At 71.1% G+C, this 57,671-nt stretch carries 43 protein-coding genes (2 of these 43 running past the window's edge); 13 read left to right on the top strand and 30 right to left on the bottom strand.

Annotated features, from left to right (window positions below; genetic code table 11):
- Positions 1-351, top strand: partial view of an SWF or SNF family helicase gene (locus ACFVYF_RS13100; RefSeq protein WP_389455122.1) — the 3' portion only. Its footprint begins 909 nt before the window's first position; 351 of the gene's 1,260 nt are visible here — the last part of the coding sequence; its start codon lies beyond the left edge, outside the window; its stop codon occupies positions 349-351.
- A gap of 513 nt (positions 352-864) precedes the next feature.
- Positions 865-2,208, top strand: a complete 1,344-nt coding sequence (locus ACFVYF_RS13095) for an esterase-like activity of phytase family protein (protein WP_389455120.1) — start codon at positions 865-867, stop codon at positions 2,206-2,208.
- A 57-nt stretch (positions 2,209-2,265) separates the two neighbouring features.
- Here the strand turns inward: ACFVYF_RS13095 and ACFVYF_RS13090 are convergent, their stop codons facing one another.
- The gene (locus ACFVYF_RS13090) at positions 2,266-2,901 is read right to left on the bottom strand and encodes a hypothetical protein (protein WP_389455118.1); all 636 of its coding nucleotides are present in this window, start codon (positions 2,899-2,901) and stop codon (positions 2,266-2,268) included.
- A gap of 567 nt (positions 2,902-3,468) precedes the next feature.
- Positions 3,469-4,635, bottom strand: coding sequence for a xylose isomerase (xylA, locus tag ACFVYF_RS13085; protein WP_389455116.1), 1,167 nt, complete (start codon positions 4,633-4,635; stop codon positions 3,469-3,471).
- Positions 4,636-4,801: 166 nt separating this feature from the next.
- Between xylA and xylB the strand changes: the two genes are divergently transcribed.
- Together xylB and ACFVYF_RS13075 are read left to right on the top strand one after the other, a co-directional pair.
- The gene (gene xylB / locus ACFVYF_RS13080; protein WP_389455114.1) at positions 4,802-6,262 is read left to right on the top strand and encodes a xylulokinase; all 1,461 of its coding nucleotides are present in this window, start codon (positions 4,802-4,804) and stop codon (positions 6,260-6,262) included.
- Positions 6,263-6,307: 45 nt separating this feature from the next.
- Positions 6,308-7,516 carry an ROK family protein gene (locus ACFVYF_RS13075; RefSeq protein WP_389455112.1) on the top strand — a complete coding sequence of 403 codons (1,209 nt, stop codon included), beginning with the start codon at positions 6,308-6,310 and terminating at the stop codon, positions 7,514-7,516.
- A gap of 257 nt (positions 7,517-7,773) precedes the next feature.
- On the opposite strand, the gene ACFVYF_RS13070 is transcribed toward ACFVYF_RS13075, so the two are convergent.
- Positions 7,774-7,953, bottom strand: a complete 180-nt coding sequence (locus ACFVYF_RS13070) for a hypothetical protein (RefSeq protein WP_389455110.1) — start codon at positions 7,951-7,953, stop codon at positions 7,774-7,776.
- Positions 7,954-8,123: 170 nt separating this feature from the next.
- Here ACFVYF_RS13070 and ACFVYF_RS13065 point away from each other — a divergent pair, with 170 nt between their 5' ends.
- The 4 genes from ACFVYF_RS13065 (at position 8,124) to ACFVYF_RS13050 (ending at position 13,099) form a co-directional block, all read left to right on the top strand.
- Entirely contained in the window at positions 8,124-9,137 is a 1,014-nt protein-coding gene (locus tag ACFVYF_RS13065) for an acetamidase/formamidase family protein (RefSeq protein ID WP_389455108.1), read from the top strand.
- A gap of 252 nt (positions 9,138-9,389) precedes the next feature.
- Positions 9,390-9,989, top strand: a complete 600-nt coding sequence (locus tag ACFVYF_RS13060) for an N-acetylmuramoyl-L-alanine amidase (protein WP_389455106.1) — start codon at positions 9,390-9,392, stop codon at positions 9,987-9,989.
- 195 nt (positions 9,990-10,184) lie between these two features.
- Positions 10,185-11,519 carry a GAF domain-containing protein gene (locus ACFVYF_RS13055; protein WP_389455104.1) on the top strand — a complete coding sequence of 445 codons (1,335 nt, stop codon included), beginning with the start codon at positions 10,185-10,187 and terminating at the stop codon, positions 11,517-11,519.
- Positions 11,520-11,575: 56 nt separating this feature from the next.
- On the top strand, positions 11,576-13,099 hold the full coding sequence (locus ACFVYF_RS13050; RefSeq protein WP_389455102.1) for an aldehyde dehydrogenase family protein: 1,524 nt from the start codon (positions 11,576-11,578) through the stop codon (positions 13,097-13,099).
- A gap of 282 nt (positions 13,100-13,381) precedes the next feature.
- Here ACFVYF_RS13050 and ACFVYF_RS13045 read toward each other — a convergent pair whose 3' ends face one another.
- Entirely contained in the window at positions 13,382-13,684 is a 303-nt protein-coding gene (locus ACFVYF_RS13045) for a hypothetical protein (protein ID WP_389455100.1), read from the bottom strand.
- Between the two features lie 65 nt (positions 13,685-13,749).
- On the opposite strand from ACFVYF_RS13045, the gene ACFVYF_RS13040 reads away from it, so the two are divergent.
- A complete protein-coding gene (locus tag ACFVYF_RS13040) occupies positions 13,750-14,424 on the top strand; it encodes a phosphatase PAP2 family protein (RefSeq protein WP_389455098.1) in 675 nt (224 codons plus the stop codon).
- A 7-nt stretch (positions 14,425-14,431) separates the two neighbouring features.
- Here ACFVYF_RS13040 and ACFVYF_RS13035 read toward each other — a convergent pair whose 3' ends face one another.
- From ACFVYF_RS13035 to ACFVYF_RS12910, 26 genes are all read right to left on the bottom strand, one after another.
- Positions 14,432-15,736 (bottom strand): glutamate-1-semialdehyde 2,1-aminomutase, encoded by a 1,305-nt coding sequence (locus ACFVYF_RS13035; RefSeq protein WP_389455480.1) that lies wholly within the window; start codon positions 15,734-15,736, stop codon positions 14,432-14,434.
- 107 nt (positions 15,737-15,843) lie between these two features.
- Positions 15,844-16,389: a dTDP-4-dehydrorhamnose 3,5-epimerase family protein gene (locus ACFVYF_RS13030; RefSeq protein ID WP_389455096.1), complete on the bottom strand. Its 546-nt coding sequence runs from the start codon at positions 16,387-16,389 to the stop codon at positions 15,844-15,846.
- Positions 16,386-17,624 carry a polysaccharide pyruvyl transferase family protein gene (locus tag ACFVYF_RS13025; RefSeq protein ID WP_389455094.1) on the bottom strand — a complete coding sequence of 413 codons (1,239 nt, stop codon included), beginning with the start codon at positions 17,622-17,624 and terminating at the stop codon, positions 16,386-16,388. The genes ACFVYF_RS13030 and ACFVYF_RS13025 overlap by 4 nt, the downstream gene beginning before the upstream one ends.
- Positions 17,621-18,568, bottom strand: a complete 948-nt coding sequence (locus tag ACFVYF_RS13020) for a glycosyltransferase family 2 protein (RefSeq protein ID WP_389455092.1) — start codon at positions 18,566-18,568, stop codon at positions 17,621-17,623. The genes ACFVYF_RS13025 and ACFVYF_RS13020 overlap by 4 nt, the downstream gene beginning before the upstream one ends.
- The gene (locus ACFVYF_RS13015; RefSeq protein WP_389455090.1) at positions 18,565-19,860 is read right to left on the bottom strand and encodes a hypothetical protein; all 1,296 of its coding nucleotides are present in this window, start codon (positions 19,858-19,860) and stop codon (positions 18,565-18,567) included. The genes ACFVYF_RS13020 and ACFVYF_RS13015 overlap by 4 nt, the downstream gene beginning before the upstream one ends.
- Positions 19,861-19,865: 5 nt before the next feature.
- Entirely contained in the window at positions 19,866-21,155 is a 1,290-nt protein-coding gene (locus ACFVYF_RS13010; protein WP_389455088.1) for a DUF4910 domain-containing protein, read from the bottom strand.
- Positions 21,152-22,177 (bottom strand): NAD-dependent epimerase/dehydratase family protein, encoded by a 1,026-nt coding sequence (locus tag ACFVYF_RS13005; RefSeq protein WP_389455086.1) that lies wholly within the window; start codon positions 22,175-22,177, stop codon positions 21,152-21,154. Before ACFVYF_RS13005 ends, ACFVYF_RS13010 begins: the two co-directional genes overlap by 4 nt.
- A 3-nt stretch (positions 22,178-22,180) precedes the next feature.
- Complete coding sequence (locus ACFVYF_RS13000; RefSeq protein ID WP_389455084.1) at positions 22,181-22,828, bottom strand: PIG-L deacetylase family protein; 648 nt, start codon at positions 22,826-22,828, stop codon at positions 22,181-22,183.
- Positions 22,825-23,634, bottom strand: coding sequence for a glucose-1-phosphate cytidylyltransferase (locus tag ACFVYF_RS12995; RefSeq protein ID WP_389455082.1), 810 nt, complete (start codon positions 23,632-23,634; stop codon positions 22,825-22,827). The genes ACFVYF_RS13000 and ACFVYF_RS12995 overlap by 4 nt, the downstream gene beginning before the upstream one ends.
- Positions 23,631-24,866 (bottom strand): class I SAM-dependent methyltransferase, encoded by a 1,236-nt coding sequence (locus ACFVYF_RS12990; protein WP_389455080.1) that lies wholly within the window; start codon positions 24,864-24,866, stop codon positions 23,631-23,633. Before ACFVYF_RS12990 ends, ACFVYF_RS12995 begins: the two co-directional genes overlap by 4 nt.
- Positions 24,863-26,104 (bottom strand): glycosyltransferase, encoded by a 1,242-nt coding sequence (locus ACFVYF_RS12985; protein ID WP_389455078.1) that lies wholly within the window; start codon positions 26,102-26,104, stop codon positions 24,863-24,865. The genes ACFVYF_RS12990 and ACFVYF_RS12985 overlap by 4 nt, the downstream gene beginning before the upstream one ends.
- A gap of 2 nt (positions 26,105-26,106) precedes the next feature.
- Entirely contained in the window at positions 26,107-27,411 is a 1,305-nt protein-coding gene (locus ACFVYF_RS12980) for an O-antigen ligase domain-containing protein (protein WP_389455076.1), read from the bottom strand.
- Position 27,412: 1 nt separating this feature from the next.
- Positions 27,413-28,954, bottom strand: coding sequence for a right-handed parallel beta-helix repeat-containing protein (locus ACFVYF_RS12975; RefSeq protein ID WP_389455074.1), 1,542 nt, complete (start codon positions 28,952-28,954; stop codon positions 27,413-27,415).
- Entirely contained in the window at positions 28,945-30,948 is a 2,004-nt protein-coding gene (locus ACFVYF_RS12970; protein ID WP_389455072.1) for an alginate lyase family protein, read from the bottom strand. The genes ACFVYF_RS12975 and ACFVYF_RS12970 overlap by 10 nt, the downstream gene beginning before the upstream one ends.
- A complete protein-coding gene (locus ACFVYF_RS12965; protein WP_389455070.1) occupies positions 30,945-33,137 on the bottom strand; it encodes a bi-domain-containing oxidoreductase in 2,193 nt (730 codons plus the stop codon). The genes ACFVYF_RS12970 and ACFVYF_RS12965 overlap by 4 nt, the downstream gene beginning before the upstream one ends.
- Before the next feature lie 25 nt (positions 33,138-33,162).
- A complete protein-coding gene (gene asnB / locus ACFVYF_RS12960) occupies positions 33,163-35,091 on the bottom strand; it encodes an asparagine synthase (glutamine-hydrolyzing) (RefSeq protein ID WP_389455068.1) in 1,929 nt (642 codons plus the stop codon).
- A gap of 3 nt (positions 35,092-35,094) precedes the next feature.
- A complete protein-coding gene (locus tag ACFVYF_RS12955; RefSeq protein ID WP_389455066.1) occupies positions 35,095-36,615 on the bottom strand; it encodes a Wzz/FepE/Etk N-terminal domain-containing protein in 1,521 nt (506 codons plus the stop codon).
- Entirely contained in the window at positions 36,612-37,979 is a 1,368-nt protein-coding gene (locus tag ACFVYF_RS12950; protein ID WP_389455064.1) for a Wzz/FepE/Etk N-terminal domain-containing protein, read from the bottom strand. The genes ACFVYF_RS12955 and ACFVYF_RS12950 overlap by 4 nt, the downstream gene beginning before the upstream one ends.
- Positions 37,976-39,241: a glycosyltransferase family 4 protein gene (locus ACFVYF_RS12945; protein ID WP_389455062.1), complete on the bottom strand. Its 1,266-nt coding sequence runs from the start codon at positions 39,239-39,241 to the stop codon at positions 37,976-37,978. The genes ACFVYF_RS12950 and ACFVYF_RS12945 overlap by 4 nt, the downstream gene beginning before the upstream one ends.
- Positions 39,231-40,547 carry a nucleotide sugar dehydrogenase gene (locus ACFVYF_RS12940; RefSeq protein WP_389455060.1) on the bottom strand — a complete coding sequence of 439 codons (1,317 nt, stop codon included), beginning with the start codon at positions 40,545-40,547 and terminating at the stop codon, positions 39,231-39,233. The genes ACFVYF_RS12945 and ACFVYF_RS12940 overlap by 11 nt, the downstream gene beginning before the upstream one ends.
- A gap of 73 nt (positions 40,548-40,620) precedes the next feature.
- Positions 40,621-42,099: a sugar transferase gene (locus ACFVYF_RS12935; protein ID WP_389455058.1), complete on the bottom strand. Its 1,479-nt coding sequence runs from the start codon at positions 42,097-42,099 to the stop codon at positions 40,621-40,623.
- 971 nt (positions 42,100-43,070) lie between these two features.
- Entirely contained in the window at positions 43,071-46,010 is a 2,940-nt protein-coding gene (locus ACFVYF_RS12930) for a hypothetical protein (RefSeq protein WP_389455056.1), read from the bottom strand.
- Positions 46,011-46,012: 2 nt separating this feature from the next.
- Positions 46,013-47,860, bottom strand: a complete 1,848-nt coding sequence (locus tag ACFVYF_RS12925; protein ID WP_389455054.1) for an HSP90 family protein — start codon at positions 47,858-47,860, stop codon at positions 46,013-46,015.
- A 63-nt stretch (positions 47,861-47,923) separates the two neighbouring features.
- On the bottom strand, positions 47,924-48,910 hold the full coding sequence (locus ACFVYF_RS12920) for a hypothetical protein (RefSeq protein ID WP_389455052.1): 987 nt from the start codon (positions 48,908-48,910) through the stop codon (positions 47,924-47,926).
- 330 nt (positions 48,911-49,240) lie between these two features.
- Complete coding sequence (locus ACFVYF_RS12915) at positions 49,241-50,764, bottom strand: M81 family metallopeptidase (RefSeq protein ID WP_389455050.1); 1,524 nt, start codon at positions 50,762-50,764, stop codon at positions 49,241-49,243.
- Between the two features lie 163 nt (positions 50,765-50,927).
- Positions 50,928-52,163 carry an ROK family protein gene (locus tag ACFVYF_RS12910; RefSeq protein WP_389455048.1) on the bottom strand — a complete coding sequence of 412 codons (1,236 nt, stop codon included), beginning with the start codon at positions 52,161-52,163 and terminating at the stop codon, positions 50,928-50,930.
- A 314-nt stretch (positions 52,164-52,477) separates the two neighbouring features.
- On the opposite strand from ACFVYF_RS12910, the gene ACFVYF_RS12905 reads away from it, so the two are divergent.
- The 4 genes in view from ACFVYF_RS12905 to ACFVYF_RS12890 are tightly spaced (at most 5 nt apart) and all read left to right on the top strand, a layout consistent with a single transcriptional unit that may run on beyond the window.
- Entirely contained in the window at positions 52,478-54,301 is a 1,824-nt protein-coding gene (locus ACFVYF_RS12905) for a peptide ABC transporter substrate-binding protein (protein WP_389455046.1), read from the top strand.
- A 5-nt stretch (positions 54,302-54,306) separates the two neighbouring features.
- The gene (locus ACFVYF_RS12900; protein WP_389455044.1) at positions 54,307-55,266 is read left to right on the top strand and encodes an ABC transporter permease; all 960 of its coding nucleotides are present in this window, start codon (positions 54,307-54,309) and stop codon (positions 55,264-55,266) included.
- Complete coding sequence (locus ACFVYF_RS12895; RefSeq protein WP_389455042.1) at positions 55,263-56,162, top strand: ABC transporter permease; 900 nt, start codon at positions 55,263-55,265, stop codon at positions 56,160-56,162. The genes ACFVYF_RS12900 and ACFVYF_RS12895 overlap by 4 nt, the downstream gene beginning before the upstream one ends.
- On the top strand, positions 56,159-57,671 hold the 5' portion of the coding sequence (locus ACFVYF_RS12890; protein WP_389455040.1) for a dipeptide ABC transporter ATP-binding protein. Its footprint extends 284 nt past the window's final position; only the first 1,513 of its 1,797 coding nucleotides appear in the window; the start codon lies at positions 56,159-56,161; its stop codon lies beyond the right edge, outside the window. The genes ACFVYF_RS12895 and ACFVYF_RS12890 overlap by 4 nt, the downstream gene beginning before the upstream one ends.

Below are 57,671 nucleotides of genomic sequence, written 5' to 3'. Positions count from 1 at the left end.
CGGCTCGCCGACGGTTCGGGCCGAGACCGCGAAGCACTGGCGCTCGCGGTCCTCGCCTGGCGGAACGGGGGCGCGGCCGCGCTGTCCGTCCTGGAGGACGAGTGGACAGTGGAGGCGGAATCACTCGCACGCGCGCGTGCCGCCCTGGAGTCCGCCTGGGACGAGGACGAGCGGCCGCGACTGCACACCGCCGACAACCGCTGGACGGTCGTCGGCACACACGCACAACTGCGCCTGGGACGGGACGGGCGGTGGTGGCCGTATCGCGAGGAGGGCGGGCGATGGACACCCGCGGGCGCCGCGTCCGCGGATCCGGCCACTGCGCTGGCTCCGGTTCTCGGGGGCGAGTGACACGCCCTCCGGACCCGGGGCGGCCCTGAGCGTCCCGGGGCGGCCCTGAGCGTCCCGGGGTGGCCCTGAGCGTCCCGGGGTGGCCCGGGGTGGCTCTGGGCCGGCTGTGGGTGGCCCGGGGCGGCCCGGGGTGGCTCTGGGCCGGCCGTGGGTGGCCTGGGGCGGCCCGGGGTGGCTCTGGGCCGGCCGTGGGTGGCCTGGATTGGTCCCTGGCCGTCCAGGTAGGGCCCGCCGCGGCCATGCCCGGTCGAAGCACTCTGCAGGCCGCTGTGCGAGACCTACCGGCCGGCGCGGAAGCGCCCTGTTCTCGGAGCAGGGCGCTCCGATTGCGGCCGCAGGCGATGGGGTAGCTCCCCCACACGCCCCGTCAACACCGTGCTCACCTGCGCCCTTTCGCCGCCTCACCCGTCAAGTCGATCACTCGTTTCTCTCAGTTCATCCGGCGGACGCACCCCGTTGGGCAGAGCGGCGGAATCTGGCCGCTGTCACCGAATCCGTGCCCCAGGAGGCCCGATGTCCCCGCTCGCCGCCGGCCGGCGCCGCGTCCACCTTTCCGTCGCCGCGGCAGTGCCGCTGGTCGTCCTGGCCGCCCTGGCGGTCTCCGGCACGGCGGACGCGCACGACGCCGCCGCCGGTCCGCGGGTGACGATCACCGCGACGCTCGGCGACATCCCCCTGGGCACGTTCAGCAACACGCTGCTGCCCGGCACGGTGGGCGACGACCGGGGCGTGGACCTCGGGGGCATAGGCAGCGACATCTTTCCGGCAGCCAGCAAGGGCGAGTTCTGGACCGTGACCGACCGGGGCCCGAACGGTCAGATCAAGGTGGACGGCAAGAAACGCCGTACCTTCCCCGTGCCCGGCTTCGACCCGGCGATCGTGAAGATCCGCGTGTCCGGGAACACCGTGCGGGTCCTCGACGCGATTCCGATCACCACCTCCTCGGGCAAACCCGTCACCGGGCTGCCCGACCAGGCGGAACGCGACGAAGCGCCGTACTCCTACGACGCGCAGACGCCACTCTCGTACAACCCGGACGGTGTGGACACCGAGGGCATCGTCCGGGGCGCCGACGGCAGTTTCTGGCTCGTCGACGAGTACGGGCCCTCACTGATCCACGTCTCGGCTCGCGGGAAGGTGCTGACCCGCTACGTCCCCAAGGGGTTGCACCTGACGGGCGCGGACTATCCGGTGGTCGAGGCCCTGCCGGCCGTCCTGCTGCACCGGAAGACCAACCGGGGCTTCGAAGGGCTCGCCCAACTCCCGGGCGGTGACCTCGTGATGGCGTTGCAGAGCCCGCTGTCCCTGCCGGACGGCGACGCGGGTGACGCCTCGCGTACGACCCGTCTGCTGCGTTTCTCACCGAAGAGGCAGGCCGTCACCGCCGAGTACGCCTACCGCTTCGATCCGGTGAACGTGGTCGACCCGAGCGAGGACGACACGTCCGAGCTGAAGATCTCCTCCGTGGTCGCCGTGGGACGGGACCACCTGCTCGTCGAGGAGCGCACCGACAAGGCGGCGCGGCTTCAGCTGGTGAAGCTCACGCGGAGCGCGGACATCCTTGCGGGAGCCTGGGACGACGCGACGACCTCCCCGTCCCTGGAGCAGCTCGACGACCCGTCGGCCTCCGGGGTCCCCGTCCTGCGCAAGCACCTCGTCGTCGACCTCGGCACCGTGGCGGGAGTGCCCGGCAAGATCGAGGGCATCGCACGCGTGGGCCGCGACACGCTCGCCCTGATCAACGACAACGACTTCGGCATGACGGACGGCTCTGGCGCGTTCGACGCGCAGGGCCGTCTCGTGGACAGCGGTGTCGAGACGACGGTGACGTACGTGCGGCTGCCCCACGGGATCTGACGTCAGGGCGGCGCATGGGGTGCAGGAGCCGTGTCATGCGGCACGCGCGCGTGCGGTTCAGGTCAGCGGCCTGGTCAGTTGGTGGCTGCCGAGGTCGGCGGCCAGGCTGCAGACGACGTTGTCGATGCCGATCTTGTACGCCGACGAGTCCGGGTACTGCACCAGGTTCCCCCGCACGGCGCCCGTCGACTGATGGGCCGCCTTGCGCGCCAGGGGTTTCTCGCACAGGGCGGACGCCGCCTTCCGCAAAGCGGCGTCGGTCGTGTACGCGCCGTCGAGTTCGGCGACCTTCACCACCTCGGCGTCGTGCGGCGAACCGCACGCGCGCGGCGCCGCCTGCCCGGGCCGGCCGGCGGTGGTGTCGAAGCAGTCTCCCGACTTCAGCAGGTAGTAGGGCAGTTCATCGCCCGAGGGGTTCGCGAAGAGGGTCGCGAGGTCGCTCGGAACGCTGCTGGGAAGGTCGCTGGGGAAGTCACTCGGAAATCCGCTGGGCAGCCCTGAAGGCAACTTCGAAGGGAGGTTCGAGGGCAGTTCCGTGGGCAGCTGGGACGGGATGCTCAGGGACGGAGTGGGCGACCGGCTGGTCTTCCCGCTGGTCTCCGTCGGCGACTTCTTGTCCGTCGAGTCGTCTCCCCCGCCGGTCACGAGAAGTACGGCGACGATGACTCCCAGGGCCACCACTGCGGCGATCATCAGGAAGAGCGTGTTCCGACGTGGGCCGCGCCCCCGGGGCGGTCCGGGAGGCGGCTGCGGCGGCCATCCCTCGCCGCCGCCCTGTCCGGACGACCAGTTCCCGCCGCCCGGTGGCGGACCGTATCCCCCGGGGACGTAGTCGCCCCCGGAGGCCGGCCCGTAACCCCCGGAGGCGTAATCGTCTCCGGGAGTCTGCCCGGAATCCCCGGGCGGCGGCCCATAGCCTCCAGGAGGCGGCCCGTAGCCCCCGGTCGGCGGGCCGAAACCGCCGTGGTCCGGACGCGGAGTGTCTCCCGGCGGCTGGGGCGGTAAAGGTGGCATGGCCATACCGTCAAGAGTCGCCTCGAACCGGTCATCACGCGAGCCCCGCGCGGAAGTTGATACGGACTCATGCTCTGGACGGCATGATTCCGGACCGTCCCGCACGAGACCGGCCGGCGACCGGGAGCCGCCGGCCGAGGCGGGAGGCATCGACCGGGTTACGGCTGCCTCCTGTCCGGCGCCCCTTGTGCGACTCCAGCGCCCGCGCGCATCGACGGCACCCGTACTCCCTCCTCGTAGCCGCGATCAGCCCCGCGCGTTGAGCAGATGATCCATCGCCAACTGGTCCAGCCGTTCGAAGGCCATCCCTCGCCCGGCGGCCGCCTCCACGTCGAACTCCTCGAAGGAGGCCCGGTCGGCGAGCAGCCCGGTCAGCCCGTCCGCCGCGGTGGGCTGGGTGAGCTCGTCCAGCCGCGAGGCGCGCAGCGCTTCCTGGACCTCCGGGTCGGCGCGGAACGCCGCGGCTCGCTCACGGAGGATCAGATAGTTGCGCATGCAGCCCGCCGCGGACGCCCACACGCCGTCGAGGTCCTCGGTCCGCGGCGGCTTGAAATCGAAGTGCCTCGGCCCCTCGTACCCAGCGGTCTCCAGGAGGTCTACCAGCCAGAAGGCCGATCGCAGATCGCCCGCTCCGAAGCGCAGGTCCTGGTCGTACTTGATACCGGTCTGGCCGTTGAGGTCGATGTGGAAGAGCTTGCCCGCCCACAGGGCCTGAGCGATGCCGTGCGGGAAGTTCAGCCCGGCCATCTGCTCGTGCCCCACCTCGGGGTTGACGCCGTACAGCTCCGGTCGCTCGAGCCGCTCGATGAAGGCGAGGGCGTGACCGACCGTGGGCAGCAGGATGTCTCCGCGCGGCTCGTTCGGCTTGGGCTCGATCGCGAAACGCAGGTCGTATCCCTGGGAGGTCACGTACTCGCCCAGGAGGTCGAAGGCCTCCTTCATGCGGTCGAGCGCCACCCGGACGTCCTTGGCGGCGCCGGACTCGGCACCCTCGCGGCCACCCCAGGCGACGTACGTCCGCGCGCCCAGCTCGACCGCGAGATCGACGTTGCGGATCGTCTTGCGCAGGGCGTAGCGGCGCACGTCCCGGTCGTTGGCGGTGAACGCGCCATCCTTGAAGACGGGGTGCGTGAACAGGTTGGTGGTGGCCATCGGCACGGTCAGGCCGGTCGCGTCGAGGGCCTGGCGGAAGCGCTTGATGTGCGACTCGCGCTCGGACTCCGAGGACCCGAAGGGGATCAGGTCGTCGTCGTGGAACGTCACTCCGTAGGCACCGAGCTCCGCCAGGCGCTGTACGGACTCGACCGGGTCGAGGGCCCGCCGGGTGGCATCGCCGAACGGGTCCCTTCCCTGCCAGCCGACGGTCCACAAGCCGAAGGTGAACCTGTCCTCGGGGGTGGGCTGGTAGTTCATACCGCGGCTCCTCGCTCGCTCCGACTATTTCGTCATGGCGCTTAACAAATTAGTATGCGGAGGCAACTCTGGGAAGAGACGAAGTGCGGAACCCGGGCTGTATCCGTTCCGGGGACCCCAATACCTGGCCGCAAGCCCGCGGAGTCGCGGAAAGAGGGAGAGCCCGATGTCAGCAGCCGAGGGTCCGCTCGTCGTCGGCGTGGACACATCCACCCAGTCCACGAAGGTCCTGGTCGTCGACGCATCGTCCGGACAGGTGGTCGCGAGCGGGCAGGCCCCGCACACCGTCTCCTCCGGAGCGGGCCGCGAGAGCGATCCGCGCCAGTGGTGGGACGCGCTCCGGGAGGCACTGCACCAGTGCGGTGACGCCGCGCACGAGGCCGCGGCGGTGTCGATCGGCGGCCAGCAGCACGGCCTGGTCACGCTGGACGCCCAGGGCGAGCCAGTGCGACCGGCCCTCCTGTGGAACGACGTGCGCTCGGCGCCGCAGGCCCGCCGTCTGGTCGAGGACCTGGGTGGCCCGAAGGCCTGGGCCGAGCGCACCGGCAGCGTGCCGGGCCCCTCCTTCACGGTGACGAAATGGGCGTGGCTGGCCGAGCACGAGCCGGATGCGGTCCGCGCGACCGCGGCCGTACGTCTGCCGCACGACTACCTCACCGAGCGCCTCACCGGCCAGGGCACCACGGACCGCGGCGACGTCTCCGGAACGGGCTGGTGGGCGTCCGCGACCGGCTCGTACGACGAGGAGGTCCTCGCCCACATCGGCCTCGACCCGGCTCTGCTCCCCCGCGTGGTCCAGCCCGGTGAGGTGGCCGGAACCGTGCGCGAGCGCGGTGAACTGCCCTTCTCCAAGGGCACACTGGTCGCCGCCGGCACCGGCGACAACGCGGCCGCCGCTCTCGGGCTCGGACTCCGCCCCGGCACCGCTGTGCTGAGCCTCGGCACCTCCGGCACGGTGTACGCCGTGTCGACGCGGCGCCCCACCGACCCGACCGGCACCGTGGCCGGCTTCGCCGACGCGCGGGGCGACTGGCTTCCGCTGGCCTGCACCCTCAACTGCACGCTCGCCGTGGACCGCGTGGCCGCCCTGCTGGGCCTGGACCGCGAGGCCGTCGAGCCCGGTACGGACGTGACCCTGCTGCCCTATCTGGACGGCGAGCGCACCCCCGACCTGCCGCACGCCTCGGGTCTGCTGCACGGACTCCGGCACGACACGACGGGCGGGCAGGTGCTCCAGGCCGCGTACGACGGCGCGGTCCACTCCCTGCTGGGCGCGCTGGACCTGGTGCTCGACGCGGACGCCGACCGGACCGCGCCCCTGCTGCTCATCGGCGGAGGCGCGCGCGGGAAGGCGTGGCAGCAGACGGTACGCCGGCTGTCGGGGCGTCCCGTTCAGGTGCCCGAGGCCAGGGAACTGGTCGCCCTCGGTGCCGCGGCGCAGGCCGCCGGACTACTGACGGGAGAGGACCCGGCCGCGGTGGCGCGGCGCTGGGACACGGCCCGCGGACCCGTCCTGGAAGCCGTGGAGCGGGACGAGGCGGCGCTGGCCAGGATCGCCGGGGTACTCTCCGACGCGGCCCCGCTGCTGGAGCGGGCGCCGGACAAGCACGGACAAGGGTCGGCCTGACCGGGGCAGCCCGCGGGGACCGGCCGGACGAGGACTGACGGAGGCATGACCGCACCGCTGCACGAAGCCCATCCGGCCGGCTCCGGCCGGCGGCTGCCCGACACCCAGCAGGGCATGCGCCGCCGCAATCTCGCCCGCGTCATGCACACCGTGAACGCCGAGGGACCGCTCTCCCGCGCCGCGGTGGCCTCACGCATCGGGCTGACGCGCGCCGCGGTGTCGACCCTGGTGGACGAGCTGATCCGGTCCGGGCTCCTGGAGGAACTGGGTCCGGAGCGCCCCGGCCGGGTGGGGCGGCCCGGTTCGGCCCTGGCCGTGAGCGGTCGCGGTCCCGCCGGGATCGGAGCGGAAGTCGGCGTCGACCATCTCGCAGTGTGCGCCGTCGACCTGCGGGGTCAGGTGCGGGCGCGGGCCGTACGGCACGGGGCGAACCGCGGCCGGTCGCCCGAGCCGGTGATCGAGGAACTGACCGCGCTGATACGGCGCGTCGTCGCCGAGGCGGAACAGGAAGGCCTGTGGCCGGCCGGTCTCGCGGTCGCCGTGCCCGGCCTGGTCGCCCGCGACGGCCGCACCGTGGTCCGCGCCCCCAACCTCGACTGGCACGACACGGACCTCGGTCCCCTGCTGCCCGGTGACCTGCCGCTGACCGTGGACAACGAGGCCAACTTCGGCGGTCTGGCCGAACTCTGGCTCGGCGACGGGACCCCGCGGGACTTCCTTCATGTGTCCGCCGAGATCGGCATCGGTGCCGCGGTGGTCGTCGACGGGCGACTGCTGCGGGGAACGCGCGGGTTCGCGGGCGAGCTGGGGCATGTGCCGGTACGACCGGACGGCCCGGAGTGCGCGTGCGGCGGCCGGGGCTGTCTGGAGCAGTACGCGGGCGAGGAAGCCGTACTGCGGGAGGCGGGACTTGAACCGGGCGGGGACCGGGTCGGCGTGCTGGCGGGGCGGGCCGCCGACGGCGACGAACAGGTACGGCGGGCCCTGCGCGGAGCCGGTACGGCGCTCGGTATCGCTCTGACCGGGGCGGTCAACCTCCTGGACCCGGAGACCGTCGTGCTCGGCGGCGCGCTGGCCGGCCTCGCGCCGTGGCTACTGCCCTCGCTGGAAAGTGAGCTGGCGCAGCGCACGACGGGTCCCGCCTGTGCCGTCACCGTCTCCCGGCTGGGTCCCGAGGGGCCGTTGCTCGGTGCCGCGCACTCGGTGGTGCGGGCGGTGCTGGACGATCCGACGGCTGTGGCGACCCGGGCGTAGTACCACGGCCGTGGCGGCCGTCACGTACGCAGCGGCCTTCACGTACGCAGCGGCCGTCACGTACGCAGCGGCCGTCGCGAACCGGGCGTAGCGCGACGGCCGCTGCGAACCGCGCGTAGCGCGACTGCCTGCGGCCTTCGCTGAGGCAGCATCTCCCCGTTCCCCCTTCCGGGTGAGCGAGTTGTCCACAGTCCCGCGGTTGTCCACCGCCGCGCGCCGCACTCTTCCTGCCCAACCGGCAAGCGCCGTACCGTAATTCACGCGAGGCGCAGCCGTCCGGCCGACGGCTGCCGGGCCGGTCGAATCGGGGGGTTCATGGTGTGCGCACTGCTGGTCGTCTTCTTGGTGCTCGCGCTGCTGACCGTGGCGGCGCTGCCGGTCATCGGCTTCGAGTCCGAGCGGACGGCACCCGTGTCGTACGCCGGTCCGGTCGCCAATGTCCGGATGATGACCGGAGCGGCGGCCCCGATCATCCCGATACGCCTGATACGGCGGCATGTGGAGCGAAGAGCCACACAACCCGCGTCCGCCTCGGCGAGTCCCGCCCGGCCGGCTCCCCCGGCCTCTTTCAGATCGGACAGATCGAACAGATCGGAGCTGTGCAGTCATGAGTGACCCCCGGATCCTCACGGTGCGCCCCGAACCGGGAGAGTACGCGTGGACGTTCGGCGGCGCGCCACCCGTCGCCCGCATCGCCCCCGGCACCGTCCTCGATCTGTACACGGAGGACTGCTTCGCGGGACGTGTGAGGTCCGAGAAGGATCTGGTGTCCGAGGTGTGCGAGTTTCCGTTCCTGAATCCGCAGACGGGCCCCTTCCATGTGGAGGGCGCGGAGCCCGGCGACACGGTCGCGGTGCACTTCGTGTCGGTCGAGCCGGCCCGTGACTGGGCGGCGTCGACGACGGTCCCCCTGTTCGGCGCCCTCACGTCCACGCACACCACGGCCACCCTCCAACCACCACTGCCGGAGACCGTCTGGATCTGGCAGCTCGACCGGACGCGGCGCACCGCCCTGTTCAGCGCGCGTGACAGTGACATCGAGATCGAGCTCCCCATGGACCCCATGCACGGCACGGTCGGCGTGGCCCCGGCCAACCTGGAGGTGCGCTCCGCGCTGGTGCCCGACGCGCACGGCGGGAACATGGACACCCCGGAGATGCGGGCAGGCGTCACGTGCTTCCTCGGTGTGAACGTCGAAGGCGCGCTGTTGAGTCTCGGAGACGGGCATGCCCGGCAGGGCGAGGGCGAGACCTGCGGGGTCGCCGTGGAGTGCGCGATGAACACCGTGGTGATCGTCGAGCTGCTCAAGGGTGTCGCCACCCCGTGGCCACGGATCGAGTCCGACACCCACATCATCTCGACGGGTTCGGCACGCCCCCTGGAGGACGCGTTCCGGATATCCCAGCTCGACCTGGTGCAGTGGCTGGTGCGCGACTACGGCTTCAGCGAGCTGGATGCCTATCAGTTCGCGACCCAGGCGGTCGAGTCGCCGCTGGCCAACGTCTGCGACACCAACTACACCTGCGTCGCCAAGCTGCGCAAGGAATGGCTGCCGCGGCGCGAGACGCACCGGGGGCTGCACGAGCGGCTGCGCGCAACCGCGGCGGCATTCCGGCGTTGAGCTGGGCGGTGCTCCCTCACCGTCCCGTCGGGCGACACCCAGCCGTCCACGCCCTCACCGTCCCGTCGGGCGACACCCAGCCGCCCACGCCCTCACCCCCGATCCCCGCCGCACCGCTCCACGGCGACACCGCCCCACCACCTCGCCGCCCCCATCGGCCTTGCTGTCGGGCCTGCCCCCTCACCGGAGGCCCAAAGTCCACCGCCGCCGTCCCCCCACCCCCACCCCACCCCCACCGAGAGGCAGAAGTCCATGGACCAGTCCAGACCGTTCCCCAGCCGGCGAAGGTTACTGAAGGGCGCGGCCCTCGCCGCTCTGCCCTCCGCGTTGGTCCCGGCGACCCGGGCAGGCGCCCAGGTGCGGGCCGTCGACTATCCGGGGGCCGAGTGGGTGCCGGCCAGCACCTCCAACTACACGGCGTCCAACCGTCCTACGAGCTATCCCTTCAACTACGTGATCATCCATGTCACGCAGGAGACCTATCCGGACACACTGTCCATCTTCCAGAACGCGCAGAAGAAGGTGTCGGCCCACTACGTCGTCCGCTCGGCCGACGGGCATGTCGCGCAGTGCGTCCGTGAGGACGACATCGCCTGGCACGCGGGCAACTGGGACTACAACACGCGCAGCATCGGCATCGAGCACGAGGGGTGGGTCGACCAGCCCGCGTACTTCACCAACGCCCTGTACGAGCAGTCGGCGAAACTGACGGCCGCCGTCTGCACGAAGTACGGCATCCCGAAGGACCGTGCGCACATCCTCGGGCACTACCAGGTGCCGGGTACCGACCACACCGATCCCGGCCCCAACTGGGACTGGACGCGGTACATCAGGCTCGTCAACTTCGCCTGACGGGCGCCTCGCCGGTTCTTCCGCCAAGCGATACCCGGCAAAAAGCTGCCCACCCACGGCTGCTGTGCACCAAAGTCCACCAAAGGCTGTGCATCAAAGCTGTGCATCAAAGCTGTGCAACAAGGGCCGTGCAGCAGGGCCCAGTCAGGAGGAGACCGGTCACGAAGCTTGTCCGGACCGGCACCGGGAGTGACGATGGCCTCAGCCGCATCGCCGTGCCGGGAGGCCGAGTTGACCGATCCATGGGTGGCCCTGGAACCGGGTGCCGACCCCGTCGAGCGGGGGCGGGCACTGCGCCGCGCCCACGAGACGTTCACGGCGGCGGGGACGGTGCCGCGGCCTGTGCGTTCCGTGGTGGCCGACTCCTGGCGGCGTTCGGCCAGGGCCGGAGTGGGCCCGGACGGCACCGCGAGCGTGGAGCTCACCGACGGGGACCTCGGCACGTACCGGGCGGAACATCCGCTGGCGCGCGTGATGCCGTTGTTCCGCGAGCTGATGGGCACGTTCGCGGCGGACGGCGAACATCTGCTCGCGGTGTGCGACGCACAGGGCAGACTGCTGTGGGTGGAGGGACATCCGTCGACTCGGCGGGAGGCGGGGCGGATGAACTTCGTGCCCGGCGCGCGCTGGGCGGAGACCGCCGTCGGGACGAACGCACCGGGTACGGCCGTCGCCGTCGACCGGCCCGTGCAGGTGTTCGCGGCCGAGCACTTCATCCGCCGGGTGCAGCCGTGGACGTGCGCGGCGGCGCCGGTGCACGATCCACGCACGGGGCGGATGCTCGGCGCGGTGGACATCACGGGCGGGGACGGGCTCGCGCATCCGCACAGTCTCGCCTTCGTCCAGGCGGTGGCGCGCGCGGCCGAGTCCCAGTTGGCGCTGCTCACACCGGTGGAAACCGCGGCCGGCACGATCGAACTGGCGGCGCTCGGAAGGGACGAGGCGCAGCTGCTCGTTCCGGGCGGCCGGAAGATCAGGCTCAGCCGCCGGCACAGCGAGATCCTGGTGCTGCTGTCCCGGCATCCGGAAGGACTGACCGGCGACGAGCTGTTGTGCGCGCTGTACGAGGACGAGTCGGTGACGCCGGTGACACTCCGTGCCGAACTGGCCCGGCTGCGCAGGCTGCTCGGCCCGGGCCTGCTGGACTCCCGGCCGTACCGGCTGGCGGTCCCGGTCGAGTCGGATGTCGCGGTGGTCGAACGGCGGCTCGGCACCGGGGCGGTCACGGCTGCGGCGGCGGCGTACGAGGGTCCCTTGCTGCCCGGTTCTCAGGCGCCGGCCGTGGTCCGGCTGCGCCGCCGGCTTGCCGACGGCCTGCGGTCGGCGCTGGTCGCCGGCCGCGACCCCGACCTGCTGGCCGACTGGGCGCACGCCCCGTGGGGCGAGGACGATCTCGACGTGTGGCGGGCGCTCGCGGCGGTGCGGCCGACGCCCGCCGTGCGGGCGCGTCTCGCCGGTCTTGAGGCCGAACTGGGCATGCCGGAGGCGAGGTTGACGTCCGCAACGTGGTTGCAACGTCTCCGCTCCTAGCCTCTCGGCGAGAGCTGCCCAACGGCGGGCAGCGCTTCTCCGGGAGGCAGACCAGCATGACCCGTTACACGGCGCCCGGCACCGATGGCGCGATCGTCTCCTACCAGGCGCGTTACGACCACTTCATCGGCGGCGAGTACGTGCCGCCGGCGCGCGGGCAGTACTTCGAGAACCCGAGCCCCGTGGACGGGCAGCCGTTCACGGAGGTCGCCCGGGGCACCGCGGAGGACGTGGAGCGGGCGCTGGACGCGGCGCACGCGGCCGCGCCCGCCTGGGGACGTACCTCCGTGACCGAGCGCTCCGGCATCCTGCTCAAGATCGCCGACCGGATGGAGGCGAACCTGGAGAAGCTGGCGGTCGCCGAGAGCTGGGAGAACGGCAAGCCGGTGCGCGAGACGCTGGCCGCCGACATCCCGCTGGCCATCGACCACTTCCGGTACTTCGGCGGAGCGATCCGCGCGCAGGAGGGCTCGCTCGGAGAGGTCGACGACGACACGGTCGCGTACCACTTCCACGAGCCGCTGGGCGTCGTGGCGCAGATCATCCCGTGGAACTTCCCGATCCTGATGGCGGTCTGGAAGCTGGCGCCGGCTCTCGCGGCGGGCAACGCGGTCGTCATCAAGCCCGCCGAGCAGACCCCGGCGTCCATCCACTACTGGATGAGCCTGATCTCGGATCTGCTGCCGCCGGGTGTGGTGAACATCGTCAACGGCTTCGGTGTGGAGGCGGGCAAGCCGCTCGCGTCGAGTCCGCGGGTGGCGAAGGTCGCGTTCACGGGTGAGACCACGACGGGGCGGCTGATCATGCAGTACGCCTCGGAGAACATCAAGCCGGTCACGCTGGAACTGGGCGGCAAGTCGCCGAACATCTTCTTCGACGACGTGTGGGACAAGGACGACGACTTCCGCGACAAGGCCCTCGAAGGGTTCACGATGTTCGCGCTCAACCAGGGCGAGGTGTGCACCTGTCCGTCGCGGGCGCTGATCCAGCGCGGTCACTACCGGGAGTTCCTTGAGGCGGCGGTCGCCCGCACGGAGCTCATCAAGCCGGGCCACCCGCTCGACACCGACACGATGATCGGCGCCCAGGCCTCCAACGACCAGCTGGAGAAGATCCTTTCGTACCTGGACATCGGCCGGCAGGAAGGCGCCAAGGTCCTCACCGGCGGTGAACGCGTCGAGTACGACGGCGAGTTGAAGGGCGGCTACTACGTCCAGCCGACGATCTTCGAGGGCGACAACCGGATGCGGATCTTCCAGGAAGAGATCTTCGGGCCGGTCGTCTCGGTCGCGTCCTTCGACGACTTCGACGACGCCATCAAGACCGCGAACGACACCCTGTACGGGCTCGGCGCCGGGGTGTGGACGCGGGACATCAACACCGCCTATCGCGCAGGCCGTTCGATCCAGGCCGGCCGGGTCTGGACCAACTGCTACCACGCGTACCCGGCGCACGCGGCCTTCGGCGGCTACAAGCAGTCGGGCATCGGCCGCGAGAACCACAAGATGATGCTGGAGCACTACCAGCAGACGAAGAACCTTCTCGTGTCGTACTCGGCACAGAAGCTCGGCTTCTTCTAAGGATTGAAAAGGCGTCTGACCAGGCCTTTTTACCCGTCAGGCGCCTCTCTTCCCTGATCCACTTGCATGGACCGCCCGCTCGGCCACGTCCGGGGGCGGTCGACGTCCTGGGCAAAGGACACCAAAGCTGCTTTCACGATCTTGTTGGCCCGGCCCGCTTCAACTCCGCTCTTTTCTTGCGGAGTTGTTCTGGCATCGCATGACTGTTCGACAGCGGCCTCCCACGACCGGATTGTTGGTTAGGGTGACAAGCAGAGGCTCATCCCGATGCCCTTTCCAGGGCTATGGCGGGTCGGACACGACGGGGGGCTCGCGTTGGATTGCCTGGCAGGAGCGGACCCAGAAGTCGGCCCGGCCCAGCTCGTGCTTGACGGGTTCGTAATCCCGCTCGGTCCGGCCACCCAGCCTGTACGCGCTGACGATCCCGGCCATGTCGGCGGGCGGCAGTGGACAGTTCTTGCAGCGCTCGACCGCCGCCACGTGGGGGATTGCGGCGCCGTCGGGTTCGGTGACCGGCTGCGCCAACGCGGTCAGTGTCTTGTTGCGGTCCCGCGGCGTCGGCAGGGCGGCGACGTAGTCCCGCAACGCCCGACGCCGCGCACGGTAGTCGAGAAGGCCACTGCCGCGGGTCGACCGGACGCGGCGGGCGTGTGACCGGCCGGTCGGCGCCCACGGTGCTGCCCCCGTCGCTGCGCGCGTGGCTCGGGCCGATCGCGGCGCTCGGAACGCTGGTGGTCGTCGTGCTCGGGGTCCTGTACGCCGGCCACAGTGAGCCCGGCAGGGTGGACAGGTGGATCATCCGGCCGACGGCGGACAGTGTGCGGCCTCCGTGGCGGCGCTTCGCTCTGGCCACGGACTTCCTGGGAGAGCCCGCCGGAGCCGCGCTGCTGATGGTGGCCGCCATGGCATGCTGCCTGCTGCTTCGGCGTCCTCGCGCAGCGGTGCTCATCGTGGCAGGCGCCGCCCTGACCGTGGGGACGGCGACGCTGCTCAAGCACCTGGCGGGACGCACCATCCACGGCGACGGCAACCTGTCCTACCCGAGCGGGCACACCGCCTTCGTCACCGCACTCGCCCTCATGGCGGCCCTGATCGCGACCGGTCGGCTCGGCCTCGGCAGGACGGCCGCCACCTCACTCGTGCTCGCCGCGGCGCTGGTTGCCGGCGCCACGATGGGATGGGCGCAGGTCGCCCTCGGCGCGCACTACCCGACCGACGTCCTCGGCGGCTGGTGCACCGCGCTGGCGGTGGTTCCGGCGACCGCGTGGCTGGTCGACCGGATCGCCGACCGGATGGCCGACGTCGCTCGGCGGGAGCACCCCTGACGTCACGTCACGCCAAGCTGCGGAAGACGGGCTTCACCGGTCGCCCGACCAGCCAGGGAGTGGGGTCAGCGGCGTCCAGCGCCTTCCGGTACACCGCACATGCCTGCGCCACTACATCGACGGTGCGGTCGATGTCGGCGTCGTCAAGCGCGCTGCTCACCACGAAGGAAGGGGCCAGCACTCCGCCCGCGAGGAGCCGGCGCAGGAACAGGGTGCGGTACTGCTGCGACGGCTGCCCGTTCTCGTCGAGGATGGCGAAGACCAGGTTGCTGGCCCGGCCCCGGACGACGATGTGGTCGCCGACGCCCATTGCGGCCGCGGCGTCCCGGACCCCGGCTGCCAACCGCTCGCCGAGGGCGTGCAGCCGCGCGGTGACGCCCTCTTCGACGTAGGTGGTCTGCACGGCCATCGCGGCTGCCAGGGAGTGCGTTTCCGCACCGTGCGTGGTGGACAGCAGGAACACCCGGTCGCCGGAGTGCCGCAGCCCGCCCCGCTCCATCAGCTCGCGGCGCCCGGCCAGAGCGGAGACGGCGAACCCGTTGCCCAGCGCCTTGCCGAACGTGGAGAGGTCGGGCACGACGCCGTACAGACCCTGGGCGCCCGCCTCGGACCAGCGGAAGCCGGTGATCATCTCATCGAAGATCAGTACGCAGCCGTGCCGGTCGGCCAGCTCACGCAGGCCGGCGAGATACCCCGGCGGCGGATCGGTGTGGGTGGCGGGTTCGAGGATCAGGCAGGCGACCTCGTCCTGGTGCCGGGTGAGCAGCTCCTCCGTGGCGGCCAGGTCCCCGTAGGGGAACGCCACGGTGAGCTCGTTGGTCGCCGCCGGAACACCGGCGGACATCGGCGTGGTGCCGATGAACCAGTCGTCGACGGAGAAGAACGGATGGTCGGCGCAGATGGCCACCCGCGGGCGCCCGGTGGCGGCGCGGGCGAGGCGCACCGCGGCGGTGGTGGCGTCGGAGCCGTTCTTCGCGAACTTCACCATCTCGGCGGTCGGCACCGTGGCCAGGAAACGCTCCGCGGCCTCGACCTCCACGATGGAGGGCCGGACGAAGTTGCTGCCGCGGTCGAGTTCCCGCCGCACCGCCTCGAGCACGCGTGGGTGGGCGTGGCCGAGGCTGACCGACCGCAGGCCGGACCCGTACTCGATGTAGCGGTTGCCGTCGACGTCCCACACGTGGGCACCGCGGCCGTGGCTGATGACCGGGGCCAGGTTCTCGGGGTACTGGTCGTCGCCCTTGGCGTAGGTGTGAGCGCCGCCGGGGATCATGGCGTGCAGCCGCTCGTTCGCCATCCGCGACCGGGGCAGGACGAACTCTTCGGTCTCTTCTGTCTCTTCGGTCTCTTCTGTCTCCTCGGTCTCTTCGGTGTGCTCGGTCTCTTCGGTGTGTTCGGTGTCCACGCGGGCCCTCACTTCTATCTGCGCTTCAGGACCTCGGCGAGGCTCGGCGCCTCGCGGTCCCGCTGGGACATCGATGTGGGCGGCAGCGGCCACGGAATGGCGAGCTCCGGGTCGTCGTAGGCGATCGTCACGTCCTCGGCCGGATCGTGCGGGCGGTCGATCCGGTACGAGGTGTCAGCGGTTTCGGTCAGCGCCTGGAAGCCGTGCGCGCACCCCGCCGGGATGTACAGGGTCACCTGCGTCTCGCCGGACAGCTCGAAGAAGGCCCGGTTGCGGTAGGTCGGCGAGTTTGTCCGCAGGTCCACGACGACGTCGAAGATCCTCCCGTACGAGCACCGCACCAGCTTGGCCTCGCCCGAGCCGGAGCGCAGGTGCAGGCCTCGCAGCACGCCTCGGACCGAGCGGGACAGGCTGTCCTGGACGAAGGCGTCCGGGTCGAGGCCCACCGAGCGGACCACGTCGGCGTCGAAGGTGCGGCAGAAGAAGCCGCGCTCGTCGGCGTACGGCGTCGACTCGAACAGGTACGCGCCGGCGATCTCCGGGACTTCGGTCGCTTTCATGGAGCCTCCTGCCGAGCGTGGGCGTGAGGGTGGTCGCACGCCGGGAACAGGGCCGCCGTCAAGTCGGTGAACTGGCGCTCGAGTTGTTGGGCCGCGGCCTGGTTCCCCTCGATGAGCGTCTGCCGCAGCTCGGCCGATCGCTTCTCCAGCGCCCGGAACTGCTCCAGCAGCCGGTCGGCGTCGACCTCGCGCGCCGGGTGACAGTATGCGCCGAGCCCCATTTGTGCCATGAGCGCGTCGCTCTTCGCCGCATAGCTGAGGGCGAGCACCGGCGTGCCGGTCTTCAGCGCGCAGATCAGGTTGTGATAACGGATCGCGACCACGCTGTCGGCAGCCGCCATCTCCTTCATCAGGTCGGCCAGTGAGCACGGCTCGGCAGCGGTCACCAGCGACGAGTCCACCGCTTCGAGGATCGCGGCGACCACCGACGCATCGCACGCGTCGCCGGTGAGCAGTCGGACCGGCCTGCCCTCCTCGACCAGCGCGCGGACGAACCGGATCGTCCCAGCGAGGTAACGCCGGTATATCTCGTCGGCCCGGGCGCGGTCGTCGTTGCCACCGTGGAAGTCCATGACACCAACACAGACCGGGCCGGACGCGCCCGAGTCCGCGCTCACCTGCGGTGTCGGCAGGGCGAACGCGAGGTCCGGGTAGACCTCGTCGCGCGCGGTGTCCACGCCCATCGCCCGCATCGCGTCGCGGGACTGGGCGTCCCGGTACGACCGGTACGCGGCCAGCCGCGCCGACCAGCGCACCAGGGCCCGGGTCGGCCGGTTGCCGATCTCGGCGGCGCCGACGCTGACCAGCGCGACCCGGGTGCGCAGCAGCCGGCCGCTCGCGCAGAGCAGGAACAGCGAGTACGGGAAGCCCCACGGCCGCAGCGGCAGCGTGGCCTCCAGGACGCCCATGCCCGGCACGATCACCACATCGTGCCGGCGCACCCACGCGGCGGTGCGGAAGACGTCGACGAGTTTGCCCAGACCCTTCGCCCCGATCGCGCCCACCCGCGACGCGGTCCGGTACTCACCGCGGTACCAGTGCAGCCGCGCCGCGGGGATCCCGTACCGGGCCGCGACGACCTCGGGTCCGCCGCACAGTGCGTCCACGGTCGCCTCCGGGTGCTCGGCGCGGAGGTACCCGAGCACGGCCTGGAGCGACCCGTCGTTGCCGAGGTTGCCGGAGCCGAGCAGGCCGAACACGCCGACGCGCACCGGAGTCTCGTCCGCGGACGTCATACCTGCCTCCCCTCACGGCCGGCGACGAGGGCGTCGACGGACACGGTGAGCAGGGCCGGGTCGACCGGGGCGCGGTCCTCGACCCGCTCGCCGGCACCCGGCCGGACCCGGCTGGTCATCCATGCGGCCAGGTGGCGGTAGCACGCTCGCCGTTCGGCCGGGGACAACGGCGCCCGCCGGATCGCCGAGGCGAAGCCCCAGACGTACTCGGCGAGCAGCCGGGGCGTCGGGTGCAGCGGTCCTGCCCGGCGCGGGTCCAGGTTGACGCACCGGGCGCGCTTGCCCGGGTTCGCCCGCTCGGCGCGGGCGGGGTGGTCGCGGCGGAAGTACAGCAGCTCCGGAACCTGGTGGAAGGGCCCGTGCAGGGCGATCTCGGCGACGAACGTGCGGTCCGCGTGGTGGTAGCTCTCCATCGGCTTCACCCGGCGCAGCGCGTCGGCCCGGATCACCCCGTAGAAGTCGTCACCACCGGGCTCGAACAGCATGCTGCGGAAGCGCTCCGGCGGGTGCGGTGAGTCGGTGGCGAGCGTGTACTCGTACGGGACCTTCACCTGGCCCTCGCCGTCGATGACCGCCTGGTCGGCGTGCGCGAGGATCACGTCCGGCCGCTCGTCCAGCGCCTGGACGCAGCGCCGCAGCAGATCGCGGGCGTAGAGGTCGTCGTGCGAGGCCCACTTGAACAGCTCGCTGCGGCACTCGGCGAACACCCGGTTGTGGTTCGGCGTGGCGCCGATGTTCCGGGTCAGCCGGAGGTACCGGATGCGCGGGTCCCGCGCGGCGTACTCGCGGCAGATCTCCTGGGTCCCGTCGGTCGAGGCGTTGTCGGAGATGACCAGCTCGAAGTCCTCGTAGGTCTGGCCGAGCAGGGCGTCGAGCGACTCGGCCAGGTACTCCTCGCCGTTGTGGACGGGCAGGCCGATGCTCAGCCTGGGTTGGGCGGTCATGAGGTCCTCACTTCGGGGATGGGGTGGTGGTGCTCGCGCAGGGCGGACCGCAGTTGCAGCCACCACACGGCCGAGCTGCTGACGGTGGCGGCGGCGACGCCCCAGGCCGAGCCGACCGTGCCGGCGACGGCCGCCCCGCCGAGCCCGCCGCTGACATAGCAGGCGGAGGCGAACAGCTGGGAGCGCAGGCTGCGCCGGGCCGCACCGAGCGCGCGCAGCCCGGCCGCCGCGCCGGTGCCGAGGCCGGCGCCCGCGACGGCGAGGGTGACCGGCACGATGAGCTGCGCCGCGGAGTGCCAGACGCCGCCGAGCACGAACTCGCCGAGCCGGTCCGGCATCAGCAGCAGCGCCCCTCCCCAGCACAGCGCGGCTGCGGCCTGCCCGCCACCCAACATGAGGCAGAACGTGCCGAGTCGGTGCGGGGCCCGCCGCAACACCCGTGCCGCCTCCGGAACGGTGACCAGCGAAAGGCCCATCAGCACGGCGAGGAACGGGCCGAGCAGAAGCTCGGCGCCCCGGATCGCACCCACCGCGCCGAGCCCGACGATCGCGCCGAGTCCGTACGCCCGCAGCTGGCTCGCGCCGCTGAGGCTGACGTTCTCGACCAGGTACCGGGAGCCGAGATCGCGCTGCTCGCGAAGCCACCCGCGCGCGCCGGTCATCCGGGGCCGGATGCCGGACTGGATGCAGCCGTACCCCGCCGCCACCGTGGCGGACGCGCCCCAGGCGAGCACGAAAGCGGCCACGGTGCCCACGCGGGCCGCCACGACCATGGCCGGGACGAGCGCGACGCCCCACACGACGTCGTTGACGAACGCCTTCCGCCCGGTGCCGGCGGCGAAGAACGAGAACCGCCAGGCGTCCTGCAGCAACAGCCCAGGCAGCATGACGGCGAGACAGGCGAACGCGGGTCCCACGCGGCCGCCGAGACCAAGCCCGACCACCAGACACGCTGCGCCGATGGCTGCACCTACGCCGAGTGCGGTACCCGTCGACCGGCCCACCGCCCCGCGCCAGGACGCTTCCGCGACGCCGCTGAAGCGCACCACGAGCGGATCGGTGGCCAGCCCGCGGGAGACGTTGAGCACCACGCCGTACGTCACCCAGGCGAGGCTGAACACTCCGAACGCGGTCACCCCCAGCGAGCGGGCCACGTAGATGCCCACCACGAAGTTGCTCATGCTGGAGGCCGCCTGGTCGGCCAGTCCCCAGGACAGCCGGCCGGCGAGGGCCCGCTTGGCGGATCCGGCCGGTGGCACCGTGGTCCGCGGGTTCTCTCCCTCGGTGGCCATCGGCGTCATGCCTTGATCAGCCCGGCGCCGTGCAGGGCGTCGGCCGCGGCGGCGACGGCGCCGAACGGCAGCCCGGACCGCTCGGCGACGTCCAGCAGACCGTGCTCGCCGTCGGAGAGATTGAGCACCCAGAGCATGGCCAGCTGGGCCTGCTTGGTGTCGCTGCGGCCGCCGAGCGCGTCGTACAACCCGCGTCGGCCCAGCTGTGGTTCGCCGTACGGGCTGAGGTTGAGGTACCGCCGGTTGCGGTCAAGGACGCCGAATGCCTCGCGGCAGACCGCGAGGGTGTCCGCCATCGCCTCCGGGGAGACGAAGTCCGGGTTGTCCGCCGAGGTGTGGTACTCGGGGTAGCCGGCGTACGGGGTCCGGCTGAGCGAGCCCACGCCGAGATTGAACCCGGGCGAGCAGTACTGCCGCTCGTCGTAGCCGTACGGAGTGAACTCGGTTACGTGGTGCGGGCGTTCGGAAGCGGTCAGCACGTGACGCATGACCCGGTCGATCTCCGCGTCGCCCCGCCTGCTCTGCTTGTACGTCAGTTGGCCCCGGTCGCCCGCGCAGGCCAGCACGAGACCGTGCTTGACCCGCTCGATCCGCTCCGCGTTGCGGGCCAGCCAGGTGATCGCCCCGATGGTGCCGGGCGCGAAGATAAACCGGTAGGTGTAGTACGGCGTTGCCTCCGCGAGCGCCCGGGCCAGGAACGTCGCCACCGCGATGCCGGCCAGGTTGTCGTTGGCCAGCGACGGGTGGCAGACGTGGCAGGACACGATCACCTCGTCCTGGACCTGCCCGGGGACCACGTGCTCGCCGTAGGTCAGGTGGCCATCGGCGAGTGTGGAGTCGACGCGCACCTCGTACTCGCCGTCCGGCAGCGCGTCCAAGGTCTCCTGGGCCAGGCAGAACCCCCATTCCGGCTTGTAGTAGCTGGTGCGGTACGGCACCCAGGCCGGATGGTCCGGCAGGGTGTGCAGGTGTTCGCGCAGCTCGGCCAGCGGCATGGTCGCCGACACCGGCACGCTGTAACCGAGCACGTGCAGGCTGGACGCGGCGAAGTCGACGACCCGGTGGCCGGCGGTGTCGGCGATGTACGCGTCCCGGATGTTCCACTCCTGCGGCACCGTCCAGTCGAGTACTTGCGTCCCGGTCGGCACTTCGTGCACCTGCAGCGGAACGTACTCGCCGACGATCTCCAGGGTGGCGCGCACACCGTCGCCGGTGATGCTCCGGCACAGCGGGTACAGCCGCTCCACCAGCGCGTGCATCTCGTCGCCCGCACTCCTTTTCAAAGGCTCGGTCATCGGCGCCACCGCAAGGTGTCGTCGACGGCACCGGCCTCGGACGCCGCGCGCAGCACGGCAAGGCGGGTGAAGCGTCGCTCGAAGTCCTCCCGGGTCAGCCCGAACTTCCGGTAGGCATCGGCGAGTTCGAGCGCGCCCTGCTTCACCGTCCACTCGCAGTCGAAGCCGGGAATCGCGGCGCGGAACCGGGAGAAGTCCACGCGGTACGAGCGGGGATCGGCACCGTTCTCCCCGGTGATCACCACCTTGGCGCCGGACACCGCCTCGGCGACCTGGTCGGCGATCTCGGCGACCGTGACGTTGTTGATCTCGCTGCCGATGTTGAACGCCCGGTCGTGCACCGCCTCGCGCGGCGCGGTCAGCGCGGCCGTGAAGGCCCTGGCGATGTCGGCGGCGTGCACCAGCGGGCGCCAGGGGGTGCCGTCGGAGAGCACCAACACCTCGCCGGACAGGAGCGCGTGGCCCACCAGGTTGTTCAGCACGATGTCGGCGCGCAACCGGGGTGAGTAGCCGAAGGCGGTGGCGTTGCGCATGAACACCGGGCTGAAGTCACCGTCGGACAGCGCGTGCAGGTCGTCCTCCACCCGCACCTTGGACTCCGCGTACGGCGTCACCGGGCGCAGCGGGGCGTCCTCGGCCACCAAGTCGTCACCGCCGGAGGCGCCGTAGACCGAGCACGTCGACGCGTACAGGAAGCGCCGCACTCCGGCGTCGCGGGCCAGTCGGGCAAGGCGTACGGACGCGTGGTGGTTGATGTCGTAGGTGAGCTCCGGAGCCAGCGATCCCAGTGGGTCGTTGGACAGCGCGGCCAGATGGATCACGGCGTCCACCCCGGCCACGTGTTCGGCCGTGACGTCACGCAGGTCCACCCGATGGCCCGGCGGGTCCGCGGGCGGCTCGCCCAGCACGCCGTCGGCGAACAGGCCGGCGTCAAGGCCGACGACCTCGTGCCCGGCGGCCGCGAGGACCGGGGCCATCACGGTGCCCAGATATCCCTGGTGTCCGGTCAGCAGTACGCGCAAGGGTCAGTCCCCCAGATTGAGCGTGAGTTTGGTGATGGCGAACGCCTCGGCGTAGCGCGCGTGGCATTCGATGCCGCGGATCCGGGCAAGGCCGAGGAAGGCTTCCCGGTCGTACCAGGGCCGGTGCCGCTGCGAGGGGTAGTGCTCCTGCAGCAGCCGCACTTTCTGTTCGGCGATCTCCGGCGACAGCGGCTGGTACGCCGCCGGGCGGCCGAGATCGCCGTCCCACTTGACGATCTCGTAACCGAGGACCAGGTGGTCGCGGAATGCGGTGGGTACCAGCCTCGCCAGGCCGCGGTGATCCTGGTGCGCGTCGTCCGTACGCGGGGCCAGGATCAGATCCGGCTCGGTCTCCCCGCGCAATTCCTCGAGCGCGGCCTTGGCCTCTTCCCAGTGCACGGGCATCCGGCCGTCCGGCAGCTTGAGCACGGTCAGCCGCAGTTCGGCACCCGGACAGAAGGCGGCCAGCGCGGCCTGCTCCTCCTGCTCCCGCTCGCTGCCGCCGCCGGAGAGCACCAGCGCGTCGACGCGGATACCCGGCCGCGCGAGGCACATCGTCAGCAGCGTGCCGCCGGCGCCGATGGCGATGTCGTCGCAGTGCGCGCCCACCGCGACGATCCGCTCCAGGCGCCCGGCGCCGAGCTGGATCATGCGGTCCTCACTGCGGCGTTCGCCCCCGCGCCGTCCCGTTCCCACACGGCCCACGGGCGGTCGCCCCGGGCATAGCCGTCGTCGAGAGCGGCCCGCTCCTTCACGGTGTCGGTCGGCTTCCAGAAGCCGCGGTGCTGGTGCGCCACCAGCCGGCCGCCCTTGGCCAGTTGGGCACATCCGTCGGCGACCAGGTCCCCGTTCTCCGGGATGTGGTCGAAGACCTCCTGGCGGAGCACGAAGTAGCCGCCGTTCTCCCACAGCGGCAGTTCGCTGACCGCGGTGATGCCCCCCACCAGGCCGTCCTCGCCCAACTCCACGCAGTGGAACGAGGACTGCGGCGGCACCACCATCATCGACGCACCGGCGTCACGCCGGGCGAACCGGTCGATCATCTCGGGCAGCGGGGCATCGGTGAGCACGTCGGCGTAGTTGGCGAGGAACATCTCGTCACCGTCCAGGTGGTGCCGCACGCGGCGCAGCCGCTCCCCGATCGGTGACTCGATGCCGGTCTGCGCGAACGTGATCGTCCAGTCGGCGATGTCGGTGGACAGCAGCTCGGTCTGCCCGCCCCGCAGCACGAAGTCGTTGGACGCCGTCTCCTCGTAGTTGAGGAAGAAGTTCTTGATGTGGTGAGCCCCGTACCCGAGACACAGGATGAACTCCGTGTGCCCGAAGTGGGCGTAGTAGCGCATGACGTGCCAGATCAACGGTCGCGGACCGACCATCGCCATCGGCTTTGGCACGTCGTCGGCGGCTCCGTTGCGCATGCGCATCCCGTAACCGCCGCAGAACAGAACGACCTTCATGGCCTGACCTCGACAATGCTCAGTTCCGGAATGGGAAAGACAAGGCGGCCGCCCCAGTCGTGCACGAAGGACAACTGCTCGACCAGCTCGGCCCGCAGGTTCCACGGGAGGACGAGGACGTAGTCCGGCTTGTCGTCGGCTATCTGCTCGGGCGGCAGGATCGGGATGCGGGTGCCCGGGGTGAACCTGCCGTGCTTGTAGGGGTTGCGGTCGACCGTGTATGCGAGCAGGTCGGGCCGGACACCGCAGTGGTTGAGCAGGGTGTTGCCCTTGCCCGGGGCGCCGTAGCCGACGACCGTCTCGCCGCGCTCGGCCGCCTCGATGAGGAACCGCAGGAGGTCCCGGCGCACCTTGGCCACCCGGGCGGAGAACTCGGCGTACCCGGACAGCTCCTGCAGCCCGGCGGCCTTCTCCCGGTCCAGCACGTCGGCCACCCGCCGGGTGGGCTCGCCTGCCACCTCTGTAGGCCGGGCCCACAGCCGGATGGAGCCGCCGTGCGTGGGCAGCAGCTCGACGTCCACGAGCGCGAGTCCGCCGCTCGCAAGGGCTCGGATCGCGGACGCGACCGTGTAGTACTGGAAGTGCTCGTGGTAGATCGTGTCGTACTGGTTCTCCTCGATCAGGGTCAGCAGGTGCTGCACCTCGATGGAGACCCAGCCGTCGTCGGCGACCAGGGCGCGCAACCCCTGGGTGAACCCGACGACGTCGGGGATGTGCGCGTACACGTTGTTGGCCACGACCAGGTCCGCCGGGCCGTGTTCGGAGCGGACGGCGTCGCCGGTGGCCGGGTCCAGGAACTCCGTGAGCGTGGGCACACCCGCCTCGCGCGCCGCGGCGCCGACGTTCACCGACGGCTCGATGCCGAGGCAGCGGATCCCGCGGTCCACCATGTGCCGCAGCAGATACCCGTCGTTGCTCGCGACCTCGACCACGAAGGCGTCGGAGCCGAGAGCGAGGCGCTCCACGGCGTCGGCGACGAAGGTGCGCGCGTGCTCCACCCAGGAGGTCGAGTACGAGGAGAAGTACGCGTACTCCTTGAACGTCTCCTCCGGCGTGATCAGCGGCGGGATCTGCGCGAGCCAGCAGTCGGTGCAGACCCGCAGGTGCAGCGGGTACGCCGGCTCCAGCTTGTCCAGTTGGTCCGCGGCGAGAAAGCTCTCACACGGTGGCGTCGCCCCAAGATCGACGACGCTCGCCATCGCTTCCGAGCCGCAGAGTCGGCATCGTGTCATCTACTGTCCCCATCCCCCCTGCTCGCGCGAGTGTCCCCGCCGCGAGCCACTGCTGACCGGCCCGCGATCGCGGTGCGGTATTCATCCACCAGGCGCTCCAGGCCCACGGCCGGGCTGAAACCCTGCTCGTAACGGCGCCGGGCCGCTTGGCCCATCTCCCGGTTGCGGACCGGATCGGCCGCGATCCGGCGTATGCAGGACGCGAGCGAGGCAGGCTCACCCGGCCGGTGCAGCAGCCCGGTCACGCTGTCCTCGACGAGTTCGACGAAGGCGCCGTGGCCTGCGGCGACGGTCGGGACCCCGGCCGCCATCGCCTCCACGACCACCAGGCCGAACGCCTCCAGCCACGTCGAGGGAGCCACCACGGCGACCGACCGCGCGATGACCTGTCGGCACTGCTCCGAGTCGTACAGGCCGACGTAGCGCACGTCGTCCCGGCCCGCGGCCCAGGCGGTCACCTCTCGCTCCAGCGGCCCCGCACCGGCGATCACGAGCGGTACGCCGACGCCGCCGCTCGCTTCGATCTCGTCCCACGCGGTCATGAGCAGCCGCACGCCCTTGGCCTCCGCGAGCCGGCCGAGATAGAGCACATGCTCGCCGTCACCCGCTCGCCGAGTGCCCGGGTCGGGCACGAAGTTGTGCTTCACCGCCAGCCGCTCGGCGGGCATGCCGGACCGCACCAGGACGTCGCGCTGCGCCGCGGAGATGCAGAAGAACCGCTCCACGCCGGACCACCACCGCCGCCGGTTGACCGACAGGCTGACCGCGAGCGGCACCGTCGCCAGACGGGAATTCCGGTAACAGCCGTGCCGGACGGCGGGCAGCGGCGCAGAGCCGACGCACTCGGTGCACGGCCGGCCGTCCCGCTGCAACGTGCCGGGTGGGCAGACCTGGGTGTAGTTGTGCAGCGTGGCGACGGCGGGCACGCCGGCGTCGGCACAGGCGGCCAGCACCGCGGGCGACAGCAGCGGGAAGACGTTGTGCACGTGCACCACGTCCGGCCGCTCGGTGCGCAGCCGAGCAGCGAGTTCCGCGCGCACCAACGGGTTCCACGGCACAAGGAGCGGCACCGCCACCTTGGCAAGCAGGGAACGGGCAGCGATGTCGTCGCTGCGCCGCTCGAACACCTCGACCCGGTGGCCGGCCGCGCGCAGCAGCTCCACCTCCTGGTCGACCACCTTGTTCTCACCGCTCGGCTGCGCCGAGGCGTAGCGGTTGTGCACCACGAGGACGTGCATGCTCAGGTCACCTCCGATCTCCGGGCCCAGCGCGGGATGTGCCGTCGAGGGACTTCGGGCGTCGCGAGCGGAGCGGTCGCGGCAGGTGCCGCCAACAGCGAGGCGGCGAGGGCCAGATGCAGCAGGTAGGGCGAGGCGTCGCCAAGACCGGCCTCGGTGTACGACGCGATCGCGCAGTAGCTGATCAGAAAGATCGCGCAGGCCCTGTGCAGCGACGGTGGCCGCAGCAACGCGACGCCGCCCAGCACGATGATGATCGCCCCGACAAGGCTGATGCCGAGCAGACCCTGCTCGTTGTAGACGGCCAGCCAGCTGTTGTCGATCGGCAGACCGCCGAACGACTTGTCGCCCAGGCCCACGCCGAACAACTTCTCCGAGGTCGACCGGGGCGCAGCCAGCAGGGCGTCCCAGACCTTGGCCCGACCGGTGAGGTTGGAGAAGTTCTCCTTGCTCTGTCCGCGCAGGAACCACGCCTGGAGTGCGGAGGCGAACCCCACCGCGGCCACCACGGCGCACAGCACCGCCCAGGTGAAGAACCGGCGGGCTGCGGCGCTGGTCAGGATCAACGAGCCGATCGCCAGCGCCAATCCGATGAACAGGCCGAGCGTGGCTGTCCGGGTATGGGTCAGCGCGAGCAGCGCGAAAGACGGCACGATGACCACCGCGGCGCTCGTCCTGTCGGTCCTGCGGCCCAGAACGAGCAGCACGGTGAGCCCGATGATCACCGCTGCGTACTGTCCGATCTGCGGCGGGGTGAGCGGCCACAACGCGCCCACAAGGCGTCCGCCGTAGAGATCCGGCAGGGCCGCGCCCGGTGAGACGACCAGACCGACTGCCACCGACCCGAGCACCACGAAGTACATCCGGATGTGGTGCCGGACGAACGTCAGGCCGCCGTCCCACCAGCGGCTGAGCAGCCACAGCGTGCCGACGAAGAGAGCCAGCCGGGCGCAGCGGAACAGCGCGCCGAACCCGGATTCCAGGTTCGCGCTGGAGATCACGCTCATCACCAGTAGCAGGGTGAGCAGGAACAGGTACGCACTGGCTCGGATGTGCAGCCGGAGATTGACTGCGAGCGCCAGCGCGAACGCGGCGACCAGCGCGCCCATGGTGACCATCTGGATGAGGGAGCGGGGCAGCGGGATTATGGTCTTCGCCCCGGCGGAGCCGAGCGTGTTGAGGACCAGCAGCCCCCAGACGATTCCGACGATCTTCGGTGTGCCGGCAGGGCGCGGTTCGGCGCCGGCCCGCGTGCCATCCGTGTACGGTCCGCCCGGCGGCCCACCGCGCCGTAGGTCTCCGCCCATCTCAACCACCGGCCTGTGGGCGGAAGGTGCTGCCCGCGTCCTGCTGATACGGCGTGCCCTGCCACTGCCCCAGGTCGAGCACCCGGCTCGGGTCGTGTGCGACGAACTTCCATGGTCCGAGATAGACGTTGTCGTGCCAGCGGTTGCGCTGCTTGGTGGTGACCGCCTCGGCCACCCGCTCACCCTGGTACGGCGACCAGTCCGGATAGGTGCCGTAGTTGGCAAGGACCGCCATGCGGTCGCACTTCACCGTGCACTTGACGACGGACTTGTCCAGCATGAAGCGGTTGTCGTGGATGTCCACCCGCTGGGTCTTCCACCGGCAGTCGGCGAAGAGCGGTGGCTTGGCGATCGCCGGCTCCGCGCAACGGTGGGCGTCCCGCACCAGCAAGGTGCAGTCTCCGGACGAGGTGTTGGCCGGGCTGTTGCAGAAGCGGTCGGCGTTTTCCCACAGGGTGATCCCGGACCAGTTGTTCTCCAGCACGTTCCGGTAGATCTCGATCTTGTCGGTGCGGGCTTTGATCCGTGGTTCGCCGCCGGACTCGGACAGGTAGACGGTCGCGAACGGGAAGGTGTCGCCGCGGTCGGCTTCCCTGCGACCCTCGACCCAGTTGTTCCGCCGGATCATGTTGTTCCGGATGACCGCGTTGTAGCTGGTCTCGTAGATCAGCGCGGCACCGTCGTTGTCCTGGAGCACGTTGTTCTCGATGCGGAAGTCGTTGTTGTTGGTGTCCGCCCACAACCCTGTTCCGCGGTTGTCGTGCACCCAATTGCCGCGCACGTCGGCGCCGTTGACAGCCCAGAACTTGATGCCTCCGGTGCAGCCGCAGCCCTCCCGCCGCCGCTCCCAGTCGCCGGTGTTGTTGCCCACGATCTCGTTGTCTTCGACCACCAGGCCGCTGATACGGCCGTTGGCCTTGTACGCGTTCATGCCGTACTGACCGTTTTCACGCAGGCAGCTGGCGCGGACCTTCTGGCGGGCACCGGCCATCAGCCCGGCACCGTCGTTGTGCTGGATCGTCGCGTGTTCGATCACCCACCCGTCGGCCGAGTCATGGTTGACCACACCCTCGTCGGGCGGCGCCACGAAACGTTCCACGGTCAGGTAGCGGATGGTGACGTTGCGGGCGCTGCCGCCGAACGCGTACTGGTTCTTCTTCCGCCCGTCGAGCACGGCGGCCGGCGCACCGAGGTAGCGGTCCCCCTTCTTGGGGATGACCTGGGCGTAGCGGTCCGGATCGAGCCTGTGCTTGCCCGGTCGAAGCCAGAACGTGGTGTTCGGAGGGCTGCTCTTGGTCTTCGCTGCCAGGTCGCCGACCACCTCTGGGTCGACCGTCACCGAGCCCGCCGGTGCTTTCGCCGGCCCAGCCGCGGGGTTGGCGCACACCCGGGCCACGGATCGGGGTGCGGACGTCGCGGACGCGGATGGCGCGGCCTTCGAATCCGTCTTGGCTCCCGACGTGCTCTCACAGCCGGTGGTTGCCAGCAGGGCCAGCGCCAGTGGTGCCGCCGCAAACGCCCAGCGCCGCCTCTTCATCCCCACGCGTCCCCCCGGCCGCGGAACCTGAGCACGGTGGTGAACCCGTCCACGCCGTCGGTGAAACCGGTGCCGACCAGCGTGATGGTGGGTTCCTTGCGCCCGAAGCCGGCGGAGTACCAGCCCAGCGGCGGGGCGGTCTCGCCGCGATGCGCCCGCCAAGACAGCTGCCCAGGCAGGTCGAGCACCGCGGATCGCTCCTCGCCGTCCCGGATCCAGGTGAGCACGACCCGGTGGTCCGCCAGGTCCGCGGCGATCGCCGGGCCGAGGTGGAACGCCAGCCGCACGGCCCGGCGCAGGCCGTGTTGGTCGCGGACCTCGTCGACCACCCTCAGCTCCTGGCTCGCGGCCGTCAGCTCCACCCGGCGGCGGTGCACGGAGCGCTGGTAACCGTCGTGCTCAGCACACCAGCGGGCCATCCCCCCGTCGGAGGTGTCGGAGGTGTCCGCGGCCAGGACGCGACTGCGGGCGTGCCGGGTCCACAGGAACGGGCCGCCGGAGACGGACTGGTCGCTGCCGTCCAGCTGCAGGGTGTTGTGGCCGAGGGTGGAGCGGAAGTACTGCCGCCACCCGGGTTGCCCGTGGTAGCAGAACGTCCCCGGGTCGGCGAGCACGTCGACCCCGTCGTGCCGGACCTCCACGGACAGCGCGTCGGCGTGGGCGTGCGCGGCGATGGACAGGAAGCCGTGCGGACCGCCGTCGCAGCGGCACCAGATCTCCTCCGGACCGCGCAGGATGGTCATTCCCGCGTCGGCGAAGTGGGCCGGTCGGCTTGCCGGTCGGGTCACGGCCGGTGAGGTTCCATTCATCGCGTACGGCCGGATGAGCGCGGCCAGCAGCGGGGTGCGCACATCGGTGCCGGCCACCGCCGGCCACCAGGCGAGCGGACCGAACACGGCACCCCCGGTGGCAAGGAGCGAGGCCCAGCGGTCGGTGCCCGCGCCGTCCACGACCAGACCGCGCCCGTCGTCCGCGTCCCCCTGACGCGGCGGCCGTAGCCGGTTGTCCACGATGGCCGCGAGTGCGTCGGTCATCCGCAGCAGTACCTGTCGGATCGACGCGGGGACCGGAACGGCGGCAGCATCGGCCTCGGCCACCGCGGCCAGGCCGAGCTCCAGCACCAGTCCGTGATACTCGGTGGCCAGCTCGCGGTTGAGCCCGGAGTCGAAGGTGTTGCCCCGCAGGTGTCGCTCCAGCGACCGCAGTGCGTCGGCTCTCCAACGTGCCGAGGAGGGGAACCAGCCGAACGCGCAGGCCCCGGCGAACTGCCCGGCGGCCTCGGCGATGACGTGGTTGTTGGCCGAGGACCCCCGGCTGGGGAAGGCGGCCAGCCAGCGCTGGTGGTGCCAAATCTGGTTCAGTGCCACCGGGTTGCCCTCGAACAGCCCGGCCGCGCCCGGCCAGCCGTCGAGCAGCCGGCGGATCCACACCCAGGACAGCAGCCGGATGCCCAGTTCGATGCCGCTGATCCAGTGCACGCCGCGCAGCGGTGGGTTGGCCGTCCACCAGGACCGCAGGTGCTGAGCCACCCGCTCGGCGTACCGCTCGTCCCCGGTGATCGCATAGGCGGCAGCGAGCACGGTGAGGTACTGATGCCGGGACAGCTCCCATATCTGCTTGATGTCCCCCACCGCGTCCTCGTTCCGGTACGGGACGTCGAAGGCGTAACCCCACGGAGCCCGGCGCCCGGTCTTCGGGTCGCGCCACCAGTCCGGGTCGGTCAGGTCGTCGCGGACCACCCCGAAGTACTCGGCGTGCCCGCACATCAGCCGGTCCGCCTCGGCGATGAGACGTTTCGCGGCATCCGGAGGAATTGCGGCGATCGTCCCGGCGGGCAGTACCGCAGTAAACCGGGCGCCGGTCACGCTCGGACAGTCCGGCCGCGCCGACCGCCACCGGCGCCTGCGCACCGCGTCGGCCGCCCGGCCGCCGACCTCCCTCGGTCCCATCCGGGACAGCCGGCGCAGGTACCAGGCCGGACTCCCCGAGCTCACAGTCATCGCGCCCTCGCCAACGTCATCGGCGCGCCGCCGGCCAGGCCGGCCTGCACGGCGAGAGTGGCCGAAGTCGTGGCGACCAGCGACTCCAGCGGCACCGGCATCGGGCCGCCGGTCCGCACGGCCTTGATGAACGCGGCCAACTCGGCGGACTGGCCCTTGTCCCGGGCCTTGGGCAGCCGCGAACTGGTCCACCGCTTACGGTCGTACACCGAGGCGCGGACGAAGTCGTCGAGTTTCAGCACCTTGCCGTCGGCGACGAGGTCCAGCGTCTCCTTGGGGAAGCCGGCCGCGCCGGTGGTGACATAGCTGATGGTGGCGGTGGACCCGTCCGGGTAGCGCAGCACGACCTGCAGGTCCTCGTTGCCGGACGTGGCGACCGCGTACACCGAGACGGGGTCGGACTCGAGCAGCCAGCTCACCGTGTCGATGAAGTGTCCACCCTCGCCGGCGAACCGCGAGCCCTCGGTGCCCTGATGGAGGTACCAGCTGCCGTGCTGCAGCCGGCCCGCGTTGACCAGGTAGCGCAGGCTCGCCGGACCGGTCCGGGCGCCGAACCGCTTCCTGGCCTCCTGCAGCAGCGGCGCGAACCGGCGGTTGAAGCCCACCTGCAGCCGGTCGTTGCCGGACTCCTCCACCGCCGCGAGCACGCCGGCCAGTTCGTCCTCGGTGAGGGCCAGGGGCTTCTCCACGAACACTGTCTTGCCGGCCAGCAGGGCCTTCCGGGTCAGTTCGGCGTGCGAGCTGTGCCGGGTGACGACGAACACCGCGTCGATGGACTTGTCGCCGAGCACGGCGTCGAGATCGGTGGTCGCCTCGGCGAAGCCGAACTTCCGTTTCGCGTTAGCCGCGGACAGCGCCGTCGTGGTGACGACTGTCGACAACGTGACGCCGTCGCGCTGCGCCAGGTGCGGCAGCAGCATCGACGTCGCATAGTTTCCCGCGCCGACGAACGCAAGGCGCACCGGTGCCTTGGCAGACCGGGCCGGGGTGGACGCCCCGCCGCTGCGCCTGTTCACCGCGGGCACGGTCACCGCCGGGGCCTCCGCTTCTCCCGCTTCCTCTTTCTGCTCGGGGTACCGGAACAGCACGGCCACGGCCTTCAGGTCGCCGTCCTTCAGGCGCTGGTAGGTCTCGACGGCGTCCTCGAAGTCGGCGATGTGGGAGGCCAGGGGCTCCACGTCGACGCTGCCGCGGGCAAGGAGATCGAGGAAGCACGCGAGGTTGCGGCGCTCGGTCCAGCGCACGTAGCCGATCGGGTAGTCCCGCCCCTCCAGCTCGTACTCCGGGTCGTAGCGGCCGGGGCCGTACGAGCGCGAGAACCGAACGTCGAGTTCCTTCTCGTAGTAGGCGTTCCACGGCAGGTCCAGGCGGCACTTGCCGATGTCGACGACCCGGCCGCGGTCCCGGCAGAGCCGGGCGGCCAGCTCGACGGGCTGGTTGCTGCCGCCGCCGGCGGCCAGGTACACCTGGTCCACGCCGTGACCGCCGGTCAGTTCGGCGACGGCTGCTTCCACGGCGGCGGACGTGGGATCGCCGCAGGCTGCGGCGCCCAGGCGCTCGGCGAGCTCGCAGCGCACCGGATCGGGGTCGACCCCGACGACGCGGACCCCCGAGGCGGTGAGGAGCTGCACCACCAGCTGCCCGATCAGCCCCAGGCCGATGACAAGCGCCACGTCCCCGAGCTGCGACTCGCCGCGGCGGACGCCCTGCAGCGCGATCGACCCGACGGTGCCGAAGGCCGCGTGCCGCGGCGCGAGGCCGTCCGGCACCCGGGCGTAGAGGTTCTTCGGCACCCAGTTCAGCTCGGCGTGCAACGCGTGCTCATTGCCGGCACAGGACACGAGGTCGCCGACCTTCACATCGTCGATCCCGGTGCCGACCTGCTCGACCACCCCGCACAGCGAGTAGCCCAGCGGCGTATAGGAGTCCAGCTTGCCCATCACCTTGCGGTACGTGGCGGGCACCCCGTTGGTGGCCACGCTCTGCATGACCTTGGCCACCTGGTCCGGCCGGGAGCGGGCCTTGCCCAGCATCGACATCCCGGCCTCGGACACCTTCATGAGCTCGGTCCCGGTGGATATCAGCGAGTAGGCGGTGCGGACCAGCACACCGCCCGGCTTGCATCCCGGCACCGGCACGTCGAGCACCGCCAGCTCGCCACTCTTGTAGTTCTGAACAACCTGTTTCACCCGAGCTCCTCTTGTCTATACGCCGTCAAGCCGCTTGGCTCTGGCCGGAGCCAGAGGTCGCGTCGCGATACCAGTACTCGAGCGTCAGCACATGCCACAGATGCTTGGAGAAGTCCCGCTGCCCGGCGGCGTCCTCGGCGACCATGCGCGCCAGCGCGTCGCGGCGCAGGAGCCCGGAGTTGACGAGCACACCGTCGTTGACCACCTCGCGCACCAGGGGTGCCAGATCCCGGCTCATCCAGGCGCGCAGCGGGGCGCTGAACAGACCCTTCGGCCGGTACACAATCTCCCGGGGCAGGATCGAGGCGGCCGCCTCCTTGAGGACGGCCTTGCCCTGTCGTCCGACGATCTTGCGGTCGCCCGGCACGGCGAACGCCGCCTTGACCACCTCGACGTCCACGTACGGCACCCGCACCTCGGTCGAGGCGGCCATGCTCGACCGGTCCGTGTAGGCGAGGTTCAGGCCCGGCAGGAACATCCGGGCGTCGCCCAGGCACATGCGGTTGACGAAGTCGTCGAGGTCGTTGTCCTGGTAGATGTCGGCATGCTCGGTCAGCACGTCCTCGACCGTCCCGGCCAGGTCCGGATCGACCAGGGCGAGCAGCTCGTCCTGGTCGTACATGGTGTAGCTGCGCCGGAACGCGGTCTCCTCCGGCAGGTCGGCGAAGGAGAGAAACCGCTTCGCGAAGCGCACCGACCGGTACCCGCGGCGGGCCGTGGCGACCGGCAGCCGGTCGACGGCCCTGGACACCCCGCGCCGCAGGGGCCGCGGGATGCGCTGGTAGCGCAGCGCAAGCAAGTTGGCCAGGTGCTTGCGGTAACCGGCGAACAGCTCATCGGCGCCCATCCCCGAGAGCATCACCTTGACCCCGGCCTCCCGGGCGGCCGAGCAGATCAGGAACGTGTTGATCGCAGCGGGGTCACCGATCGGCTCGTCCAAGTGGTACGTCATCTGCGGCAGCAGGTCGAGCACGTTCGGGGCGATCTCGATCTCATGCAGGTCGATACCGAACCGCTCGGCCACTTGCCGGGCGTAGCGCAGATCGTCCGGCATCGCCTCGAACTTGGCGTCCTCGGCGCGGAACCCGATCGTGTAAGCGGAGATCCCGGGTCGGTCGCGGGCCGCCAGCGCGGTCAGGTAGCTGGAGTCGAGACCGCCGGAGAGGAAGGTCGCCACGGGTACGTCGGAGAGCAGGTGGCGCCGGGTCGACTCCTCGACGATGGCGGCCAGGTCCGGCTGCTCGCCGCTGCGGGCACGCTCCTGGCCCTCGGCGGCGACGTCCTTCAGGTTCCAGTACCGGCCGCGCTCCACCCGGCCGTCGGGCCGGCACCGGAGCCAGCTCCCCGGCGGCAGCTTCTCCGCTTCGCGGAACGCGCACCGTGAGTCCGGCACCCAGTAGTACAGCAGCGAGGCCACCAGCGCCGCATGGTCCACTTGCAGCGTTCCGCCAGTCCCGGCGGCGAGCGCCTTGAGCTCGGAGGCGAACACCAGGCCCGCACCGCGCCGGAGCAGGAACAGCGGCTTGATGCCGAGCTGGTCGCGGGCGAGCACGAGTTCACCGGTTCGCTCGTCGAAGATCCCGAACGCGAACATGCCGCGCAGCCGGGGCAGGCAGTCGGTGCCCCACCGCCGCCACGCCTCGAGCAGCACCTCGGTGTCGGAGGTACCGCGGAAGCGCACCCCGGCGGCTGCCAGTTCGGCACGCAGCTCGGGTGCGTTGTACAGCTCGCCGTTGTAGGTAAGGGCGAGGCCGCCCGAGACCATCGGCTGGGCGCCGGTCTCGGACAGGTCGATGATGGCCAGCCGGCGGTGCCCGAGGTGCACTTCGCCGTCACCGACGGGGTGGCCGTACCGGCCCGCTCCGTCCGGACCGCGGTGGGCGAGGGTATCGGTGAGCCGGTCGGTCACGACCTTCCCGTCCGGCCATCGGTAAGTGCCTGCGATGCCACACATGTCCTACCGCGCTTCCTGGTCGTTGTCCGGGCCCCGTGCGGCCCACACCGGCTGCCGCTCCGTCCGCCGCCCGCCCGTCCCGTTCTGCCGGGCCGGTATCTCGTACCGGCCGCGCAGCGCGGTGTGCAGCCCGTCCCACAGCGTGCCGTCGGTCCGGTCACGCGGATCGGGGTCGATCAGCACCACACCGATCACCGGAATGCACTGGTCCGCGAGCTGCCGCGCCACGGTGTGCAGCCATGCGGCACTGCCGTGCCCGGCACGCACGACAAGCACGGTCTGAGTGCCGAGGTACTGGAGGTCGGTCCACGCCGTGCCGGGCGCCACCGAGCCGACGCCGAGTCGGCGCTCCTGATGCGACACGGCCTCGGCACGCTCGCCGCTGACCACGGTGGGGTCTCCTGGCTTCCGGCGGCGGCCTGCGAGCTGCAGGCCGGGCAAACCATCGATGACGACCACCGGCCCGTCCGCCGCCAGCGCCCTGGCGAGGTCCAGGGCGATCACGCTCGCGCTGCGTGCAGAGCCGAGTTCCAGCAGCGACACGGGTTCCGCGGAGCCTCGCACGGTGCGGGCCAGGGTCGCGGTCAGCCGTTCGTGTGCCGCCCGGGTCCGTCGGCGCTGCCACCGCCTGCCCGACCGGCGGGGCAGCTCAGCGATGACCGACGCGCCCAGGTTCGCCGCGACATCCCGGCGAAGCACGGGACGGTCGGCCACCACCGTGCCGACCGCGGCCACCGCGAGTCCGAGGACGAGCCCGAGGACGAGCCCGATCGCGGAGTCGGTGACAGCGGCCCTGGGCAGGGAGTGCCGCACCGCGCGCGGGGCGTCCACGATCTGCGTACCGGCAATGACCTTGGGCCTGCCGGTGCGCGCCTCCTCTGCGCGCAGGTCGAAATCGGCGATCCGCGAGTTGAGCTCCGCCCGGCGGGCGAAGAGCGACTCGACGCTCGCCGACGCCGTCGGGTCGCTCTCCGGCGATCTGCCCCCGATCTCCTTGTTGACCTGGGCGAGTTCGTCCATCATGCGGTCACGCTGGTCGCTCAGAGCCTTGGCCTCGGCCTTCGCGGCTTCCTGCATTCGCCGCACGTGGTCCGCGACGAACGCGTCGGCCAGCGCCTTGGCCCGTGCCACCGCATCCGCGTCGCTGTCACCCGTCACATCGATCTGCAGCAGGTTGTTGGTCAGGCCGGTGCCCCGGTAGTCCTGGAGGAAGTCTTCCGGTTTTTCCGGGGACTTGAGGGACCGTAGGGCCAGCTCTGCGATCCGCGTGGTCCCCAGCAGCTGGACGTCGGTGCGGATCAGCGTTCCGGTGTCGTTCGGCTGGTCCTCCGCGTGCGCGACCAGAACCTTGGTCACCGCGCTCGGCGGCGGCGGCAGCAGGACCGCCACCACCGCACCGGCCAACAGTCCCATCAGCGCCATGGCGCACCAGAGGCGGCGGCGCCTGCGCACCGCCACCACCAGTGCCTGCAGGTCAAACAGCGGAGTGGCTGCAGACGACTCCGAAGTCGCACTCGTCGTCACACCGAACCTCCCGTCGCGTGGCCGCGAACCGCGAGGGCGGGAGTGGGTTCATCCGAAGGATGGCCGGCAGACCGCGTCGGACCGGCCCGGACCGTACCGGCGACAACGACGCCGACCACCTCATGCCTGCCGTCCGCACACGCCTCGGCGATACCGGCGAGCTCCTCTGCGGTCCAGCTGCCCGCGCTGAGGAGGACCAGAGCGCCGGACTCGGTGTCGCGGTCCGGCACTATCGGCCGGTGCACCGAAACCTCCACCACCCGCAGCAGCGGATCGCTCTTGGCCTCGGCCACGAGCTGCCCGGCGGCCCGGCGGGCGATCTCATCGCCGTCCGGTACGACAACCAGCAGCCGCCGGGGGGCCGAAAGCTGGTCACGGAGGCGAGCGCACACCCGCCGGTAGCGGATCCGCCGACCGGCCTCGTCGCCGGATCTCTGCGGGCTCGGTATGTCCCACCGGGTGTCGACGCCAAGGAGCCGGCGGCTCCAGGCTCGTGGGCCCCCGCCTTCTGGCCGGTGGGCGCCCCGTTCATCAGGCACCTCGACGGTACCCAGCAGCGCCGAGCCCAGCGCCGCAGCGATCTCCGGTTCGGTGCGCAGTCGGCGGTTCACGCGTGCGACGACGAGATGACCGATGACCGCGAGCAGGAAGAACAGCAGCGCCCCGGCGACGATGAGCTGCGTCCTCGTCGGCGCCGCCTCGCCGGTCGGCCGGGCCGCAGGACCCATGACGACCATGCCGGTCTTGGTGGTCGCCGGGTCGGCCTGGTCCAGCTTCGTCATGGCTTCCTCCAGCGAGGTCCGCAGCTCTTCGAGCGCAGTGCGGGCCTGCACGCTCTCCACGGTCTGCCCCGGATCGGCCGCCTTCGCCAGATCGGTGATGCGGCGGTTGGTCTCCCGCACCTGCTGCCGCAGAGCCTCGGGCCCCGTAGCCGCTTCGGAGTCGGAGCTGCCGCCTGCGATCCGCGCGGCGAAACTCACGAATTCCTTGGCCACCTGGTCGGAGAGCTGCTGCGCGCGCTCCGGGGTGTCGGCGGTGCCCGAGATCTTGATGATGTTCCCGTCGGTGGCCTTGGCGGTCACTCGATCCCGCAGCTCGGTGTCGCTGACGCCCGTCCAGCCGAGCTTGGCGGCCGCGCGGTCGACCACCGTCGAACTGGTCGCGATGTCCACCTGGGTCAGCAACTCGCGCTCTTCCCACTGCCCCGCCAGCAGTACCGATGCCGAGGTCGTGTACCGCGGCGGAAACACCACCGATGCGCCATAGCCCACGAGCGCGCCCACCACGGCGAGGACGGCGAGAAGCCGCCACCGTCGACGGAGTATCCGTCCGATCGTGACCAGGCGGATCGTGTCATCGCTCAAGGGCGCTGCCTCTTCCCTGTGCGGACCGGGCCGCTCGCCGACACCGGAGTGTGGTCACGGCACGCAGCGGCGTAGGCGGCGAGCAGCGACGCTTGCGAGTTCCGCCAGGAAAGCTGCCCGCTGATCCGTTCCTGGCCGATCCTGCCCATCCCGGCCCGCTTCTCCGGATCGTCAAGGAGCAGCGCGATGAGCTTGGCGAATTCGGCCTCATCGTTGGCGGGCGCGTAGACGGCGGCGTCGCCGGCGGAGACGCGCGCCTCCCGCAGTTCGAACGAGACGATCGGTCGGCCCATCGCCATGTACTCCAGGACTTTGTTCATGGTCGACACGTCGTTGAGCGGATTGCGCGGGTCGGGGGAAAGGCACACGTCCGCGGTGGACAGATAGCGCACCAGGTCGGCGTCCGGAATGCGCCCGGTGAACTGCACCTGCTCGGAGAGACCGAGCCTCCGGGACAGCTCCACCATCGCGTCGAAGGCGTCGCCGGCGCCGACGAACACCGCATGCCAGTCGGTCCGCCCGAACTCGTCGCGCAGCTTCGCGAGGGCCCGCAAGGCGTAGTCGACGCCGTCCTGCGGGCCCATGACGCCGAGGTAGCACAGCAGATGAGGCTTGCCACGCTTCAACTCCGGTTCGGGCGGCACCGGTTGGAACCGGTCGATCTGGGGCGCGCTGCGCACCACGAAAACGTCCGCCGGCAGCCGGCCGCCACGGCGCATCGCGACGTCCCGGTAGCTCTCGTTCGTGGCGAGTACGACGTCCGCGGCCCGGTAGGTCAGGCGTTCCAGCGCGCACACGGCCCGGTAGAGCAGATCCTCGCCGCGGTCGAACCGGGAGAGGTACAGCTCGGGTACCAGGTCGTGCTGGTCGAAGACGAACCGCGCCCCGCGCCGCTTCAGCCACAGGGCCGGCAGGAACAGCAGGTCCGGCGGGTTGCAGGCGTGGACCACGTCGACCGGGCCGACCTTGCGGGCCAGCCGGACCGTGTGCCACAACGCCGATCCGTACTCCCGCAGGTAGCCGGCCGGTCCTCCGGTGGCCGCGCGCAACGGGTAGCGGTGGATCCGCACCCCGTCGATCTCCGCCTCCGGTTCCGTGTCCCGCTTCTCCCCCCGGGGACAGATGACGTGCACCGTCCAGCCTGCGTCGCGCAGCGTCGTGCACTCCTGCCACACCCGTCGGTCGAACGGCACCGACAGGTTCTCCACCAGGATCAGCGCGCGTCGGTTCGACCCGTCGTCGCTGATTGCTTTACCAGGCAAGGCCCATGTACCCCCGTTCGGACCGGCGCGTCTCGGCGTCGGGAAGGTGGATGAGGTCGACGATCATCGGGCCGTCGCCATGGGGCAGCGCCGACAGCACGGCCGGATCCCTGGTCCCGACCAGGCACACCTCGGCGTGCTCGAGCACCTCCCCGACAGAATCCGCGAGCAGCTGCGCGAGGTGCGGCAGCCGGGTCTCGATGTACTCGCGGTTCGCGCCGATCAGCCGGGAAAGGCTCACGTTGGCGTCGTAGATCTTGAGGTCGTACCCCTTGCCGAAGAGCCTCTCCGCCAGCTCTACGAGCGGGCTCTCGCGGAGGTCGTCGGTGCCGGGTTTGAAGGACAACCCGAACAGGCCCACCCGGCGCTTGCCGGTGCGCTCGACCAGCTCCACCGCGCGCTGCAGATGGTCGGAGTTGGAGGGCAGCACGTGGGCGAGGATGGGCACCGAGACGTCGGCCCGCTGCGCCGCGTGGACCAGGCTGCGCAGGTCCTTGGGCAGGCAGGAGCCACCGAAGGCGAAGCCGGGCCGCAGGTAGGCGGGGCTGATGTTGAGCTTGCGGTCGGCCAGGAACACATCCATCACCTGGTGCGAGTCCACCCCGAGCGCCTGGCACACCGCTCCCAGCTCGTTCGCGAAGCCGATCTTGAGGCCGTGGAAGGCGTTGTCCGCGTACTTGATCGCCTCGGCCGTCGGGACCGGCACCCGGAACACCTCGCCGGGCAAGCCCTCGTACAGCGCCGTCACCGCGTCGCCGCTTGCCGGGTCGAGCTCGCCGATGACGGTCTTGGGCGGATCGAAGAAGTCCTGCACGCTCGTGCCCTCGCGCAGGAACTCCGGGTTGACCGCGACCCCGATGTCCACCCCGGCCGTGCCGCCGACGTACTTCTCCAGGATCGGTACCAGCAGGTTCAGGCAGGTGCCCGGGAGCATGGTGCTGCGGAACACGACGGTGTGCCGCCCACCCCGCTCGGCCAGCGCGGCGCCGATCTGCTCGGTGACCCGCTCCAAGTACGTGGTGCACAGGCTGCCGTTGGGCTCCGACGGTGTACCCACGCAGATCAGCGACACCTCGCTGCCCATGACCGCCTCACGCACGTCCTCGGTGGCGCGTAACGCTCCGGTACGCACGACCTCGGTGATGAGCTCGCCGATCCGCTCCTCGACCACCGGGGCCCTGCCGTCGTTGACCAGGTCGACCTTCACCTGGTTCACGTCCACCCCGATGACCTCGTGCCCCATGCTGGCCAGGCATGCGGCCGACACACAGCCCACATAGCCGAGCCCGAAAACGCTGACCCTCATGACGCGTTCCTCCCCCTGGGCAGGCCCTTCCGGCCTGCGGTCCGCGTGCCGGCCGGACGACGATCCCCGCGCATCAGTAGGCCCCCTGCCCATAGACCACCGCACGCAGCGTCTTCCACAAGATCACTGTGTCCAGGGCGAGCGACCAGTCCTCCACGTATCGCAGGTCCAGCCGGACCGCCTCCTCCCACGACAGGTCGCTGCGTCCGCTGATCTGCCACAGACCGGTGAGCCCGGGCTTGACCAGCAGTCGCCGCCGGATGTCAGGGCCGTACTCAGCGGACTCCTTCGGTAGCGGCGGCCGCGGACCGACGAGCGACATCGATCCGGTGAGCACGTTGACAAGCTGCGGGAGCTCGTCGATCGAGTACCGGCGCAGCACTGCTCCCACCCGGGTCACCCGCGGATCCCGGCGGAGCTTGAACAGCAGGCCTGCGCCCTCGTTGCGGTCGGCCAGCGCGGCACGTGCCCCGTCAGCACCGGCGACCATGGTGCGGAACTTGAGAATGGTGAACTCGCGGCCGTCCTTGCCGACCCTGCGCTGGTGGTAGAACGCCCCACCAGGGCTGTCCACCAGCACAAGCAGCCCGACGAACACCATCAGCGGCGCGAACAGCATCAGCAGGATCGCTGCGCCCATCCGGTCGACGACCCCTTTGACCGCACGGCGTCCCCCGGTGAAGGTCGGCATGCTGACTCGCAGCAGCGGGATCCCGAGCACCGCGTCGACGTGCAGCCGCGGGCCGGCCACCTCCATCAGCACGGGGGCCACGACCATCTCGGCATCGCTGCCTTCGAGGTTCCAGGCCAGCCGCTGCAGCCGGTCCGGTGACCAGTGCGGGTCCGGTGTGACCGCCACGACACGGTAACCGTCGCAGTGGACGTGGCCGGCGACGTCCGTCAGTCGGCCGACGACCGGCACTCCGTCCAGTTGGTCACCATCGAGTCCGAGACCGTCCGGCGTGCACACCGCCTCCACCCGCCAGCCGAGGTGCGGGAGCTTGCGGGTTCGGGTGATCAGGTCGCGCACGGTGGCCGGGCTGCCGGCAGCGAGCACCGGTCTCAGACATCGCCCTTCCTTCCGCTGTCTGTGCAGCGAGAGGCGGAGGAGATACCGCGCAATCATGGTGACGAGAGCGATCGCGGGGATCGCGACGAAGATCCAGAGCTTGATGTTGCGCGAGGTGAGGGCGATCCCGCCGAGTGCCAGTACGACGGTCGCCGTGAACAGCGCGCGTCCGAGCCGGCGGAATTCCTCGGCACCCTGGCCGAGCACGGCCGGAGCCCACGACCGGCTCACCGCAAGCGCTCCCAGCACGAGCAGCTCGGTGCCGAAGGCGAGAATTCCCCACTTCTCGTGCCAGTTGGCCGCGTCCCGGGCCCCGAAGAAGTTGCCGATCCCTGCCACCACCAAGGCGGTGGCCACGGTATCGCTGGTGATCACGGTACGGCGGTACCGCTGCTCCCAGTCGTTCGCCGGCCGACTGATTACCCCGTCCGTCAGACGCCTGCGCGCCGATGGAAATGGGCCGACTAATCCCCCCTGTTGCACAGAACCCCCCGGTCCCCAGTATTTCGACGTGGTCGCCCAACACTGTTTATCCCCCTAGGGGCCCCCGCCCCCCGCGCATGACATCCCGGCTATTTCAGCGCTACTTCAAAACCCACCCTGACGGCAGCAGACTCGCAAGTCCTGCCAGATTCTCGAGGTGCGCGGGAACCCGTCGAAACCTCAGGTGCTCCCCGCACCCAAAGCCCCCCTCGCGGGCTCCAAGAATTGATCACTCCCGCATCCGGCTCGAAGGCGCAGCTGCTGGCTGTCCGTAACAATGGACCTATAGATCATCATTTGTCGGCTGGTATCCCCGCATGTGAAGCACGGTCAATCTAGACCATCAGGGCCCGTCTGAAGAGAGGGATGTGTGTAATTTGTGCTCAAGATTTGAAGCTGGATCCACGGACCGGTAAACGCCTGCGGGTGCCCTGATGACGAAGACGCGCCTGACCTGTGATGACGGGAGATCTCCGGGCTGCCCGCACCGGCAGCCCCTGGGCGTCCTCGCACTGCCGGCCGGCTGCGCTCAGGCCTGTCCAGCGGAACTTGTCGGTGATCACGGGCTGCCGGATACGGGCGTGGGCGGCAAGGCATACGCCTCGCGTCCGTCCGAACTCGCCTCAGCAGGCGGGGCATTCGCGCAGTGGTACCGCAACCGACGTCCCTGATCGGGCTGTTGGCGCGATTTCGCGCGTCAGCCAGGAACCGGCGTAGCAGCGGGAGAGGACCTGAATGCTCCGCCCGGCTCGGCGCGCGCACTGGCGGGGTCGACCCCGGAGGCCGACCAGAAACGAAATGCGTGCAGCAGGTCGCAGGAGCGCATCGCCGGCTCCAGGCCGTGCTCGTCGTCGAGGCCCAGCGGAGGCGGGCCCGGTGCCGGGGCGGGCTGCCGCCCCGGCACCGCCGCGTCACTCACGCAAGGGCGGCCCCGGTGCCGGAGCGTGCTGTCGCCCCGGCACCGCGCCGCGTCACTCCTCGTCGCGCAGCCGGGCCGCCAGGGAGATCAGCGGCTCGGTCTCCTCGGTGTGGCCCAGGACGGTCAGGCGGGAGACGGCCGCGTCGAGGCGGGTGAGGGCGGGGGCGGGGCGTTCCATGTAGATGCCCTCGACGGCACCCGCGAGACGGACGCACTCGGCCCACTCCCCGGCGCGGTCCTTTTCCGGTCCCGGCTCGCCGAGCAGGGCGAGGGCCTTCTCCAGGGCGGCCAGGGCGTCTTCGTACTCACCGGCGTAGGCGTTGACCCGCCCGTGTTCGTACGCAAGGGCGGTGTCCAGGGAGCGGCCGCGTTCCTCGTACTCGGCGGCGCGGGCCTCATCAGCGATGCGGCCGGCGCTGGAGAGGAGGTCGAGGGCGTCGGCCAGGCCGTCCGAGCCCTGCTGTTGGGCCTGGAGGCGGGCGAGTTCGCGCAGGCAGTTGCTGAGCTGCTCGTAGCGCGGCGCTCGGGCATGGGCGGCGAGTGCCTGGTCCGCGGCTTCGCGGGCCCGGCCGAACTCGCCGGACTCGCCGAGGAGTACGGCCGCCTCGGCGGCGATCATGGCGTGGCTCCCCGGGTCGTCGTCCCAGCCGGCCGACTCGGCCGCGAGGGTGACGAACTCCGCCGTCGCCGCCTTGAGGTCCTCCCCCGTGTGCAGAGCGCGGGCGCGGGTCAGACGCAGCTGAGCGACAAGCCGGTCGTCCACCTCTCCGGCGGCGACGTCCGGTTCGGCCAGCAGGGAGTCGAGCAGAGCGATGCAGTCCTCGACGCGGCCCAGGTCGAGGCTGAGCTGGGCCGCGTTGCTGTAGGCGCAGAACGCGTCCGTCCGGCTGCCGCGCCGCAGGTCCGCCTCCGCCGAGCGCGTCAGGTGCCGCAGTGCCTCGTCGGGGCGGCCCAGCTGCATGCAGGCCTCGGCCAGATCGCCGTGGAGGCGGCTGGTGTCGACCGCGTCGGCCGGCCAGTCGGCGGCCAGTCGCAGGCCTTCGGTGAGGTCGGCGCAGGCGGCCTGGGCGTCCCGGAGTCCGAGCTGGAGCCGGCCGCGCAGGCCGAGCGCGCGGGGCAGGTGCCAGTCGGGGCCGTGCGCCTTCAGCCGGTCGAGGAGGGCGTCGATCTCGGTGACCGCGGCGGGCAGGTCACCGGAGATGGCGTGGGTGCTGGCCCGCAGCAGCAGGGCGCCGGAAAGCTGCCCCGCGATGTCGTGCCGGGTGGCGAACGCGTGCAGCAGGTCCACCTCGGCGTAGACCGGCAGGACGTGCTCCTCGCTGCCCGAGGCCTGCAGCCGCAGGCCGAGCGCAGTCGCCCGCAGCCGCAGCAGGCGGGCCTCCTGGTAGGGAGCGAGGCCAGGGGTCTCCTCCTGCAGGCGGACCATGGAGGCGTGGGCGGCGGTCAGCCCGGCGGCCTTCGCCTCGGCTCCGTCGGCGCCCTCCACCGGAATCTCGGCGGTGGCGAGCAGAGCGCAGGCTCGGGAAAGCGCCGCGTGACCTGGCGCTCCGGCGTCGTCGTACAGGGCCGCGGCCTCCTCGTGGAGGGCGGCGGCGTCGGCGAACTCGTCGTTCTCGCCCGCCCGGTTGGCCTCTTCGGCCAGCAGGTCCGCGCGCAGCTGTACGAGCGGGCCCACGGCCGGGTCCTCGGGGTGGGTGTAGTCGCGCGCGGCGGCGAGCGTACGCAGGCGCGCCCAGCAGGCCTGTGCGTCCGGGTGCCCCTGCTCCTCCAACGCCCTTGCCCGCAGGATGAGTTCGGGCAACGACTCGGGGACGGCGGCGGCCGGACGGGCGGCGGGCGTGGCGACCGGGGCGGCCGGGGCCACATCGTCGAGGCTGCGGGTGCGCAGGGTCAGTTCCAGCGCGTCCAGCAGCGGAGCACGGTCGAGCCGGGCCCGGCGACGGTCGGTGTGGGCCGTGGTTCCGTTACGGGCGTCGAAGCGGGCGGCGAGGTCGTCGGCACGGCCCCGCACCTCGGCGCGCAGGCCGGCCACCGTCCAGGTACGGCCCGGGTACCCGGCGGCGGGCAGCTCGTCGTGGCCGAGGAGCCCGACGCGCTGGAGGAGGACTTCCACGCCGGTGAGGAAGTCGAGCTGGTCCAGCGGCGAGTCGACCTCGTCGAACAGGTTCCGGTTCTCGGCGAGCAGTTCCAGGCCGCGTGCCTCGTTGCCGGTCAGCGCGCAGAACTCCAGGTGCCGGCCGACCTCCCCGGACATCGAGGGGTTGCGGCGGCAGCCCCGGTAGCCGGCGAGGTGCAGCTCGCGTGCCCGGTCGGCGCTGCCGGTGCGCAGCAGGGGCAGCAGCGCGTACGACAGGGAGCGGGCCGGCTCCTCCTGGCAGGATTCCTTGCCGGCCAGGACGGGCTCCCAGGCGCGCAGTGCCCGCTCGTCGTCGCCCGCGGTGAGGTGGTAGAGGGCGCGCTCGCAGATCTCGCAGGCCTCGCAGTCGCTGAGCCGGGTGCGCGTGCGAGCCGCCCACAGCTCGTGGGCGAGGGTGGTGTCCTCGCCGAGGTGGGCGGCGAGCTGGTACGCCTGTCCGTAGTAGGGCTGGAGGCCGAGGCCGGCCTTCTCGTAGCGGTCGCGCATCTCCGTCAGCCACTGGCGCAGGCTGGCCAGCGGTATCTCCGGCAGCGCGCGCAGGGCGTTGGACACCCACTTGAACCGCCAGAACAGCAGGTGGCGCAGGCGCTCGTCGAAGACGTCGGGCTGCTCGTCGAAGAGGGTGAGCAGGCGGGCGAAGACGACGGGCGACTTGCGGGGTTCGGAGCCGTAGGTGTACGCCTCCTGGAGTTCGAGGAGCGCCTGGATGAGCGGGACGGGCTCCGCGAACTGCTCGGCTGCGTCGACGAGTTCCTCGGCGGTGACGGTGCGGGTGCGGCCGTAGGGGCGCCGGTCGTTCTCCTGCAGCGCCTGGTACAGCTCGTCCGTGTTCTGGGGATGGGGTGCGGTCGGCATCGTCAGCTGTCCTTGCGGAGGGCGTGGGCGAGAAGGTCGAGGAAGGAGCGGTTGATGAGACTCGACTCGGCGGGCCTGAGCGGTCGCCGGGACAGCATCACGGCCTGCCCGTAGAGGGCTTCGGCGCTGGTGCGGGCCAGTTCGGGCTCGTCGATGGTGACGGCGGTGCGGACCAGCGGGTTGAGCTGGTTGAGGATCAGCTGGGCCCGTGGGGCCTCCTGGCGCAGGGCGCCGAGGATGTCGCCCCACAGGCCGCCCTCCTGCTCACGGGCGAGCTGGGAGCGGGTCCGCTCGTGCCGGGCCTCGCGGCTGTCGACGAGGAGGGCGGGGGCGGAGGCGGGTTGGAAGGTGCGCAGCGCGACGTCGCAGTCGAAGACGCTGAGGGCGTCGCGGGCCCGGGCGAGGTAGGCCGCGGCGGCGAGTTCCGTCTCCCGGTCGACCGGGTCGAGGTGGGCGGTGAGGGTTTCGGGGTCGAGGTCGGCGACGGTGGCATCGGGCCTGATCTCGGGCAGCCGGTGGACCAGTTCACGGTCGTAGGTGTAGCCGCCGTTGACGACGCCGAGTCCGGCGGCCGAGGCGATCGCGGCTACCTGCCGGAACTCCTCCACGCTCGACGTCACGAGCACGGTGCGGTGGGTGCGCGCGAACTCGTCGAGGGTGGTGTGCCCGTCGGTGGTCTCGAACGGCAGCCAGGGCAGCAGCATCCGCAGGATCTCGTCGTCGTGCACCGCGAGCGACTTCACGGCCAGGTGGTGGGCCTGGAGGAAGCGGGCGAGCAGGTCGGGGTCGCTGGCGGCGGCCCGGGCGATCCACGCGCGCAGCCGCTCGGCGAGGGCGTCGCGGACGGCGGCGAGCGTGTCGTCCTCGTACAGGGACTCGCGGGACGCTGTCGGGCGCAGGCTCTCGGCGTCGACGACGCAGCGGACGAAGAACGCCCACTCGGGCAGGATCTCCTCGGCCTGCTCGGACAGCAGCATGCCCTTGACGTGCACGCGGTGGCCGTGACGGCGCCCGGCCGGCACCGTCTCGGGCAGCACGCACGCGATGCCCTTCAGACCCACGGCCGGCAGGTCCAGCTCGATGGTGTCCAGCGGTGTGAACCCGAAGACCTCCTCGCCGTACGCGGCCAGCGCACGGGAGCGGGCGCCCGGCGTGGGGTACGTACGTGCCCAGGGTGCGGGCTCGGGGTTGACGGAGGCGCCCGGGCCGCCCGTGCTGTCCCCGAAGGTCACCGGGTGGCGCAGCAGGGAGCCGAAGTGCCGGGCCAATGCGTGCACTTGGGCCGGGCGGGTCCACTCGCCCGCGTCGGCACGCGGTGTCAGCGTGACGGTGGTGCCGGGCCGGGGGCGGGCGGTGGCGGGCAGGGTGCGGACGGTGTAGCTGCCGTCGCCACGTCCCCGCCATTCCACGGCGGGGGCGTCGGGGGTGCGGGCGGAGCGGCTCAGGACGTGGATCTCGTCCGCGACCAGGAAGCAGGAGAGCAGGCCGATGCCGAACTGGCCGATGAAGTCGCCGCGTTGCTCGGCGATCTTCTCCGCGCGCTTGCTGCTGCGGCCGATCGTGGCGAGGAAGGTGTGCACGTCGGCCTCGGTCAGCCCGACGCCGTCGTCCTCGACGCGTACCACCGAACCGTCGGCGTACAGGCGAATGCCGAAGGCGTCGGCGGGCGCGGGCAGTTCGAGGGCGTGCCGGGCGGTCAGCGCGTCCACCGCGTTCTGCATCAGTTCGCGCAGGTAGACGCGGGGGCTGGAGTAGAGGTGGTGGGAGAGGAGGTCGACGAGGCCGCGCAGATCCACCTGGAAGGTGCGGTCGGCGCCGGCCGGGTTCGAGGCGGTGTCGGGCAGAGTCATCGGGCAGTCCGGAGTGGGAGGGGCGACGGGTGGCGGGCAGGCGGCACCGGGGCCGGCGGGTGCTCAGGCACGGCGGTGGTGGCGGGCGAACTGCTTCTCGGGCTCCGCGAAGTAGGTCCATGGCCACTTGGTGAAGGCGCCGTCCAGCGTCTGGAAGACGCGCCGGGCCGTGTGGCGCTCACCGGCCAGCGACAGGGCCATGGCGAAGGTGTTGAAGTCGTGCTGCCAGCCCCGGGCCCAGGCGTAGGCGGGGTGCAGGATGCTGTGTTCGGCCGCGTTCCGCAACTCGGCCTGGACCGCGGGTGTTTCGAGGCAGTCCCCCTCGTCCGACTCGACCCACTCCTCGATGTGCGCCATGGCGATCACGCAGCCGAGTCGGTGCCCCTGCGGGGCACGGCCGAGCGCGTCGCGGGCGAACGCCAGGGCCTGTCCGGGCTCGCCGCCCCAGCGCGGCTGCAACTGCGACACCCACGCGACATGGATATCCAGGTCGAGTGGGTCACGGCGCAGAGCGGCGTCGAGCCGGGCCTCTTTGACGGCGTGGCCCAGCGACATGCCGCGCCCGGAGGTGAGGAGATGGTCCCACGGCGTGATCCAGTCCGGCCGCAACTCGGCGGCCTCGAGCAGCTGCTCCTCGGCGACGCGGAGCCGGTCGTGGAAGACCCGCCACTGGTCCTGCGTGACGTTCACGGCACGCTCGGCGGTGCGCGCCTCCCAGCCCCAGCTGATGTGGCGCGCCCCGGATATCAGCAGGGCCGTCGCCCGGTGCTCCTTGTCCTCCTCGACGGCCTGGCCGATCCACTCCTGCACACCGTCCAGGTCGGCGAGCTGCCCCAGGACCTGGTGGTCGCGGCCGAGGTCGAAGGGGCCCAGCGCCGCCTTGACCGCCTCCCAGTCACCCGCGTCGGCGGCCTCCACCAGCGCGAGCACCCGCGTGTCCCCGAGCGCCCGCAGCGTGTACATCCCGTTCTTCTGCCTGCGCGGGACAGGAAGGGCGTACGGGTCCGCCGCCGGTCTCTCCACACCCCTGCCGAACAGCTTGCCGAACATGCCGTGCCCTCCCCTGGTCCCGCGTGATCGTCTGGGGCAGCATAAACGGCCCCACCGACACTACTTCCACAGGGTTTTCACCGGCACTTCACGGGCCCGTTCTCCCCCGGTCCTCGGGGCCGCCGCTACGACTCCACCTCGTGATCCAGCGGTTGTGGGCCCGGGCGGCCGAGTACGTGGCCGGGTGGGCCGGAGGCGACACGGCGCAGCGGCCGGCTGTACCCGAACTGGTCGCAGGACTCGCTCGAGATGGTCGCGGCTTTCCGGACGCGGAAGCCTGGGCAAACGGACGTGGTCTGCCGAGGGCGGACGCCACCGTGACGTGCCGCCCTACTCGTCGACCCCACCGAGCGGCTCGTCCGAAGGCGCGATGATCCGCGCCCCCAGATCCGGTTCGGCCATCTCCGGGTCGAAGGGGAACATCGGGCGGCGGATGCGGCGGTGGCCGAGGCGCAGGACGTTCTGGTCGACGCCGCCGGGTGTGAGGGCCATCTTCCAGCCGGCGGACATGTCGAACAGTTCCGGTTCGAGGTAGCCGATCTTGACGATGACGAGGTCGGCGCCGCGTGGGTCGAGCGCCAGGTCGGTGAAGTCGTGTTCGTGGTGGTACGGCTTGCGGAGCCGGGTGAGGATCACGTACACGCTGCCGACGCGCAGTACGACCTCGGTCTCGGCGTCGCGGTCACCGTGCCGGACGGCGTGGACGACGCCCGTCATGGTGAGCGGCCCGGCGTGCCGGTCGTCGACCTCCGCGCCGGCCGTGACCGTGACGGTCGCGCCGATGCCCGCCTTCTCCGCGGCCTCGACCGCGGCAGGACCGGGCACGGAGGCGTAGATGACGGTCGGGCCGGACGGATCCCTGAACTCCGGGCGCCCGAGGACCCGTTCGAGGCTCCACGTGACGTCTCCCGCGCCGCCCGCCGTCGGGTTGTCGCCCGTGTCGCTGATGAAGTAGGGCCGGGCGGCCGAGCCCAGCGCCTCGTCCAGACAGTCGTCCAGCGAACCGGTCGGCGCGACGAACTCGAACGCGCGCCGTGCCTCCCAGAAGCCGCGCGCCAGGCGTTCGGCCCCCGCGGCGACGGCGGCCTCGGACCATCCGGTGACGACGACCGCGGCACGATTGCGCGGTTCGTCGGCCCAGGCGTAGCCGACCCAGATCGCGGCGTCGATGACACCCTCCGTCGCCGCCACCTCCTCGACCGCCGCGTAGACGCTCTTCGCGGGTTCGATCCGCGTCGAGGTCTGCTCGCCGGCCAGCAGCACGGGCACCGGGATCCAGGCCTTGACGGGACGGGGCCCACCGGCGGTGAGGAGGTCCGTGAGATTGCGGGCGGCCCGCTCCTTGGTGTCCAGGGCGTCCTCGTGCGGGGCCATGCGGTAGCAGGTGATCAGGTCGCTGAGGTGCGCGAGTTCGCGCGAGACGTTGCCGTGCAGGTCCATCGAGGTGGACACGATCACGTCCGGGCCGACGGTCTCGCGGATGCGGGCCAGCAGCAGGGCCTCGGCGTCGTCGATGCCCTCCACCGTCATGGCGCCGTGGATGTCGTACCAGAGGCCGTCGAGGTGCGGTATCGCGTCGAGCCGGTCGATGAGCTCGTCCGAGAGGGCGGCGAACGCGGCCGCGGTCACCGTACCGCCGGGCAGGGCCTTGCCGACCAGGGCGCCGCGCCAGTCGGCGGTGTCACGCAGCGGCGTTCCCGGCGCGAGGAACGGATAGCGCGCCAGGACGTCCGTGCCGCGCGTCGGATGGAAGGCGGGGGCCTCGGTCTTCGCCGGGGAGAACGTCGACGACTCGATGCCGAGTCCGGCGACGGCGACGACAGGGCGGGCGACGGCTGTTCGGGGTGCTGACATGGCTCCTCGCGCGGTGGTCGGGGTCAGACGTCGGTGCGCACGACGCTTTGCTGCGGTACGGCGTGCCGGCCGGCGCCCGTCCCGGTATCGGGGTCACACGTCGGTCCGCACGACGCTCTGCTGCGGTACGGCGTGCCGGCCGGCGCCCGAACCGCTGTCGGGGTCACACGTCGGTCCGCACGACGCTCTGCTGCGGTACGGCGTGCCGGCCGGCGTCCGTCCCGGTGATGGACTGGAGGGCGCGGGCCAGCGCCCGCTGGAGCGCGAACTGGCCCGCGCCGACGAGCCCCGCGTCCGCGCCCAGGCTGGCCCGCTCGATCACCAGGTGCCTGGTCACGAGCGGATGGCAGCCCTCGTAGAGCTGGCTGCGCACGGCGGCGACGAAGGGTTCGAGTGTGGAGAGCACGCCGCCGAGGTACACGGCGTCGGGGTTGAAGAAGTTGACGTTCGCGGCCAGCACCATGCCCAGGTAGCGGCCGGCCTGGCGGACGGCGCGGGTGGCCTCCGGGTCCGCGTCGGAGGCGAGGCGTACGACATCCTCGACCGACGCGACGTCCACGCCCCGCTCACGCAGGATCCGTACCAGCGCGGCACCCGAGGCGACGGTCTCCAGACAGCCGGTGTTGCCGCAGGAGCACGGGGTGTCGCCCGCTTCGACCCGCACGTGGGTGATCTCGCCCGCGGCCCCGGTACCGCCCCGGTACAGCCTTCCGTCGGCGATGACACCGGCGCCGATGCCGGAGCCCGTCTTCACCATGATCGACTGGCGTCGCTCGGCAGGCTGGACGCTGTGTTCGCCGACCGCCATGCAGTTGGCGTCGTTCTCGATCGCCGCGGGGACGCCGAACCGCTCCTCCAGCCAGGTCCTGACGGGGAAGCGGTTCCAGCCGGGCATCCGTGCCGGGAGCGTCACCAGGCCCGACTCGACGTCCACCGGTCCAGGCAGACAGAGTCCGACGCCCCGGAGCTGGTCCCGGCCGTGTCGCTCGGCGAGCGCTTCCAGGGTCCGGGCGAGTCCGGGCAGGGCGGCCTCGGGCCCGTCCGCCGTCGCGAACGGCACGGTCGACACGTCGGTGAGCCCGCCGCCCGGCAGGACGACCCCCACATGCGCGTGCCGGCCGCCGACTTCGGCCGCGACGGCGAACCCGTCACTGCCACCAAGGCGCAGGACCTTGCGCGGCCGCCCGCCGGTGGAGGAGCGCGTGCCCTGTTCCGCGACCAGTCCATGAGCCATGAGTTGACTCACCGTCAGCGAGATCGTCGACGGTGCGGCACCGAGCAGGGCGGCGAGTTCGGTACGCGTGGTCGCCTGCCCGGAGGCGAGGAGTTCGAGGACGCGCTCGGCCAGGGAGGAGACGCCCGTGGCACCTCGCCGGTGCGGCACACTTTTTTCAGGCATGGACGAAGTAACTTCCGCTGTGGGGTCGAGGCGTTGAGCGTACGTCCATAAACCGGGCTCGGGTAGTCGTGGCACCGCGCGCCATCCGTGATGCACGGTGCGGATAAATACCCGCGAAAGGTAGTAGCTCGGGCATCCAGTAGACCCGACTCCACTTTTTGCAGAACGGCAGTAACAGACTTTTTACAGGGAGCCGTCTGTTTCTTCGAACAGTCGGGTCGTTGACTGACTCCGCCACGCGCCGAAGTTTCGACGCTCGTCCCCCGCCCCCGTTCCGCATTCCTCGACCCTCGACTCCCGACCTGAGGAGAGCCATGTCCTCCCCTGCTCGCACGGCGGACCGCCGCCGTCCGCGCCGTCTGGCGCTCGTCGCCGGTTCCGCTGCCTCGGCGAGCGCGCTGCTGCTCGCGGGCTGCTCCGGGACGAGCGACACGTCGTCCGGCTCACGCGACTCCATCGACTACGCGCTGCCCGCGAACTTCACCCCAAACTGGATTCTTCCGATCGGTACCGCGGCGCATCTCAACACCAACAACATCTCCATCGCGGACAGCCTGTGGGAGCGGCTCGTCGCGTACGACGGTTCGACGGGCAAGATCGCCTGGAACAAGCAGGCGTCCATAGCCACCGCAGCCGACTTCGCGTCCGACGGCAAGAGCGTCAAGATCACACTGGGCGACCGCAGTTGGAGCGACGGAAAGCCCATCACCGCGCGCGATGTCGAGTTCTGGTTCAACCTCATCAAGGCGAACAAGGCGCAGTGGGCGGGCTACAACCCCGGCAAGGCCCCGGACAACTGGACCTCGTTCAAGACGGTCGACGACCGCCACTTCACCCTCACGTTCGACAAGGCCTACAACCCGCAGTGGATGCTCGCCAACGAGTTGAGCGACATCCATCCGCTGCCGCAGCACGCGTGGGACAAGACCGGCGCGTCGGCCGCCGTGTCGGACGCCGACCGGACCACCGCGGGCGCCAAGAAGGTGTGGACGTACCTCAACACCGCCGCGAAGAACATCTCCGGGTACGCGAAGGACCCGCTGTGGAAGACCATCAGCGGCCCCTATTCGGTCAAGTCGTTCTCGACGTCCGGACGCGTGGTGCTCGCCGCCAACAAGAAGTACGACGGCGGGGAGAAGGCGAACATCGCGACCGTGAACCTCCTGCCGTTCACGACGGCGGACGCCGAGAAGAACGCGCTGCGTTCCGGGAGCGTCGACTACGGCTACATCGAGGCGACCGACCTGGACCAGAAGGACCGGTTCACCGCGCAGGGGTACACCGTGAAGCCGTGGAGCGGCTGGGCGATCACGTACATGCCGTACAACTTCAACAACCCGGCCATGGGAGCGGTGTTCAAGCAGCTCTACGCCCGCGAGGCCGTGCAGCGGTCGATCGACCAGAGCAGCCTGGCGAAGGTCATCTTCAACGGCACCGCCGTGCCCGGCTACGGCCCGGTCCCGCAGGCACAGTCGTCCGACTTCGTCTCCCCGGCCCAGAAGAACAACCCGTACCCCTTCTCCACGTCCGCCGCCAAGGCGCTGTTGACCGGCCACGGCTGGCAGGAACAGAGCGGGGTCATGGTCTGCGCCGACGCGGGCAGTGGCTCCTCGCAGTGCGGTGAGGGGGTCGCGAAGGGCACCAAGTTCCAGATGCAGGTCCTGTCGCAGTCCGGTTCGACCGTGACCGACAACATGATGAGCGCGATCCAGTCCTCGCTGGAGAAGACCGGCATCAAGTTCTCGATCAAGACCGCGCCCGTCAACTCGGTGCTGTCGCAGACCCCGCAGTGCACCGCGAGCCAGTCGATCTGCACGTGGCAGCTCTCGTTCTTCGGCACGGCCGGCAGCTGGTACTTCGGCGCCTTCCCGACCGGCGACTCGTTGTTCCAGACCAAGGGCGGCTCGAACTTCGGCAACTACTCCAACCCGGAAGTCGACCGGCTGATCACCGCGTCCACGACGTCGACCTCGTCGCAGGCCGTACGGGACTACAGCGCGGCGCTGGCGAAGGACCTGCCCGTCATCTGGCTGCCGGAGCCCGACTACCAGATCTCGGTCATGAAGAACGGTCTCGGCGGCTTCTCGCAGGATTCGCTCGCCAACTTCCACCCGGCACAGTGGAAGTGGACCGACTGAGCCACATGGACACGTTCCTCTATCTGATCCGGCGGGTCCTCCAGGCCGTCGTCGTCATCCTCATCGTGACGGTCGTGGTCTTCTGCCTCCTGCACGCGCTGCCCGGAGGTCCCGCACGCGGAATCCTCGGTCCACAGGCGACCGCGCAGCAGATCGCCCAGTTCAACCACGAACAGGGCCTGGACCGTTCGCTCCCAATCCAGTACGTCTACTACCTTCGCACGCTGCTCCACGGCGACCTGGGCACCTCGTACACGCTCAACGAGGCGGTGTCCCGGCTCATCGAACAGCGGCTGCCGAAGACCCTCGTCCTCACCGTACTGTCCGCGCTGGTCGGGCTCGCGCTCGCGGTTCCGCTCGGCATGTGGCAGGCGGTCCGGCGCAACAAACCGGTCGACTACGTCATCACGACGCTCAGCTTCGTGGCGTACGCGACGCCGGTGTACTTCCTCGGTCTGGTGCTGGTGCTCGTGTTCACGCAGCTGCTGCCCTGGTTCCCGTCGCAGGCTCCCCAGGGCGAGACGCTGGGGCAGGTGTTCGCGCAGCCCGACGCGCTGGTGCTGCCGGTCGTCGCGGGAGCCGCGTCGATGATCGCCGTGTTCAGCCGCTACATGCGGGCGGCGACACTCGAGAACCTCTCCGAGGACTACGTGCGGACCGCGCGGGCCGGCGGCTCGCGGCAGGGCGCGATCCTGCGCCGGCATGTGTTCCGCAACTCCCTGACGCCCGTCGTCGCGATGCTCGGCTACTACGTGCCCGTGCTCTTCGGCGGCGCGCTGGTGGTCGAGCAGCTCTTCAACTACCCGGGAATGGGCCTGCTGTTCTGGAGTGCCGCGCAGTCCTCCGACTATCCGGTGCTGCTCGGCTGCGTGCTCGTCATCTCCGTCGCGACCGTCGTCGGCACGCTGCTCGCCGACATCGTCCAGCGGCTCATCGACCCCCGAGTGAAGGCAGGCCGTGCATGAGCGCCGTACTGCAGCCGGGCCAGGCGCCCGGCGTACGACCACTCACCGAAGCGGTCACGGGATACCGCCTGTCCCTGCGCCGGTTCGCACGGAACAGGCTCGCCGTCGTCGGCCTCGCCGTGGTCGCCCTCTTCCTGCTCTTCTGCTTCGTGGGCCCGCTCCTGTACTCGACCGACCAGACCCACACAACGCTGTCGCAGGTGAACCTCGCGCCGAGCGGCGCGCATCTGCTGGGCACGGACGCGGTCGGGCACGACGAACTCGGGCGACTGATGTACGGCGGCAGGGTGTCGCTCCTCGTGGGCCTCGCGGCCGGCCTCCTCGCGACCGTCATCGGCACGCTGTGGGGCGCGGTCGCCGGCTACGCGGGCGGCTGGATCGACGCGGCCATGATGCGGGTCGTCGACGCCGGGATCGCGATCCCCGCGCTCTTCATTCTGCTCGTGGTGTCCGCCATCACGACCCCGGACGCCCTCGGCCTCATCGTCATCCTGGGTCTGGTGTCCTGGCTCGTGCCGTCCCGGCTCATCCGGGCGGAGACGCTCACGCTGAAGAACCGCGACTACGTGCTGACGCTGCGCGCCATCGGCGGTACGCACGGGCGGGCCATCGCACGGCACATCCTGCCCAACTCGGTCTCGACGATCGTGGTCGCCGCGACGTTCCAGATCGCCGACGCGATCCTGCTCGTCGCCTATGTGTCGTATCTCGGCCTGGGCGTCCAGCCGCCGTCGACCGACTGGGGCGGCATGCTGTCGGCCGGGCTCACCGCCGCCTACTCCGGGCGCTGGTGGCTGATCGTGCCTCCCGGCCTCGCGATCATCCTCGTCGTGTGCGCGTTCAACGCGATCGGCGACGGACTGCGCGACGCCTTCGACGTGAAGGGGCGCGGATGAACGCCGGCCTGCTGGAGATCGAGAACCTGGGCGTCACGTTCACGACGGAGTCGGGCGACGTCCCCGCGGTGCGCGGTGTGTCCCTGCGCGTCGAGGCCGGTGAGACGCTCGCGCTGGTCGGCGAGTCCGGCTCCGGGAAGTCGACGGTCGCGCTGGCCGCGATGGGGCTGCTGCCGGGGAACGCCCGCTCCACCGGCCGCGCCTCCATCGGCGGCACGGACATCGTCGGCGCCACCGAGGCCCAACTCGCCGGTCTCCGCGGCCGTACGGCGTCGATGGTGTTCCAGGAACCCGCGACCGCGCTCGACCCGCTCACCCGGATCGGGGCGCAGATAGCGGAAGTCGTACGCAATCACCGCGACGTCTCCGCCAAGGACGCCGCCCGCCAGGCGGTGGCGCTGCTGCGGCGGGTCGGCATCCCCGACCCCGAGAAGCGGGCGTCCGCCTTCCCCTTCCAGCTGTCCGGCGGGCAGCGGCAGCGCGTGGTCATCGCCATGGCCATCGCGAACGCGCCGAGCCTGCTCATCGCGGACGAACCGACCACGGCCCTGGACGTCACCGTCCAGGCCGAGATCCTCGATCTGCTGCGCGCCCTCGCCGCGGACTCCGGCACGGGCGTCCTTCTCGTCACGCACAACATGGGAGTCGTGGCGGACTTCGCCGACCGGGTGGCCGTCATGCTGCGGGGCGAGGTGGTCGAAACGGGTCCCGTGGAGGAGGTCCTGCTTCGGCCCACCCACGACTACACCAGGCGTCTGCTGGCCGCGGTACCGCGGCTGGTCGTGGAGGGGGCGGGCGAAGCGCACGTCGGCGACGCGGGTCGCGGCGCCGCGCGAGGGGTGGACCACGTCCCGGCGGCGGTGAAGTCCGGCGCCGGCCAGGACGCGCGGCCCTCGTCGGGGCAGACGGCCACCCGGCGCGCTCCAGAGCACGCCCCGGCCCGGCCGGCGAGTGAGCCCGTGGTCCAACTACGGGACGTCTCCGTGCAGTTCGGCCGAGGCCTCCGAGCCGTTCGGGCGCTCCACGAGGTCTCGCTCACCGTCCACCCCGGGGAGACCGTCGGTCTCGTCGGCGAGTCCGGCTCCGGCAAGTCGACCGCGGCACGGACCGCGCTCGGCCTGATCCGGCCGTCCTCGGGGACGGTGTCGCTCTTCGGCTCGGACCTCGGCAAGGCCCGTGGCAGACGCCGTCGTGCCCTGCTGGCCGGCGTCGGCGTGATCCTGCAGGATCCGGTGGCTTCGCTCGACGCGCGGATGAGTGTGGCGGAGTGCGTCGCCGAGCCGTTGCGGGTGCACCGCGGGGGCATGACCTCGGCTGCGCGCCGGAGTCGCGTGGCGGACGTGCTCGAACTCGTCCGCCTGCCGAGGGACTTGGCGAGCCGCGGGCCGCGTGAACTGTCCGGCGGCCAGCGGCAGCGCGTCAGTCTCGCGCGGGCGCTGGTCCTGGAACCGCGCCTGCTGGTCGCCGACGAGCCGACGAGCGCGCTCGACGTCAGCGTGCAGCAGACGG

It is taken from the genome of Streptomyces sp. NPDC058274, assembly GCF_042881375.1.
Lineage (GTDB): Bacteria > Actinomycetota > Actinomycetes > Streptomycetales > Streptomycetaceae > Streptomyces.
The sequence above is the reverse complement of the archived record's forward strand: the minus strand, read 5'-3'. Positions and strand labels throughout refer to the sequence as shown.

What these genes read in the sequence shown, in the direction of transcription:
- ACFVYF_RS13075 (WP_389455112.1), top strand. Translation starts at nt 6,308, where the DNA reads ATGACCGCACCGCTGCACGAAGCCCATCCGGCCGGCTCCGGCCGGCGG.
- ACFVYF_RS13050 (WP_389455102.1), top strand. Translation starts at nt 11,576, where the DNA reads ATGACCCGTTACACGGCGCCCGGCACCGATGGCGCGATCGTCTCCTAC.
- ACFVYF_RS12930 (WP_389455056.1), bottom strand. Translation starts at nt 46,010, where the DNA reads ATGCCGACCGCACCCCATCCCCAGAACACGGACGAGCTGTACCAGGCG.
- ACFVYF_RS13015 (WP_389455090.1), bottom strand. Translation starts at nt 19,860, where the DNA reads ATGGCCACCGAGGGAGAGAACCCGCGGACCACGGTGCCACCGGCCGGA.
- xylA (WP_389455116.1), bottom strand. Translation starts at nt 4,635, where the DNA reads ATGAACTACCAGCCCACCCCCGAGGACAGGTTCACCTTCGGCTTGTGG.
- ACFVYF_RS13090 (WP_389455118.1), bottom strand. Translation starts at nt 2,901, where the DNA reads ATGATCGCCGCAGTGGTGGCCCTGGGAGTCATCGTCGCCGTACTTCTC.
- ACFVYF_RS13030 (WP_389455096.1), bottom strand. Translation starts at nt 16,389, where the DNA reads ATGAAAGCGACCGAAGTCCCGGAGATCGCCGGCGCGTACCTGTTCGAG.
- asnB (WP_389455068.1), bottom strand. Translation starts at nt 35,091, where the DNA reads ATGTGTGGCATCGCAGGCACTTACCGATGGCCGGACGGGAAGGTCGTG.
- ACFVYF_RS13025 (WP_389455094.1), bottom strand. Translation starts at nt 17,624, where the DNA reads ATGACGTCCGCGGACGAGACTCCGGTGCGCGTCGGCGTGTTCGGCCTG.
- ACFVYF_RS13000 (WP_389455084.1), bottom strand. Translation starts at nt 22,828, where the DNA reads ATGATCCAGCTCGGCGCCGGGCGCCTGGAGCGGATCGTCGCGGTGGGC.
- ACFVYF_RS13010 (WP_389455088.1), bottom strand. Translation starts at nt 21,155, where the DNA reads ATGACCGAGCCTTTGAAAAGGAGTGCGGGCGACGAGATGCACGCGCTG.
- ACFVYF_RS12905 (WP_389455046.1), top strand. Translation starts at nt 52,478, where the DNA reads ATGTCCTCCCCTGCTCGCACGGCGGACCGCCGCCGTCCGCGCCGTCTG.
- ACFVYF_RS12970 (WP_389455072.1), bottom strand. Translation starts at nt 30,948, where the DNA reads ATGACTGTGAGCTCGGGGAGTCCGGCCTGGTACCTGCGCCGGCTGTCC.
- ACFVYF_RS12915 (WP_389455050.1), bottom strand. Translation starts at nt 50,764, where the DNA reads ATGTCAGCACCCCGAACAGCCGTCGCCCGCCCTGTCGTCGCCGTCGCC.
- ACFVYF_RS12895 (WP_389455042.1), top strand. Translation starts at nt 55,263, where the DNA reads ATGAGCGCCGTACTGCAGCCGGGCCAGGCGCCCGGCGTACGACCACTC.
- ACFVYF_RS13020 (WP_389455092.1), bottom strand. Translation starts at nt 18,568, where the DNA reads ATGACCGCCCAACCCAGGCTGAGCATCGGCCTGCCCGTCCACAACGGC.
- ACFVYF_RS12980 (WP_389455076.1), bottom strand. Translation starts at nt 27,411, where the DNA reads ATGGGCGGAGACCTACGGCGCGGTGGGCCGCCGGGCGGACCGTACACG.
- ACFVYF_RS12920 (WP_389455052.1), bottom strand. Translation starts at nt 48,910, where the DNA reads ATGTTCGGCAAGCTGTTCGGCAGGGGTGTGGAGAGACCGGCGGCGGAC.
- xylB (WP_389455114.1), top strand. Translation starts at nt 4,802, where the DNA reads ATGTCAGCAGCCGAGGGTCCGCTCGTCGTCGGCGTGGACACATCCACC.
- ACFVYF_RS13055 (WP_389455104.1), top strand. Translation starts at nt 10,185, where the DNA reads ATGGCCTCAGCCGCATCGCCGTGCCGGGAGGCCGAGTTGACCGATCCA.
- ACFVYF_RS12900 (WP_389455044.1), top strand. Translation starts at nt 54,307, where the DNA reads ATGGACACGTTCCTCTATCTGATCCGGCGGGTCCTCCAGGCCGTCGTC.
- ACFVYF_RS13065 (WP_389455108.1), top strand. Translation starts at nt 8,124, where the DNA reads ATGAGTGACCCCCGGATCCTCACGGTGCGCCCCGAACCGGGAGAGTAC.
- ACFVYF_RS12985 (WP_389455078.1), bottom strand. Translation starts at nt 26,104, where the DNA reads ATGCACGTCCTCGTGGTGCACAACCGCTACGCCTCGGCGCAGCCGAGC.
- ACFVYF_RS12990 (WP_389455080.1), bottom strand. Translation starts at nt 24,866, where the DNA reads ATGACACGATGCCGACTCTGCGGCTCGGAAGCGATGGCGAGCGTCGTC.
- ACFVYF_RS13060 (WP_389455106.1), top strand. Translation starts at nt 9,390, where the DNA reads ATGGACCAGTCCAGACCGTTCCCCAGCCGGCGAAGGTTACTGAAGGGC.
- ACFVYF_RS12925 (WP_389455054.1), bottom strand. Translation starts at nt 47,860, where the DNA reads ATGACTCTGCCCGACACCGCCTCGAACCCGGCCGGCGCCGACCGCACC.
- ACFVYF_RS13095 (WP_389455120.1), top strand. Translation starts at nt 865, where the DNA reads ATGTCCCCGCTCGCCGCCGGCCGGCGCCGCGTCCACCTTTCCGTCGCC.
- ACFVYF_RS12940 (WP_389455060.1), bottom strand. Translation starts at nt 40,547, where the DNA reads ATGAGGGTCAGCGTTTTCGGGCTCGGCTATGTGGGCTGTGTGTCGGCC.
- ACFVYF_RS12910 (WP_389455048.1), bottom strand. Translation starts at nt 52,163, where the DNA reads ATGCCTGAAAAAAGTGTGCCGCACCGGCGAGGTGCCACGGGCGTCTCC.
- ACFVYF_RS12995 (WP_389455082.1), bottom strand. Translation starts at nt 23,634, where the DNA reads ATGAAGGTCGTTCTGTTCTGCGGCGGTTACGGGATGCGCATGCGCAAC.